Here is a 56,082-nt window from a genome sequence, read left to right as displayed (position 1 = left end):
ACCCCACCCCGCCCAAGGACAACGTGCCCATCCCGCCGGATCCCGAGAACAAGTCCAAGCCCAAGCCCCAGGTGCTGCAGCCGCCGCCCCCGCCGCAGGAACCAGCGGACCTGCCGCCGGACTCCTCGCCGGACGCCTTGGACGCGGACCAGAAGAAGAACAACCCCTGGCTGTTCTGGGGAGCGCTGCTGGGCGCCCTGGGCGTGGCGCTGATCCCGCTGTCCATCCTCGCGTTGCCGCTGCTGCTGGTTGCGTTGCTGAAATCACGACGCCGGAAGTCCCGTTTCCGGGACGGTGACCCCGCGCAGCGGGTCGGCGGAGGCTGGAGTGAGGTGGTGAGCCTTGCCACCGACATGGGCGCCGCCGTCGACACCCGCTCCACGCGCCGCGAAAGCGCCGCCGTGCTCGCCGAGGCGTTCCCCGCCAGCGGCGGCACCACCACCATGCTCGCCAGGCGGGCTGACGCATCGATCTTCGGTGCCGGCCAGCCCAGCGAGGACGAGGTCCGGGAGTACTGGACCATCGTTGACGGCTCGCTGAAGGAGATGACCTCCACTGTGGGGTTCTGGCGCCGGCAGCAGGCACGGTTCTCTCCACGTTCCCTGCTCGCAGACGCGCGCACCCTCCTGGGCCGCCGGGGCGCCGGGCTGGCACTGCCTGTTCTGCCGTCCCTCAAGGGGAGCGGCCGCCGTCGTCCGGCGGGGCCGGAAGCGCCAGCGGGGCCGGCCGGACCCGACGCAGCAGCTCCCGATGCAACAACTCCCGAGACCCCAACGCAAGGATCCGGAACCCAGTGACAGACGACGCCGGGCGTTGCCCGCACTGCCGGCAACCCATCCGCGCCGGGGCTGCTTTTTGCAACGCCTGCGGCGCGCCCTTGCCTAACCGGTCGGCCCGCAGCCTTCGCCAGCCCCACCTGGTGGCTGAGCAGCACGCCGGTGCCCCCGCCGCGCACCCGTCCCCGATTCCCGGTACTATCCCGGTAGTAGAAAGGCCGCAGGCATTTCCGGCGGCAGGTATCAACGCGGGCACAGGCCGGGGGAGCGCCGGCGGGTCCACCGTGCAGGTGGGGGCCGGTCCAGGGGGAGGAACGGGAATGGCAGTGAATCTTCAGCTTGTTCCAGCCACGGCGGGCAAGCGCCTTGGCGCTGCCGTGATTGACTGGCTCCCGCCCCTGGCTGTCCTCGTGGTGACATTTGCCCTCGGTTTCGCCGGCATCACCCGCACCCGCAGCGGCGGCTTCATCATCTACGACACCGCCTCCTTGGTGCTGTTCGGCGGGATCGGGCTGGGACTGACCCTCGTGTACCTCTTTGTGGTGCTGGGGTGGGAAGCCCGGACCGGCAAGACCCTTGGCAACCTGCTGATGGGGATCCGCAGTGCGGACAATGACGGCTACGCGCCGGGCGCCGGTCCTGTTTTCCTGCGCGGCCTGGTCACCGGGGCGGGCATCCTGCTGGCGCTGCTGGCGGCCATCCTTGTGGTGGTCTTCCAATGGTTCGCGGTTGCCTTTTTTGTGCTTGGCCCGCTGGTGCTGGCGGGAACGGTCTGGGCTGTGCTGGTGGTGGTCTCGAACAGCTGGGACAAAAACGGCCGGCTCCGGGGCTGGCATGATACTGCCGCGAAAACCCTCGCCTTCGATGTCAAGGCGGGCCGGAACCCCATCACCACCGGCGGAATCCAGGGGCCGTACAGCTTTGCCCCGCTGGACCTGCTCCCGGTGCAGCAGGTGTTGTCGCCGGTGGCAGGCGCCAACGCGCCAAAGGTCATCGACGTCCGGCAGCCAGCCGCAAATTCCCTCCCGCAGGTCCCCGGCCCCGCTGGTCCTGCCGCTCCTTCTGGCGTCGCTCCTGCCGCAGCGGCTCCGGTCCGGACGGTCCCCGCTGCGGCGCCTGTCCAGACAGTTCCGGAACCGCGCGACCAGCAATGGCACCCGGACGACGACGTGGACCGCACCCAGGTGCGCCCCGGCTCCGCAACACCTGCACCGGTGGCGGTCCTGCGGATCAGGCTCGACGACGGCCGCGACTTCCAGCTGGACCGCAGCGTGCTGGTGGGCAGGAACCCTGTGGGCCAGGCAGGCGAACAGCAGGCCCAGCTGCTCGCCGTCGATGACCCCGGCCGGTCCATTTCCAAGACCCATCTCCACCTTCTGACGGACGGGGCGGGCGTCTGGGTGACGGACCGGAACTCCACCAACGGCAGCGCCGTCACCACCCCCGACGGCCACCGCACGCCCCTTCAGCCGGGAGTGCCCGCATTTGTTACCCCGGGATCCAGTGTCCATTTTGGAGACCGTACCTTTTACCTAGGACAGGCATGAACCAACAGCCCGCAAGCGTTCCCTCCAGCACTAAACCGGGGGCAGGGCTCAGCCTGAGCGTCGGCCACGGGACGGACCGGGGACTCCGCCGGGAGTTGAATGAGGATTCGTACATTGCCTCCGATCCTGTCTTCGCCGTGGCGGACGGGATGGGCGGACACGAAGCCGGTGAGGTTGCCAGCGGCATGTGCGTCCGGGCCCTGGCGTCGATACCCCAGCTCACTACGGGGGAGCGGAGCGTCACGGCTGCGGTCCTCCAGCAGTACCTTGTGAAGGCGGACGACTCCATTCGCGAGGCGACCGGCGCGCGCGCCGGCACCACCCTCACTGGTGCCGTCATCGTGGAACAGATGGGCATGCCGTACTGGCTGGTGATGAACATTGGTGACTCCCGGACCTACCGCCTGAGCCAGGGCAGGTTCGAGCAGATCAGCGTGGACCACTCCGAAGTCCAGGAACTCGTTGACGCCGGGGAGATCACCGCAGAGCAGGCCACCATTCACCCGCGCCGGCACGTGGTCACGCGGGCGCTGGGGACCGGAGATGAAACCGAGGCTGACTATTGGCTGCTGCCCGTGGAGGAAGGCGACCGCATCCTCGTCTGTTCCGATGGGCTTACCGGCGAGCTGACGGATGACCACATCTACCGGATCCTCAGCACGGTGGGCCACCCCCAGGATGCGGCGGACGCCCTGATCCAGGCTGCGCTTCGCAGCGGCGGCAGGGACAACGTCACGGTCATTGTGGTGGACGTCCGGAACGTCCTCAACGATGCCGGTGCAGCAACCACTGCGCCACGCCCGGAGACGGCCGAAGACGAAACAACACTGCCCCGAACGGGGACCGTAGATCGCACGGGCACCGTAGATTCAAGCACTCGGGAACCAGAGGCTGCGGAACCGGGCACTGTTGACGTGGGCGCTGTTGACGCGGGCGCTGTTGTCTCGGGCACTGCTGACGCGGGCGGTGTTCAACCGGACGCCGGGGAACCGGGCGCAGCCGACGAGAGTGGGGAACCGGGCGATGACCGCCGTTAGTTACGTCCCCGGGACCTGGCTGGGTATCGTCCGCTCCCACACAGTTGTCCTCCTCGAGCCGGGCACCAAGCCGGCCCTCGTTGCCGCACTGTGGGGCCTGCTCGAAAGCCGGCCGGAAGTGCACGAAGTCCTTCATGCGGTGACCAGCAGTTCCGGGGGATCGCTGGCCAACATCCCGTCCTTCGGCATCCTCGACTTCCAGGGACCACTGCGCGTCTTCCTGCGCGGGGACCTGGACGTCACTGTCCAGTCGGCCGACGGCCCGGTGGAGCTGAACGGCCGGGACGTGACCACCTGGACCGAGCGGCGGCTCGATCAGTCCGGGCTGTGCCGGCTGGTGATTCCGGCGGCGGGCCGGAGCCTGCACCCCGAGCCAGCGTCCCTGCACGCCGACCTGCCGGACCTGCCACTGGCGGAGGGCGTGGTGCTGCTGCAGTCCCTGGTCCTCACCCTCGGTGCCGGGTCCAGCGGCGCCGCAAGGCCTGCTCCAGCAGCCGTTGAGCCCGCTGTTGCTGCCGGAACCGCTGCTGCGGCGCCCGCTGCAGCGGCGCCCGCTGCAGCCGACACGGCCGCGCCGGTTTTTGCAGCACCTCCGCTAGCGGAGCCCACCTCCGCGGTCCCGGCCCCCGTGATTGAAGCGCCCGAAGAGGCTGACCTTCCGGAGATCACTGTTGCTCCTGAGCATGGGGCGTCGGCGGAGACCGTTTATGCGGTCATTGATGAGGACTTCGAGGACGACGGCCTGGCCGAAACCGACGCTGCCCCGGAGCCAGGCGTTGACCCAGAGTCAGGCGCTGACCCGGAGCCAGAGGCTGATTCGGGGGCTGACGTCGGCCCGGGGACTGACGCTGCCCCCGCCACTGATGCTGGCCCTGCAACTGACACTGGGCGCAGTGCGGCCCCGGAGGACACCACATCCAGTGCTTCCGAACAGCCAGTGGCCAGCGAGATGACCAGCTCGTATGACCACCTGTGGGAACGGACCGTGGTCCGCAGGATCGAAGATGCCGCCGTCCGGGAAGAGCCGGAGCCGGCAGACCAGCCGGAGCCTCAGGCACAGGACCACGAAGCCGCTGAACTGCGGGCCGTTGAAGATCAGGCCGTTGAACAGCAGGTGGCCGGGGAGTCATCGGAATCTGGCCCGGCCGATACCCCTGCCCGCCCGGAAGTATCCCCTGCGACGGCAGGCGCTCCGCCCGCCGTCGTTTTGGAGGCACCTTCCGCCGGTTCTCCCAACTCCGCGCCCATGGCCCCAACCAGCGGGCTGATCGACTCCGTGCCTTGGCGGACGGCGGCCGGGGGCAGCAGCGAACCGGCGCCGCCGAGTGCAGTTCCCGCACCCATGTTGTCGGCGGCACCCTCCACTGCCTCCGTGGCCCCAACTCCAGCCGCCCCTGTTGTATCGGTTCCTGTTGCGCCCGCTCCGGAAGCAAACCATGCGGAATACGACGCCGACCACGACGGCCAGACGGTGATGAAGGGCAGCCTGAAAGGGATGGCCGCCCGGTCCGTCCGCACGGTGACAGACTCCTCTGAGGTGGGCGGCCCGCTGGTGCTTGCACGGCTCTGCCCCCAGGACCACCCCAATCCGCCCACCAGTGCCACTTGTGCCGTCTGTGGCGCGGGGCTTCTGCCCGACGCAGTCCAGGTGGCCCGTCCGCGCCTGGGACGGATGCGCATCTCCACCGGAGAACTCGTGGACCTCGACCAGTCGCTGGTGATCGGCCGGCAACCCTCGGTGTCCCGGGTCCAGGGCGGAGTGATGCCCCGGCTGGTCCAGGTGGCAAGCCCGGGAGGGGATATCTCCCGCTCGCACGTCGAAGTCCGGCTGGAGGGCTGGCACGTGATGCTGTGCGATCTCAAAGCCACCAACGGCACCGTCCTGGTGCGTGAAGGGCAGTCCCCGCGCCGCCTGGCCCAGAACGAGATGGCCATCCTTCTGGACGGGGACATCGCTGAACTGGGCGACAACATCTCTCTGCGTTTTGAGGAGATTCCTTGAGTTCCAAACGGCCGCCTGCGCCGCCGCCCCGTATCGCGGGGTTCACCTACATCAGCCTGCTGGGATCCGGCGGGTTCTCCGACGTCTACCTTTACGAACAAGACCGGCCCCGCCGAAGGGTGGCCGTCAAGGTGCTGCTCTCGGACCTGAAAACCGAAGGTGCGCGCCGCCGGTTTGAGTCCGAGGCCAACCTCATGGCCCAGCTGTCCTCCCACCCGTACATCGTGACCATCTTCGAGGCGGAGGTTACTGACGACGGGCACTCCTACCTGGCCATGGAGTACTGCTCGCGGCCCAGCCTGGACGTGCGGTACCGGCGGCAGCGGTTCAGCGTTGATGAGGTGCTGGCCGTCGGCATCCAGGTGGCATCCGCCGTCGAGACCGCCCACCGCGCGGGCATCGCGCACCGCGACATTAAACCCGCCAACATCCTGGTGACGGACTACAACCGGCCTGCCCTGACCGACTTCGGCATTTCCGGGACCCTGGCCGGCGACGCCGACGGGGACTCCGGCATGTCCATCCCGTGGTCCCCGCCGGAACAGTTCACCGACGGCACCGTGGACGGCGTGATGGTGGACGTGTGGGCGCTTGGTGCGACGCTGTACACGCTGCTGGCCGGGCGGTCGCCCTTTGTGATGCCCGGCGCCGACAACTCCCAGCGCGAGCTGATCAGCAGGATCAGCAACATGCCCGTGCCCCGGCTGGGCCGCGCCGACGTCCCGGAATCCCTGGAACTGGCATTGTCCACGGCCATGGCCAAGTCACCCCAGTCCCGGTACTCCTCGGCCCATGCCTTCGCCCTTGCCCTGCAGCGCATCCAGGCGGAGCTGAACCTTTCGGTGACGCCTTTCGAAGTTCTCGAGGAGCCGCACCAGGAGGACAGCCACCCCGATGACGGCGCCGAGGAAACGCGGGTGCGGAGCATCGCGGCCATCGACCCGGAGCGGACCGGCAGTGCGCCCACTTTCCCGGCCCGCACCCGGCCGCAGGTCCCCGCACAGGAGGCGCCGCCGTCGCGCTTTACCCCGCCGGCCGCCCTGGCGCCGCCAGCGCCTGCTGCCCAGCCCCAGGACTGGACCCCCGCCACGGTCCTCCGTGGCGCTGCCGGCAGTGCGCCGGTTACCCCCCGACTTTCCCAGGACGGCAGGATTCAGGCCGGCGGGCCCCACGACGGCAGGCTTCCCGACGGCGGAGACGTTGCCGATACAACGCTCCACCGGCCCGCAAAGGTGGAAGAACCTGCCGAAGCCGCCGCTTCCGGCACTGACCACGGGAAACGCAACCTCTGGCTTGCCATCTCCGGCGGTACCCTGCTGGTCCTCGCCGCGGTAGTCGGAATCGTGATCGCCAACGCCGCACCGCAGGCGCCCAAGACTACGCAGAGCCAGGAAGCCAGCAAGCCGCCGCCCGATGCGCTGGACAACGGCACCGTGCCCGACGTCGAAGGGCTCACCGGAACCCTGACCCCCGGCGGCGCCTCGTTCACCTGGAACAATCCGCAGCCCAAGCCCGGAGACACCTACAAATGGCGGGTTTACACCATCGGGGGCGGCGGCGAATACCAGTCCATCGCCCAGCCCCCCATCCAGGTGACGCCGAACCCGTCCGGGCAGACCTGCGTCCAGGTGATGATCGTCCGCTCGGACGGCGCCTTCTCACCGATGGAAGAAGCCTCCATCGCCTGCACCGGCCCATGACGGCGCCCCGATCCAGGCACTTACACCAGCACGATTCACAGCACTTTGCCCAATGAGGAGGCACAGAAAATGGGGGATCTAGCAATAGATTTCTGTGGTGAATGGTACGAACCCTCGGACGAGGACGTCTTCAACATCGGCCGCGAAGGCGACCTGGAAGTGGACGACAACCCGTACCTGCACCGGCAGTTCCTGCAAGTGGCCCGCTATGACGGGATCTGGTGGCTCAGCAATGTTGGCAGCATGCTTTCCGCCACCGTGGCAGACGCGTCCGGCGGCATGCAGGCCTGGCTTTCGCCCGGCGCCCGCATCCCGCTGGTGTTCAGCCACACGAACATCATTTTCACTGCCGGACCCACCACATACGAATTCGCGGTCCACCTGAAGACGCCGTCTTTCCGGCAGCAGGCGCGGGAGGAGGACAGCAACGGCGACACCACCATCGGCCCCGTGGTGTTCACGGATTCCCAGAAGGCACTGATTGTGGCGCTCGCCGAGCCGATGCTGCGGCGCGAAGGGACCGGCTTCAGTGCCATCCCGTCCTCCGCTGCCGCCGCCAAAACGCTGGGCTGGGCGCTGACCCGCTTCAACCGGAAACTGGACAACGTGTGCGACAAACTGGACCGTGTGGGCGTTGTTGGCCTTCGTGGCGGCGGCGGCAAACTCGCCACCAACCGCCGGGCCCGGCTGGTCGAGCACGCAGTCACCTCGCACCTGGTCACGGCCGATGACCTGTACCTGCTGGAAAAGATGAGGGGTGTGGACGAAGGATGAGGATCCGGCTGACACTCCGCCGGGACCCTGCCGACGCCAAGGACCTCGCCGTCACCGTGGATGGCCTCGCCACGGTGGCCGACGTGGCTGCAACACTCTGGGCCGCCGACCCTGCCCGCAAGGGCACGCCCGCCCCGGACAACCTTTCGCTGAAGATCGATGAGGCCTTTGTGGGCGGCGGCATGCGCGGCAACGTCCTCGCCCGCGAGGACAACCTCCTCGAATCCGGCCTCCGGCCAGGCTCCGTGGTGTCCCTGGCGCAGGTCAGCGCGCAGTTCGGTGACTCCGGTGCCCCCCGCGGCCCCGCGGCCGCCACCCTGCGCGTGCTGTCAGGGCCCGACGTCGGCCGCGAATTTTCGCTGCCATCCGGCACCAGCTACATCGGCCGGGACCGGGACGTGGACATCCGGCTCACCGATCCGCTGACCTCCAAACGCCATGCCCGCATCACGGTGGGCGAAGGCGTGGAAATCGTTGATACGAACTCCGCTAACGGGCTCCTGATGGATGGCCTGCCGGTCACCCGGGCCACGTTGAACTCCTCGGACACCGTCACCCTGGGCGACACCACCATCACCGTGGTGCCGCTGGGACACAACCAGGCCGCCGCGCCCACCTCGCCTTTGGTGGACTACAACCGTTCACCCCGGGTTGTTCCCCGCTTTGAGGAACCCAAGCGCGTCCTGCCCGCCGGACCCAAACGCCCCGAAGACCATCCTTTCCCCTTCATCATGCTGCTCATCCCGCTGTTGATGGGTGCGGTGATTTTTTCGGTCAGCAACAACCCGCTCTCGGCCGTGTTTATGCTGATGATGCCGCTGTTCGTGGTGGGCCATTACGTGGACCAGAAGATGAGGACCAGGCGACAGCAGAAGGACCAGCTCAAGCATTTCCGCGCCTCCATGGCCGCCTTCCGGGAGGACATCACCGAACTGCAGCACGTGGAGCGTGCCGTCCGGCTGCAGGAGGCACCCTCCGTCAGCGACACCGTTAATGCCATCTACAAACTGGGTCCGCTGCTGTGGACCCACCGCCCGGAACACAGCGGCTTCCTGGGCCTGCGGTTCGGCCTGGGCACCGTGCCGTCGCGGGTCCTCCTGGAGGAGCCGGCGAACAACGGCACCGAGGTGGAGTACGCCCGCGAAATCCAGGACTGCATCAAGCAGTTCCGGGACATCGAAGGCGTTCCGGTGGTATCCCAGTTCCGGACAGCCGGGTCCCTGGGCATCGCCGGCGCCCGCGGGCTGGTGGACGATATTGCCCGCGGCATGGTGCTCCAGCTCGCAGGGCTGCACTCACCCGCAGAAGTGGTCCTCACAGCCATCACCTCCGCCCAGTCCAGGGACCGGTGGAACTGGCTCCAGTGGCTGCCACACGTCGGCTCCGGCCACAGCCCCCTGTCCGGCGACCACCTGGCCGCCGGTTCGGCAGGCGGGGCTTCCCTGGTGGCCCGCCTCGAAGACCTGGTGGAAGCCAGGGAAGCCGCCGCCAAACGCTCCGGCCCCGCCCTTCGCCCCGCCCTGGATCCAGCCAAGGACGAGGTGGAGGCACCGGTGGTGCCGGCCGTGCTGGTGGTTGTGGAGGACGATGCCCCCGTGGACCGGGGGCGTCTTACCCGGCTCGCCGAACGCGGCCCGGATGCCGGCGTGCACGTGTTGTGGGTGGCCACCGATGTGCAGGCCCTGCCCGCTGCCTGCCGCGACTTCATGGTGGTGGACGGCGACCACGGCACCACCACCGGACAGGTCCGGCTGGGCCGCCACACCTACCCCGTCAGCTGCGAGAGCGTTGACGCCGAACTTGCCGGGCAGCTGGCCAGGATGCTGACCCCGGTGGTGGACGTGGGCAAACCTGTCACCGATGATTCCGACCTCCCGCGGGCCGTCTCCTATGCCACCCTGATCGGGAAGGACTTCCTGGACAACCCCCAGGCCGTCGCCGAACGCTGGACGGAAAACAACTCCGTTCACAGCAGCGCCGTACCAAACCGCAAGGACAACGGCACGCTTCGCGCACTGGTCGGCTCCAAAGGCGTGGAACCGCTGTACCTGGACCTGAAAAACGAGGGCCCGCACGCCCTGGTGGGCGGAACCACCGGTGCCGGCAAGTCCGAATTCCTGCAGTCCTGGGTGATGGGCATGGCGGCGGCGTACAGCCCCGACCGGGTCAGCTTCCTGTTTGTGGACTACAAGGGCGGGGCCGCTTTCGCTGACTGCATTAACCTGCCGCACACGGTGGGACTGGTAACGGACCTTTCGCCGCACCTGGTCCGGCGCGCGCTGACCTCGCTGCGCGCCGAACTGCACTACCGGGAGCACCTGCTGAACCGGAAAAAGGCCAAGGACCTGCTGGCGCTCCAGCGCGAGGCCGATCCGGAAGCGCCACCCTACCTGATCATCATCGTGGACGAATTCGCCGCGCTCGCCAGCGAGGTCCCCGAGTTCGTGGACGGCGTGGTGGACGTTGCCGCGCGCGGCCGGTCCCTGGGCCTGCACCTCATCCTGGCAACCCAGCGCCCGGCCGGGGTGATCAAGGACAGCCTGCGCGCCAACACAAACCTTCGGGTGGCGCTGCGGATGGCCGACGAAGACGACGCCACGGACATCCTGGGCGTCCCGGACGCCGCCTACTTCGACCCCGCCATCCCGGGTCGGGGCGCGGCCAAGACCGGTCCCGGCCGGATCCAGGGCTTCCAGACCGGCTACGCCGGCGGCTGGACCACGGACAAACCGCAACGGCCGCAGATCGACATTGTGGAGATGGCGTTCGGCTCGGGCCCCAACTGGGAGGCTCCGGCCCCGGAAAAGCCCGTGCTCGAGGCGCCGGCAGGCCCCAACGACATCGCGCGGATGACTGCCACCATTGTCCGCGCGGCCGGCTCGCTTGCGATCGAGGCCCCGCGCAAACCGTGGCTGGATGAACTGGCCAAGACCTACGATTTCTCCAGGCTGCCCAATCCCCGTACGGACGAACAGTTGCTCCTCGGGGTGGCTGATGATCCTGCCAGGCAGGCCCAGCCCACCGTGTTCTACCAGCCGGACAAAGACGGCAATATGGCCATCTACGGCACGGGCGGATCAGGAAAATCTGCGGCTTTGCGCGGCATCGCGATCGCCGCAGCAGTCACACCCCGCGGCGGGCCCGTCCATGTCTACGGAATCGACTGCGGATCCTCCGGGCTGCGGATGCTGGAGGAGCTTCCGCACGTGGGCGGGATCATCAATGGCGACGACGTGGAACGGGTAGGCCGCCTCCTGCGCCTGCTGCGGGACATCGCTGAGCAGCGGTCCGCCGCTTTCGCCGAGGTACGTGCCTCCACCATCGTGGAGTACCGAAAGCTCGCCAACCGGCCCCATGAGAAGCGGATCTTTGTCCTGGTGGACGGTATGTCGGCATTCCGCGAGGCGTACGAACACAGCAGGCTGTCCGGGCTGTGGGACATTTTCCTGCAGCTGGCCACCGACGGCCGTACCCTCGGCATCCACCTGGTGGTCACCGGGGACAGGCCCAACTCGGTCCCGGCCTCATTGCTCGCTTCCATCCAGCGGCGCCTGGTCCTCCGGCTCTCCTCCGAGGAGGACTACATGTCCATGGATGTTCCGCGGGACGTGCTGGGCGCCGGCTCCCCGCCCGGCCGGGGGCTGCTGGACGGGCTCGAAGTGCAGCTTGCCGTGCTGGGCGGGAACTCCAACCTTGCCCTGCAGGCCCGTGAAGTGCATAAGCTCAGCGAAGCCATGCTGCGCCAGGGCCTGGAGTCCGCCCCCGGCATCGAGAGGCTGCCGGAGCAGGTGGATCTGGACGTCCTTCCCGCCGGCGGCCCGGACCTGCCCGTGATCGGCGTCGACAACGAAACGCTCCGCCCGGCTGAGGTCATGGCCCGGGGACCGCTCCTCCTAGCCGGCCCGCCGGGCGCCGGCCGGACCGTCGCGCTCGTGACCCTGGCCTACGCCCTCCGACGGTCCAACCCCGGTACGGAGCTCATCTACATCGGGGCCCGCCGGTCCGCCGTCGCCTCCCTGCCCATCTGGAACCGCTCCGTGGTGGGCCCGGACGACGTAGCCGAGGTAGTGGAAGACCTGGTGGAGCACTCCTCGGGAAACCCGGGGGCTCTGGCCATCTTCATCGAGGGGCTGACGGAATTCACCGACACCATGGCAGAGTCCGGCGTGGGCCGGCTGGTGACAGCGTCCATTAAGGCGGACCAGTGGGTCATCGGTGAATCCGAAACCTCCACCTGGTCCTCGGCCTGGTCCCTGGCCCAGCCCTTCAAATCCGGCCGGCGGGGCCTGCTGCTGAACCCCGGCGACATCGAAGGCGACAGCCTGCTGAACACATCGCTGGGCCGGACCGGCACCGACTTCATCCCCGGCCGCGGGTACGTGGTGGGGCGCGGAAAGGCGCGCAAAATCCAGGTTGCGCTCCCGCCCGAAAACAGGGACTGACACGCCTGGAACAGCAGGGCCGCGGATCCGGTGGATTTGCGGCCCTGCTGCGCGGTGTAGAAGACTACCGGGGACACCAGAAAGCCGCGGTGGGGGACTGCGCGCATCGAAAGGTAGCAAATGACCCCGTCCTCATCGGTTCTCCGAGTTGCTTCGACGACGGCATCAGCAGCAGTCCTGGCCATCACCCTTGGCCTCTTTCCGGCCGGCCCGGCTTCCGCCCAAACTACGGAACCCACGCCCGCATCCACAACATCTCAGGACCAGTGCTTCCTGGTGTTCTGCGGGGCACAGCCTGCCGGCGATCCCAAGCCCGCAGAGCCCACCCGGACCCGGAAACCGAGGGAACCGCAGAGCCCGCCGGCTCCGCCCGCCGATCCTGTGACGGCGGCTCCCGAGCAGCCGGCTCCGTCGGTGGCTCCTCCGGACCACACTGTTCCAGTACAGGTTGCCCCGGCGGCGGAACCGGAAGAATCCACCAGTCCGTCCGCCGTCACCGCCACCGGATCTTCTATTTCTCCGCCACCCACCGGCGCCTCCAGCGGCCAGGACTGGAATACGCCCGTCACCCGTTCTGCCCGGGCCAGCCGGGTGGCTGCTGTCACCCCTGGCCGTGATCCGGGTTCCGGTGATCCTGCCGTCCTGCCGATCATCGCCGGCGTCCTGTTGCTGGGCGCCGCCGGCGCCTCCTTCCTGTGGTGGGGCAGGAACCGGTCCCGCCTTCGGGCCCACTAGGTGAAGGGTCACGGGTTCGAAACCCCGCTGACGTGCCTTGATGGCAAGATAGGTCTGTGAGTACAGGACCAGGCCCCGCAGAACAGACCGCCACCCGCACCACCGAACCCGTGGAACCGGAAGAAACCCCCGCCGACTCAATCCGCGAGGAATACGAGAACCTCGTGGACCTGGTCCGGAAATACCGGTTCGCGTACTACCAGGAAGACGAACCCCTGGTCTCCGATGCCGAATTCGATGTACTGTTCCGGCGGCTGGAGGAAATCGAGGCACTGCATCCGGAACTGGTGTCCAACGACTCGCCCACCCAGGAAGTGGGAGGGGAAGTCTCGGCCGCCTTCGCCGCCGTGGAGCACCTGCAGCGGATGTACAGCCTTGAGGATGTTTTTTCCCTCGAGGAACTCGAAGCCTGGCTCACCAAGGCGTCGGCAAGCATCGAAAAGCTCGGTGACGGATCGCAGCAACCGGCCTGGCTGACCGAATTGAAGATCGACGGGCTCGCGGTCAACCTGCTGTACCGCGATGGCAAACTGGTCCGCGCCGCTACCCGCGGTGATGGCACCACGGGGGAGGACATTACCCACAACGTCCTCACCATCAAGGAGATCCCGCAGGAGTTGAGCGGGGAAGGGTTTCCGGCGGAGATGGAAATCCGGGGCGAGGTGTTTATTCCGTCCCAGGCCTTCGCCGAGTTCAACGAAGCGCTGATCGAAGCAGGCAAAGCGCCCCTCGCCAACCCGCGCAACGCCGCAGCGGGTTCATTGCGCCAGAAGGACCCGGCCGAAACAGCCAAACGGCCCCTGAAGATGTTTGTCCACGGCATCGGCGCCCGCGAAGGGCTCCAGGCGCGCAGCCAGTCCGAAACGTACGCCGCACTGAAGGCCTGGGGCCTGCCGGTGAGCCCCTACTCCGAAGTGCTGGGGAGCCTTGACGAGGTCCTTGACTTCATCAAGCGGTATGGGGACAAGCGCCATAAACTGCTCCATGAGATCGACGGCATCGTGGTCAAGGTGGATGACTTCGCGACCCAGCGGGCCCTCGGCTACACCACCCGGGTGCCGCGGTGGGCTGTCGCCTACAAGTACCCGCCAGAGGAAGTGCACACCAAGCTGCTGGACATCCAGGTGAACGTGGGCCGCACCGGCCGCGTCACGCCCTTCGGCATGATGGAGCCGGTCAAGGTGGCCGGGTCCACCGTGGAAATGGCCACCCTGCACAACCAGGACGTGGTCAAAGCCAAAGGCGTGAAGATCGGCGATATTGTGGTGCTCCGCAAGGCCGGCGACGTCATTCCCGAAATTGTGGGCCCGGTCCTTGCCCTGCGCGACCAGCAGGATCCTCCGGTCCGCGACTTCGTGATGCCCACCGAGTGCCCCTCCTGCGGCACGCCCCTGGCTCCGGCCAAGGAGGGCGATGTGGACATCAGGTGCCCCAACTCAAAATCCTGCCCGTCGCAGCTGCGGGAGCGGGTGTTCCACCTTGCGGGCCGTGGCGCCTTCGACATTGAGGCCCTCGGCTGGGAAGCTGCCATCGCCCTCACCCAGCCGGCCGAGCCCGAGGTTCCGCCGCTCACCACCGAAGCTGCGCTGTTCAGCCTCACCCCGGAGCTTCTGGCTGACGTCCGCATCAGGCGTGAGAAGCGCAGCAAGGGGGTGCCCACCGGGGAGTTCGAAATGGTGCCCTACTTCTACAGCAAGGGCACGGCGAAGTCTCCGTCCAAGCCCACCGCCACCACCGAAAAGCTGTTCAAGGAGCTGGAAAAGGCCAAGACCCAGCCGCTGTGGCGGGTCCTGGTGGCCCTGTCCATCCGGCACGTCGGCCCCCGGGCATCGCGGGCGCTTGCGCAGGCCTTCGGCAGCATGGACGCCATCCGTGCTGCTTCGGAGGAAGACCTGGCACATGTTGACGGCGTGGGCCCTACCATTGCAGCCGCCCTGAAGGAGTGGTTTGCCGAGGACTGGCACGTTGACATCGTGGACCGCTGGGCTGCAGCCGGTGTCCGCATGGAGGACGAGCGGGATGAGTCCATGCCGCGGACCCTGGAGGGTCTCACCGTGGTGGTGACTGGCTCCCTGCCGAACTTCAGCCGGGACGAGGCGAAGGAGGCCATCCTGCTGCGCGGAGGCAAAGCCGCAGGTTCCGTCTCCAAAAACACCAGCTATGTGGTGGCCGGCGAAAACGCCGGAACCAAGCTGGACAAGGCTGAACAGCTGGGCGTACGCGTGCTGGATGAGGACGGCTTCCGGCAGCTGCTGGCCGGGGGTCCCGCTGCGCTGGGGGATGGCACTGGTGCCGCGGCGGAACCGGCCGGGGCGGAACCGGCAGAGGCGGAGGCAGCCTCATGAGCGGTGCCGGGGCAGCGCTGATATCGCCGGCCGAACTGTTGGAGGTGGCCAAGGACGCCGCAGCGGCGGGCGCCCAAGTCCTTGCCGGCCGGAACGGTGACGCGCTCCAGGTCAGCAACAAGGGCGACGCCGGCGATTGGGTCACCGCGTTCGACATCGCCGCTGAGAATGCCGTCCGTGGCGTCATCACGGCTGCGCGGCCGGGGGACAGCATCACCGGTGAGGAACACGGGACCACCAGGCCGGCGGAGGCCAGCGGCTACCGCTGGTCCATCGACCCCCTGGATGGCACCACCAACTTCATCCGCAACATCGTCTACTACGGCACCTCTGTTGCGGTGGCGGATTCCGACGGCGCCTGGCTGGCCGGTGTCGTCAACGCCCCTGCACTGGGCCGCGTCTACTACGCTGCCCGCGGCCAGGGTGCGTGGCTGGAAGAAGCCGGAACCCTGACGCGTTTGGAAGGCCCCGTCCCGGGCCGCAAGGGGCAGATCCTTGCCACCGGCTTCAACTATGATCCGCTGGTCCGCTCCGAGCAGGCCGCCCAGTTTGCCGGACTGCTGGAGGGGTTCGCGGACGTCCGCCGGCTGGGATCCGCCGCGCTGGACCTGTGCATGGTGGCGGACGGCACGCATGACGCCTTCGGCGAACGGGGGCTGAACGAGCATGACTTCTCCGCCGGCGCCCTGATCGCGGAGGAAGCAGGGTGCTGGGTCCGCCGCCCGAGGCTGAGAAGCCCGCTGGATGGCGGGCCCACGGACGAGGAACGGCTTGACGCCTGGACCTGCGCGGCCGGCCTGGAGCTGTCCGGCAAATTTCCGCTTTGACTGCCGGTGCCCGCCAGGACTGCCGGTCCCGCCCTGAATGATAGTTCAGTCACGGAAAGCCGCGCTTAGCAGGGTGGTACTGGTCAGTACCACTACCATTGACGGGTGCCTTCGCAGATAACCGTCCGTCCCGCCGTCGAATCCGATTTCGACGCCGTTGCCCGCATCACCAGGGATTCGTACCTGGCAGCCGGGTATTTTGACGACGCCGGGCACCCGTATATGCGCAAGGTCCAGGACGTCGCGGAGCGCGCCGGCCAGGCCACGGTCTGGGTGGCAGAGCGGGGCGGAGACGTCGTGGGGTCGGTGACCCTGGCGTTTGCGGGCGAGCCGTACGCGGACATCGCCCTGCACGACGAGCTGGAGTTCCGCATGCTGGTGGTGGACCCGGCCGTGCAGCGCAGCGGCGCCGGCAAGGCCATGATGGCCGCCATTGTGGACCACGCCAAGGCACTGGACGGGATCAACGCCGTCTCGCTGACCACCGGAAGCACCTGGGAAAGTGCACGCGGCCTGTACAACAAGACCGGCTTCGCCCGGGTGCCGGACCGGGACTGGTTCGTCCCCGGAACTGACATAAAACTGCTGGTTTACCGGCTGGACCTGTAGCCGCCCTAAAGTGGTGCCGACTCATTCCAGCTTTGAAAGGCCCACCATGCGCAAAACCTTCGGCACCGGCTCCGTCTGGGAACAGACCCTCGGCTACTCCCGCGCCGTCCAGGTGGACAACACCCTGTACATTTCCGCCACCGCAGCCAGCGGCGAGGACGGCATCGTGGGGAACGATTTTTACACGCAGACCCAGTTCATCCTGCAGAAGCTCGGCAAGGTCCTCGCGGACGCCGGCTTCAGCTTCGAGGACGTGGTCCAGTCCAAGCTGTACCTGACGGACATCAGCAAGTGGGAAGATGCCGGCCGCGCGCACGGTGAAGTGTTCGGCGACATCCGGCCCACCCTGTCCCTGGTCCACGTCCTGCCCTTCCTGGACCCCGAAATGCTCGTCGAAATCGAACTCGTAGCCCAGAAAAGCGCGAACTAACTTACCCCGCCGGCAGGCCGTAGCGGTGCTCCGGCCTGCCGGTGGTCCCGTAGCGCAGCTGGATGTCCACGGCGCCGTCGTCGGCCAGCGAAGACAGGTACCGCTGCGCCGTCGCCCGGGAAACACCCACCCGGCCTGCCACCTCCGCCGCCGAGTACTGCTCACCGGGGACCAGGGACTCGAGCACCGCGGCCTCCGTGGCGGACCTGGGCCTTGACGACGGCGAAACGTCACCGGGGATGAGCGAGCGCTTGGCCCGCTCCACCGCGTCCTGGTCCAGCGCTCCCGGCTGGGACAGCAGGCGCCGGTACCGGGCATAGGACCGCAGCTGCTGGGACAGGGACTCCGAGGTAAACGGCTTCAGCAGGTAGCCCAGGGCACCGCGGCGGAAGGCCACGCGGATGGAGGCTGCGTCCGAGGCGGCGCTGAGGATCACGGTGTCCACGTCCAGCTGCTGTAAAAGGTCCAGCCCTGAAGCGTCGGGCAGGTAAACGTCCAGCAGAACCAGGTCCGGCCGGAGGCTATGGATGGCCTGCAGCGCCAGCGACGCCGTTCCCACGGGAGCCAGTGCCAGGAACCCCGCCACCGAATCCACATAGGCGGCGTGCAGCTTGGCCACGTGGAAGTCGTCATCCACGATCAGCACCCGAAAATCATCAGCCATGGTGGTCCTTTCCTGCGGCATCCCGGGACGCCGCATCATTGAGCCGGGAGTCCTTGGTCCCCGCCGTAGTCCCCGCAGTGGTGCCGGGGAGAGTTGCCATAAAGACTGCTCCAGGGCCGCCCCGCCGTCCGCGTTCGAGCAACTTCACGTCCCCGCCGCGGCGCCTGGCCAGCTGGCGGGCCAAGGCAAGCCCGAACCCCTGGCCGCCGCCGGCACGTACAGGGCCGGAAGCGGTGGTGAAACCTTCGGCGAAGACCGCTTCGGCGTCCGTTTCCTTCGCCAGCCCGTCGCCCGAGTCGGCGACCACCACATGGAGGGTGCCGCCGTCGTCGCCCGGCTCATCCAGCACCTCCAGCTCCACCCAGCGGTCCTCCGCCGAGCCGGCCACGGCGGCATTAACCGCATTGTCGATCAGGTTGCCCAGCACTGTGGTCACGTCCTGGGCGTCGGTGACCTGCCCGCGGACCAGGGTCTCGGGCCCTATCCGCAGGGTAACCCCGCGCTCGTCGGCCTCCACGCCTTTGGCTCCGATGAAGGCCTGCAGGTACGGGTCCTGGAGCAGTTCTGCCTGGTCCACAGGGAATTTCAGCGGCCCGGTGGCGGCCAACCGGGCAAGGTACTCGCGGGCCTGCTGGTGCTGGCCAATGCTCATGAACCCGGCGATGGTGTGCAGCTGGTTGGCGAACTCGTGCCGCTGCGCCCGCAATGCGGTGGACATGGTGCCCACGGCGTCCAGTTGCCGGGTGAGCTGCTGCAGCTCCGTGCGGTCGCGGAGCATCACCACCCAGCCCAGGTCCTCCCGCCGGTGCAGGGCTTTGCGCGCGTTGGCCACCAGCACCCGGCCGCCCGCCACGAGTTCAACGGCGGAAGTATCGCCTGAGCCAGGCCGGGTCAGGGACTTCAGCAGGTCCGGTACGGGGGCGTCCGCCCAAGGGGTTCCGGCGAGGCCGCCGAGCCCCAGCAGGCGCTGGGCGGCGGCGTTGAAAACGGTGATCCTGCCGTCGGCGGAAACACCGATTACGCCGTCGTCCACACCCTGGAGGACCGCCACCTGGTCATGGACCAGGGTGCTGATCTCTTCCGGCTCCAGGCCCAGGGTGAGGCGCTGCAGGCGGCGGCGCAGCAGGAAGGATCCCAGGACGCCGGCGAGCAGGGCGCCGGTAGCAGTCAGCGCGACCGGGCCGATGTCCCGTTCCACGCTCTGGCCCACGGTTTCCATGGAATACCCCACGCTGACCTCGCCCACCACGGTGCTGCTGCCGGGGGCGTAGACGGGAACCTTCGCACCGGCGGACGGACCAAGTGTTCCGGTGTTCCGGGTGGTCACCTCCTGGCCGGACAGCGCCTCGGACGGATCGGTGCTCACCCTTTCACCGAGCCGCTGCGGATCCGGATGGGCCAGCCGTAGACCTGTTTCGTCGGTGATCACCACAAACAGTGCACCGGTCCGGGTGCGTACCGCTTCGGCGGATGCCATCAGCGGTCCGGCGGCGAGTTCGGAGGGCGGGGGAGTGCCGGGCTGTTCACTGACGGCCAGTACGTCGGCCCGGACGGACGGATCCGAGGCTACGGTCCGGGCCAGCGTCAGTGCCTGGTTCTCCGCTTCGCGGCCCACCCGGTCATAGGTCAGCCAGGCATGGACCGTGGCGCTGAGCAGAACCACCAAAAGCACCACCGCCAGCTGCAGCAGCAGCGTCTGCGTGGAGAACCGCAGCGGCGCGCGGGGACTGGAACGCGGCATGATCCTCCTCGATCGGGGTGGGTGATTCGGGCCCGCAAAGCCCGTGAGCACAATGAGCTAAATGCTCGCAATAAGCAGTATGCCAATCAATTGAGCCAAAGGCACTGCCGTGACGGCGGCCACCCTAAAGTCTGTAGCACGCGTCACACCGCCGTGCCGCTGTTCACAAAGAAGGAGCCCAGCCGTGCTGGTATTACTTGGATTCGCCATGATCGCGGTATTCATGGTGCTGATCATGACGAAGAAGTTGACGCCAGTGCTGGCGTTGATCATCGTCCCCACAGTTTTTGGCCTTTTCGCCGGCGCTGGCCTGGGCATTGGCGACATGGTGATGGACTCGATGAAGTCCATGACTTCCACAGCAGCCCTGCTGATGTTCGCCATCATCTACTTCGGCCTCATGATCGACGTCGGGCTGTTTGATCCGCTGGTCCGTTTCATCCTGCGCAAGCTGGGCAACGACCCCGCCAAGGTGGTCCTGGGCACCGCCCTGCTGGCAGCTGCGGTATCCCTGGACGGCGACGGATCCACCACCTTTATCCTCACCACCGCCGCCATGCTGCCGATCTACCTGCGGCTGAAGATGAGCCCTGTGGTCCTTACCTGCGTGGCGGGCCTGGCCAACGGCACCATGAACATCGTGCCCTGGGGCGGCCCCACCGCCCGCGCCGCCAGCGCCCTGAAGATCGACGTCAATGAGGTCTTCGTCCCCATGATCCCGTCCCTGGCCGCCGGCCTGGCCGTTGTCCTGGTCTTCGCCTGGGTCCTGGGCCTCCAGGAACGCAACCGTCTCCGCGCCACCCAGCCCGAAATCTGGGGAGTGCCTGACACCGCTGAAGCGTTCGACGGCGGCACGCCCGCCCCCGGCACTGGCACCTTCAGCGGCGGCGCAGGACGCAAGGGGAACAACCCCGGCGGAGCAGTTCCCGCCGTCGACGGTTCCGCCGGCTCCTCCGTTGCAGTCCTGGAACGCACCGAAACACTCGTGGACGAAGACAACACCGCCATGGCAGGCACTGCCCTGGATCCGAACCGCAGCACCCTGCGCCCCAAGCTGCAGTGGTTCAACCTGGCCCTCACGGTGGCCGTGATGGGCATGCTCATCGCAGACCTCGTGCCCCTGCCGTACGTCTTTATGGTCGGTTCCGCCATCGCCCTGCTGGTCAACTTCCCCAAGGTCAAGGACCAGGGCGCCCAGCTGATTGCACACGCACCGTCCATCGTTGCCGTGGTCAGCATGGTCATGGCCGCCGCTGTCCTCACCGGTGTCCTCAAGGGCACGGGCATGGTGGAAGCGATGTCCGCCTGGCTGGTCCAGATCATCCCGTCCAGCATGGGCCCGTTCATGGCCGTTATCACCGGCCTCCTGAGCATCCCCATGACGTTCTTCATGAGCAACGACGCCTTCTACTTCGGTGTGCTTCCCGTCCTGAGCGAGACTGCTGCGCACTACGGCATCAGCGGCGCCGAGATGGCCCGCGCCTCCATCACGGGCCAGCCGTTCCACATGCAGAGCCCGCTGGTTCCCGCCATCCTGCTCCTGGTATCGCTGGCCAAGGTTGACCTGGGCGACCACCACAAGAAAGTCCTGTGGCGTGCGGCAGTTGTTTCGCTGGTCATGCTCGGAATTGGAGTGCTGACTGGAGCTATTGGTATCGGCTAGTCTGTACCTGCCGCGTGTTGCCCCTTGTGGGCAGTACCCCGGCATGAAGGTGCCCGTCTGACGCCCGCTGGGGGTCGTCAGACGGGCATCTTCGTTTCCCCACTAGAATGGATCGGAAATCAATTCGAACTTTGCAGGGGAGATCCATGGCTGCGATCAACCGTGACGATGTTGCGCATCTCGCGCGGCTCGCTCACATTGAGATGAGTGCTCAAGAGCTGGACAGGATGGCCGGAGAACTCGCCGTCATCGTTGATTCGGTCAAATCCGTCAGTGAAGCCGCCGGTGACGACGTGCCGGCCACATCCCACCCCATCCCGCTCAGCAATGTCTTCCGTGAGGACGTTGTGGGGCACACCTTCACAGCGGAACAGGCACTTTCCGGTGCACCGGACTCAGACGAGAACCGCTTCAAGGTTCCGGCAATCCTGGATGAGGCATAACCATGACTGACAACAACGAACTCATCCGCCTCTCAGCCGCTGACCTGGCTGAAAAGCTGGCTGCCGGCGAGGTGACCTCGGTGGAGGTCACCCAGGCATATCTGGACCGGATCGCCGCGGTTGACGGCGGAGAACGCGGCGTCAACGCCTTCCTGCACGTCAACGCCGAAGAGGCGCTCGCCGTCGCCGCCGAGGTGGACGCCATCCGCGCCGCCGGCGGAGCGGAAGCCGAAGCACTGCATGTGCTGGCCGGTGTGCCTATCGCCGTTAAGGACCTCATCGTCACGGTGGGCCAGCCCACCACCGCAGGGTCGAAGATCCTCGAGGGCTGGCACAGCCCCTACGATGCCACCGTGGTGGAGCGCCTGCGCGCCGCGAAGATGCCCATCCTGGGCAAGACCAACCTGGACGAGTTCGCCATGGGCTCCTCCACGGAGCACTCCGCCTACGGCCCCACGCGCAACCCGTGGGACCTGGACCGGATCCCGGGCGGCTCCGGCGGCGGGTCCGCTGCCGCCGTCGCGGCTTTTGAGGCTCCGCTCGCCCTTGGCACCGATACCGGCGGGTCCATCCGCCAGCCGGGCGCCGTCACCGGCACCGTGGGCGTGAAGCCCACGTACGGCAGCGTGTCCCGCTACGGCGCCATCGCCATGGCCTCCTCGCTGGACCAGATCGGCCCCGTTTCGCGGACCGTCCTGGACTCGGCACTCCTGCACCAGGTCATCGGCGGGCACGACCCCCACGACTCCACTTCGCTGCCGGACCCGCTGGCGGACCTCGTCGCCGCAGCGAAGACCGGCAACGTTGAGGGCCTGCGGATCGGCATCATCAAGGAACTCCATGGCGAGGGCTACCAGGCCGGCGTAGAAAACCGCTTCAACGATGCCCTGGAGCTCCTCAAGGAGGCAGGCGCGCAGATCGTTGAGGTTTCCTGCCCCAACTTCCAGTACGCCCTGGGCGCCTACTACCTGATCATGCCCTCCGAGGCGTCCTCCAACCTCGCAAAGTTCGACGGCGTCCGCTACGGCCTGCGCGTCCTGCCCGAGGACGGGCCCATGACCATCGAACGTGTCATGGGTGCCACCCGCGCCGCCGGCTTCGGCGACGAGGTCAAGCGCCGTATCATCCTGGGCACCTACGCCCTGTCCGCCGGCTACTACGACGCCTACTACGGCTCCGCGCAGAAGGTCCGCACCCTGGTCCAGCGTGACTTCGAGGCTGCCTTCACCGTGGCGGACGTCCTGATTTCGCCCACGGCCCCCACCACAGCCTTCCGCCTCGGCGAGAAGCTGGACGATCCGCTGGCCATGTACCTGAACGACGTCGCCACCATCCCCGCAAACCTCGCCGGCGTGCCGGGCCTCTCCCTGCCAGGCGGCCTTGCGGACGAGGACGGCCTGCCCGTGGGTATCCAGCTGCTGGCCCCGGCCCGCGAGGACGCCCGCCTGTACCGCGTGGGCGCCGTGCTGGAGTCACTGCTTGAAGCGAAGTGGGGCGGCCCGCTGCTGGCCCAGGCGCCGGATCTGGCCGCTGCCGTGGCCGGAGCCGCCTCGCCGGTCGTTGAGCCTGTCGAAACCCTTGTTGGAAGCCAGGAGGCAAAATAATGAACACTGACGCAATCCTGAGCTTCGAAGAGGCCATGGAGAAGTACGATCCCGTCCTGGGGTTCGAGGTCCATGTGGAGCTCAACACCAAGACCAAGATGTTCTCCTCCGCCCCGAACGTTTTCGGCGACGAGCCCAACACCAACGTCAACGAAGTGGACCTCGGCATGCCCGGCGTCCTGCCCGTGGTGAACAAGGCAGCGATCGAGTCCTCGATCAAGATCGGCCTGGCCCTGAACTGCAAGATCGCCGAATCCTGCCGCTTCGCCCGGAAGAACTACTTCTACCCGGACACCCCCAAGAACTTCCAGACCTCCCAGTACGACGAACCCATCGCGTACGACGGATACTTGGACATCGAACTCTCTGACGGCACTGTGTTCCGGGTGGAGATCGAGCGCGCCCACATGGAGGAGGACGCCGGCAAGCTGACCCACATGGGCGGCGCCACCGGACGGATCCAGGGAGCAGACTTCTCGCTGGTGGACTACAACCGCGCCGGCGTGCCCTTGGTGGAAATCGTCACCAAGCCCATCGAGGGTGCCGGTTCCCGCGCGCCTGAGCTGGCCAAGGCGTATGTGGCCGCGGTGCGCGAGATCGTAAAGAACCTTGGTGTGTCCGACGCGAAGATGGAGCGCGGCAACGTGCGCTGCGACGCCAACGTCTCGCTCCGCCCGCATGGCCGCGAACGGTTCGGCATCCGGTCCGAGACCAAAAACGTGAACTCGCTGCGCGCCGTCGAACACGCGGTCCGTTACGAAATCCAGCGGCATGCCGCGGTGCTGGACTCCGGCGAGCCGGTCATCCAGGAGACCCGCCACTGGCACGAGGACACCCGCACCACCACGTCCGGCCGCGCGAAGTCCGACGCCGACGACTACCGCTACTTCCCGGAACCGGACCTCGTTCCCGTGGTTCCGTCCCGCGAATGGGTGGAGGAGCTGCGCGCCACGCTGCCCGAGCCGCCGGCCGCCCGCCGCAAGCGTCTGCAGGCGGACTGGGGTTACTCCGATCTGGAATTCCGCGATGTGGTGAACGCCGGCGTGATGGACGAGATCGAGGAAACGATAGCTGCCGGTGCTTCCGCATCCGTCGCCCGTAAGTGGTGGATGGGCGAGATCGTGGGCCGCGCCAAGAACGCCGACGTGGACCCGGGCCAGCTCGGTGTCCAGCCCGCCACCATTGTGGAGCTCGCCCGCATGGTGGAGGAAGGCAAAATTAACAACAAGATGGCCTCCGAGGTGCTGGACGGCGTGCTCGCCGGCGAAGGCACCCCCGCGGAAATCGTGGAGAAGCGCGGCCTGGCCGTGGTCTCCGACGATGGGCCCCTGCTCGAAGCCATCGACGCCGCCCTGGCCGCGCAGCCCGACGTCGCGGACAAGATCCGCGGCGGCAAGGTGCAGGCCATCGGTGCCATCGTGGGCGGGGTCATGAAGGCCACCCGCGGCCAGGCCGACGCCGCCCGGGTCCGTGAATTGATCCTGGAGAAGCTGGGCGTCACCGTCTAGCCCGCCAACCCCAACTGGGTAGCGCCAAGTGTCGTTTTGAGCGTCCGTAACGACACTTGGCGCTACCCAGTTTTCTTTTAAGTAGTACTCAGGTCACCGTCGGCCGCTGACTACTCGTGTGCAGCGGCATGCGGCGGTCCTACACTGAAGCTCCAGGGCGCCGGTTCCAGGGAGGCCGGCCCTGCCGCCGTTGTGGGAGGTATGTTCAATGTCTGTCCGGGGACCGTTCAAATACCGCAAAGCCGTGCTCGCGGGGGTCGTGGCGCTGGGTCTGACCGGGACGGGGGCGGCCTTTGTGTGGGCAGCAAGTGACCCCGCCCCGCCGTCGCCCTCGCAGTCACAGTCCGAGCGGGGCAAGTCCGATGATGCTCCGGGGCAAAAAAAGCCGGACAAATCGCAGCGCCCGCAGCATCTCCACAGCGAAGGCGTGGTCAAGAAGGCCGACGGCACTTTCCAGACCATCCTTGAACAGCGCGGCACGGTGGAGGCCGTCAGCGACACCTCGATTACCGTCAAGAGCGAGGACGGCTACTCCCAGGCGTACGCGGTCAACCCGGACACAAAGGTCACCAAGGCTCCGGCCGCCGAGCCGGACGACTCCGAGGGAACGGACGACGGCGGCAAGCGGCTTAAGCCGGCCGAGGGAACCATTGCGGACATCGCCACCGGGGACGCCGTCCGGGTTTCCGGAGTGAAGGACGGCGACCAGGCCACGGCGGAGAGGATCGCGGAGGGTGCCGGCGACGGACCCGGGTTCGGGATGGGCCGCGGGCACGGCCACGGCAAGGGCCACTCAAAGTAGGTAGCGGCAAGTGTCGTTTTGGACGCTCACAACGACACTTAGTGCTACCCAGTTGGGTCAGCCCTGTTCCACCAGCCCGGCCATGATGCCCTGCAGCGCATCGGAGACGATCATGACCGAACGGCGCTTCAGGTTTTCCGGCCGGGCCAGCAGGTCGATCCGGCGCCGCGTGCTGATGCCCTCAAGTGGGCGCAGCACAATGTCCGGGTTGAGTACCGGGCCCGCCGTGTACCGCGGCAGCAGCCCCACCACCCCGCCGGTAGCCACCAGCGCGGCCACGGTGGAATAGTCGTTGATCCGGTGGACAATGTTCAGCTCGCTGCTGGAGACGGCCGCGACGGCGGACAGGACATCGGCGGGGGAGTAGCCGGCGTGGCTGGTCACCCAGGCCTCGCCGCCGACGTCGTCCGCCGTCACGGCAGGCTTCCCCGCCAAAGGATGGCCAGCCGGCAGGGCAACATCCAGCGGCTCGTGCGCGAGCGGTATCACCGTGACCCGTTCGGCGGGCCAGCGGGGGCTGTGGTCCATCCGGTGCGCCAGGACCAGGTCGTAGCGGGCCGTCAGGGCTGGGAAATCCTGCTGCGCCACGTCCTCATCGGACAGTTCGATCCGCGGCTGGCCGGGCGAATCGAGGATTCTCGCCAGCGGTGCAAAGACGGCCTGCCCCACACTGTGGAAACCGGACAGGGTGACCCTGCCGGCCGCCTCGCCGTGATAATTCCCGATGGCTCCGCGGGCGTCCGCCATGGCGCTGACGACCGCGGCACCGGCGTCCGCCAGCACCTGGCCTGCCTCGGTGAGCACCAGGTTACGGCCCTCTTTGCGCGTCAGCGGCACGTCCACGGTCCGCTGCAGCAGGGCCAGCTGCTGGGACACTGCCGAGGGAGTGACCATCAGTGTGTCCGCTACCGCCTTGACGCTTCCCAGGGCGCCGAGTTCGCGCAGGATTTCCAGCTGGTGTATCTCCATGCTTTCAGTCTATGCGTTAGCTTTTGCTACATCGTTGATTGAGAAATTAGCGGTTGTGCTAAAGCTTCTTCCTCGCTGTAATGAGGAGGTCAGCACCCGCCGACGACGCAGACAACGTGACGCAGACAAAGAGTAAGGAAGCCGATGAAGGCTTTGTACAAGGCCGGCCCACAGGCCGGTTTCGAGTTCGTGGACCGCCCCGAACCGGTGGCCGGCCCCGCCGACGTGAAGATCCGCGTGATGACTACCGGCATCTGCGGTACCGACCTCCACATCCAGTCCTGGGACTCCTGGGCGCAGGGGATCATCGAAGCTCCCCTCATCCCCGGCCACGAGTTCTACGGTGAAGTGGTGGAGGTGGGCGAGGACGTCCGCGACGTCAAGGTGGGGGACCGGGTGTCCGGCGAAGGCCACGTGGTCTGCGGAATCTGCCGGAACTGCCGGGCGGGCCGTCGGCAGATGTGCATCCACACGGTCAGTGTGGGCGTGCAGCGGGACGGCGCATTTGCCGAATACGTGGTGATCCCCGAAACCAACGTCTGGGTCCATCACGATCCCTCGGTCACGCCTGAACTCGGCGCCATTTTCGACCCCTTCGGCAACGCTGTGCACACGGCTCTGAGCTTTCCGCTGGTGGGCGAGGATGTGCTCATCACCGGAGCCGGGCCCATCGGTTTGATGGCCATCGCCGTCGCCCGCCACGCCGGTGCCCGCAAGATCGCCATCACCGACGTGTCCCCGCACCGGCTCGAACTGGCCCGCCGACTGGGCGCAGACCTCGCCATCAACGTCGCCACCACCAGGGTCCGCGATGCCCAGCGTGAGCTGGGCATGCGGGAAGGATTCGATATCGGCATGGAGATGTCCGGCCACCCCACCGCCCTGCCGGAGATGATCGACAACATGAACCACGGCGGCCGGATCGCGATGCTGGGGCTGCCCAGCCAGGACATCACGATTGACTGGGGCAAGGTGGTGACCCACATGCTGACGCTCAAGGGCATCTACGGCCGCGAAATGTACGAGACCTGGTACGCCATGAGCGCCATGCTCTCGTCCAACCCCGTGCTGCACGCCGGCATCTCCGCCGTCGTTACTGATACGCTCCCTGCCACCGACTGGGAAAAGGGTTTTGACCTGGCCCGCAGCGGTGCCGGCGGAAAAGTTGTCCTCGACTGGACCCGACTCTAAGGAACACCATGTATACCTCGATCAAGGACCAGCTGGGCGCCGAGCTGGAGGAGATCCGCACCGCGGGGCTCTTCAAGACCGAACGCAGCATCAACTCGCCGCAGTCAAGCCACATCAACGCCGGCGTGCTTGGCCAGCCGGGCGCGGATGTATTGAACTTCTGCGCGAACAACTACCTGGGCCTGGCTGACCACCCGGAGATCATCAACGCGGCCAAGGCGGCCATGGACGAGCGCGGCTTCGGGATGGCCAGCGTGCGCTTCATCTGCGGCACCCAGGACCTGCACCTGGAACTCGAAGCCCGCGTCTCCCGGTTCCTCGGAACCGAGGACACCATCCTGTTCTCCAGCTGCTTCGACGCCAACGGCGGGGTCTTCGAATCCCTCTTCGGCCCGGAGGATGCCATCATCTCCGACGCCCTGAACCATGCCTCCATCATCGACGGCATCCGCCTCTGCAAAGCACAGCGGTACCGGTACGCCAACCAGGACATGGCGGACCTGGAGTCAAAGCTGGTGGAAGCAAAAGATGCCCGCCGCAAGATCATCGTCACCGACGGCGTCTTTTCCATGGACGGATACCTCGCACCGCTGGAAGCGATCTGCGACCTCGCCGAGAAGCACGACGCCCTGGTGATGGTGGACGACTCGCACGCGGTGGGCTTCATGGGCGCAACCGGGGCAGGCACTCCCGAACACGCCGGTGTGTCGCAGCGGGTGGACATCTACACCGGCACATTCGGCAAGGCACTGGGCGGCGCCTCGGGCGGATACGTCTCGGGCCGCAGTGAAGTGGTGGCTATGCTCCGGCAGAAGGCCCGCCCCTACCTGTTCTCCAACTCGCTGGCCCCGGCCATCGTGGCCGCCACCATCAAAGCCCTTGACCTGGTGGAGAACTCGGCGGATCTGCGGCGCCAGCTTTTCGAGAATGCCGCACTGTTCCGGCGCCGCATGACGGAGGAAGGCTTTGACCTGCTGCCCGGCGAACACGCCATCGTCCCGGTGATGTTCGGCGACGCCGTCCTGGCCGCGAAGGTGGCGGACCGGATGCTGAAGCACGGCGTCTTCGTCACCGCCTTCAGCTTCCCGGTGGTTCCGCGCGGGGCGGCAAGGATCCGCGTGCAGCTTTCGGCCGCGCATTCAGCGGACGACGTCGAGGCGTGCGTTCGTGCCTTCGTCGCCAGCCGTGCCGAGGTGGCAGGCTGAGGACGCGGACGCAGCCTAACGACGCAGCCTGCGGGCGGTCACAGCCCGGCTTAACTCTGCAAGGATGAAGGCATGGCAGCACACTACGACGTCCTGATTGTTGGCGGCGGCATCGCCGGGTTGTCCCTTGCCTCTGCCCTGGCAGGGAATTGCACCGTTGCGCTGGTGGAGGCGGAGCAGGAGTTGGCGTACCACACGTCCTCCCGCTCCGCCCGCCAGCTCATCCCCAGCTACGGCCCGGCAGTGGTCCAGGAACTGACAGTCCGGACCCTGGAACTGATTGCAGCGCGCGATGCCGAACTGCCCGAGCCGGTGCTCGCGCCGCGCAGTTTTATGCTGATTGGCACGGAGGACGCGGTGGCAGCCGAAGCGAGCGGGCACATGCGGTCCATCTCCCCGGCCGAAGCGCTGGAGCTTTGCCCCGCGCTCATCCCGGGAACATTCAGCGCCGCCGGACTGGATACCGGCTCCTTCGGCTGCAACGCCCCCCTGTTGCTGGAGGATCACCGCCAGCGCGCGCTCGCCGCCGGCGTGGACATCATCACCGGCGCCAGGGTCCACTCCGCGCAGCGCCTTGGCTCCGGCTGGCAGGTGGGCGCCGGCATGGAAGCCTTCGAAGCCGGTGTCCTGGTGAACGCTGCCGGCGCATGGGCCGATGAACTGGCCGTCATCAGCGGGGTGGAGAAGCTCGGCCTGCAACCGTACCGGCGCACTGCGGCGATTGCCGCCGTCGAACGCCCCCTGCCTGAACACAGCCCCATGGTGGCGGCAGCGGACAACACGTTCTACTTCCGCCGCGACGGCGGGGACGTCCTCATCTCGCCCTCCGAAACCGTGCCCAGCGGGCCCGAAGACGCCAAGCCCCGGCCCGGGGACATGGAGCGCCTGGTGGCCCGGCTGAACCAGGTGACCACCCTGGGCATCACCGAGGTCCGCAGGGCGTGGACGGGGCTGCGGACGGAAGCGGCCGACGGCGTGCCGGTGGCCGGTTTCGACGCAGAAGCGCCGGGATTCTACTGGCTCGCCGGCCAAGGGGGTTACGGCTTCCAGACTTCAGCGGCAATGGCGGAACTGGCCGCCGCCCAGATCCTTGCGGGCCAGAGTACGACTGAACCAGCGGGGACGGGTCCGGCATCCCGGACAGCGCAGGCGCTGGCGGCCACCCGCTGGTCCGTCCGGCGCTGAAGAATGGTCCTATGAGCACCCTGATCACCAATATCGCCGAGCTGATGACCCAGGACCTGGACCACCGGGTCTTGAAAGATGCCGCTGTGGTGATTGAAGACGAGCGGATTTCGTGGGTTGGTGCTGCAGCCGACGCTCCCGCTGCGGATGACGCCGTCGACGCGGGCGGACGTGCTGTGCTCCCCGGGTGGGTGGACTCGCACACCCACCTACTGTTTGCTGGCGACCGGACGGCCGAATTCGAGGCGCGGATGGCGGGTGAGTCCTACTCCGCCGGCGGCATTGGGGTGACCATGAACGCCACCAGGGCAACGTCCGACTTCGACCTCACCCGGCTGGCGCTCGGCCGGGTGGCCGAAGCCGTCTCGCAGGGAACCACCTACCTTGAGACCAAGACCGGGTACGGCCTGGACGTTGAGCATGAAGCCCGGAGCGCGCGCATCGCCTCCACGATTGCGGACCAGGTGACCTACCTTGGCGCACACCTTGTCCCCGCCGGGCAAGATCCGGACGACTACCTGGACCTTGTGTGCGGACCGATGCTCGCGGCCGTGCGTCCATATGCGCAGTGGGCCGACGTGTTTTGTGAGACGGGGGCGTTCGATGCCGAGCAGTCCCGCCGGGTCCTGCTGGCCTGCCGCGACGCCGGCCTGGGACTGCGCGTCCACGGCAACCAGCTCGGCGAGGGGCCCGGTGTCCAGCTCGCGGTTGAGTTCGAAGCCGCCAGTGTGGATCACGTGAATTACTTGGCCGACAAGGACGTGGATGCCCTGGCCGGGACCTGGGCCCGGTGGGATGCCGCCACCGGAACCGGTACCAGAGGCACGGTGGCAACATGCCTGCCCGCCTGCGACCTTTCCACCCGCCAACCGCTTGCCCCGGCGCGGGAGCTCCTCGACGCCGGAGTCCAGGTTGCGCTGGCGTCCAACTGCAATCCGGGCACGTCCTACACGAGCTCCATGGCCTTTTGCGTGACGACGGCGGTGCTGCAGATGCATCTGAGTGTCCACGAAGCCGTGCGCGCTGCCACTTACGGCGGGGCTCTTGCGCTCGGGAAGGCCAAGGGGAAGGACGCCGATGGCGAACGGGCGGTGGGTTCCATCGCCGTCGGACACCGTGCTGACCTTCACCTGCTGAACGCTCCGTCCGCGACGCACCTCGCGTACCGCCCCGGCATGCCGCTGACGTACGCTGTATGGCGGGCCGGAGCCCGTGCTCGCTGACCTATTGGTCTAAAGTGACGTTAGATGATCATTTGGGTTCTGTTATGATCAGAAAGCGTCATCGAAGCTGGTGGCGCGAGTATCTGGAGGCACTTGCATGACCCGCACCGACCGTTTGACGGCAATCCTCGACCTCCTCGCCAAGACCGGTCAGGTGGAGGTCGACGAGATCGTCAGCACCCTCCACGTCTCGCCTGCCACTGCCCGGCGCGACCTGGACAGCCTGGCCAAACGCCGGCTGCTCACTAGAACCCGTGGTGGGGCCACAACGGGTGCTCTTGCCTACGACCTGCCCGGCCGGTACAACCGGGATGATCACGCCGAGGCCAAGCAGCAGATCGCCCAGGCCGCGTCCCGCCTCATAGCTCCCGGCGCCGTCATCGGCCTCTGCGGTGGCACCACCAGCACCGTGCTGGCGCAGATCCTGGCAACCCGCGAGGACCTCAATGCGCCCTCCAACCAGCCCACCCTGACAGTGGTCACAAACGCCATCAACATCGCAGGGCAGTTGGCCGTGCGGCCCAACATCAAGGTCATGGTCACCGGCGGCATCCTGAACCCGAGGTCCTACGAACTGGTGGGCCCCTACACGGACATCATCATGCAGAAGGTGGTTCTGGACATCGCTTTCATCGGTGTCAACGGCATCGACCCCGAGGTGGGACCGACCAATACGGGGGAGGGCGAAGCCTCGGTCAACGCCCTGCTTGCGAGCAGGGCGCGCGTCTCGTACGTGCTTGCGGACTCGTCCAAGGTGGGGGTGCGCGCCTTCGCCACCATGGACGGGTACAACTTCACCCGGCTGATCACGGATTCGGGAATCTCGGCGCAGGACAAGGCCGCGTTCGAGGCCAACGGCACGGAAGTGATTGTCGCCGGCAGCTGAAGCTTTGAGCTGGAACCCTGCGTAGGCGCTGATCCCGTGCCGCTACGTGGGACCGCCGGGGCCAATCAGCCCGGATCCAGAAACTGCAGGCAAGATGGGTACATGCTGGTTCCCTCCCGCCGTCGCCTGCGGATCGAAGTCTGGATTGTCTTAGGCCTGTCCTTGGGGCAGTCTGCCGTGTACTCAGTGGTGCAACTCCTGGACAAGATGACCCGGGCGCCGCTGGCGGAAGGCACCTCCACTCTCAACCGTTCGCAGAGCGCGCGGGAGTATTTCGACCTCACCTACCAGCTGCTGGACATCATTTTCGCGCTGGTGCCGGTGCTGCTGGTGATCTACTTCCTCACCGACCAGCGGCAGGCGGCGGCGGGCGACGGCGGCAACCCTGGGTCCGCATTCCGCAAGCTGGGCTTCAACTTCGCACGCCCGGGCCGGGACATGCTCCAGGGCCTGGGACTGGCGGCGCTGATCGGCATCCCGTCCCTTGGCCTCTACGCGGCGGGCAGGGCGCTGGGAATCACCACCGCGATCATTCCGAGCGCACTGGACGCCTACTGGTGGACGGTCCCGGTGCTGATCCTGTCCGCGATCCGCCACGCCGTGGTGGAGGAAGTCATTGTGGTGGGGTACCTGCTGGACCGGTTTGGGAAGTTCGGCTGGAGCGTGCCGCTGTCTATTCTGGTGAGCTCACTGCTGCGCGGCAGCTACCACCTGTACCAGGGCTTCGGACCATTCATCGGCAATTTTGTGATGGGGGTGGTCTTCGCGTGGCTGTATACCCGGACGCGGCGGGTAATGCCGCTGGTGATCGCCCACGCACTCCTGGACATCGTGGCGTTCGTGGGATTCAGCCTCTTCGGCAGGGCGGTCGGGCTGGGTTAAGGCAGGCAAGCGGACGCAGCCCAAACTGAAGCAGCCAGGTTGATGCGGCCGCCCTGACACCGTCACGCTGACGCGGCCCAGCTGACACGGTTAGGCCTGAAGCGGCCCAGCTGACAAAGCAAGGTTCGGTCGACCACTGTTGAGCCTTGTCGGAGTGCTTCACCCGCCCAGCCCCGTATGCCGGCATGCGTGATCTGCAGGTCGTCGGACGGCCCTCTTAGATTCCGGGTTCGCTAAGAGCGGCCGTGGAGGAACCGTTCGAGTTCTTCTTCTCCTGGGGAGGGGCCGTAGACAAAGTCCGGGGGCAGGCAAGTTGGATTGAGGCGGACAGGCAGCAGTTGCTCTGGCGGCTGTTGTCCTGGCTTCGATTGTTGTGGCCAGTGGGGTGGTTCCCAGTCCTGGTGTTCGCTTTTGTAGTGCCGGCCTGTGGGTGAGGTCCAGCCGGGTGGTTCGGTTTTCGTGGCCGGGGTGGGTTTCCAGCCGCTGGTGTGGCGGAGTGTGTGGTGCTTCGGGCAGGGTTGTCCCAGGTTAGAAATCCCCGTACTGCCGCCTTTATCCCAGGCGAGGACGTGGTCGGCCTCGTTGTCCAGGGATGGGTTGTTGCAGCCGGGGAAGGGGCATTTGCCGTCCCGCAGCCTCAGCCATTGCCGCATCGCCTTGCTCACCCGGTAGCTGGTCCGGCCAATCTCCAACGGTGCGCCGTCCCGCGGATCTACCAGCACACGGTAGAACGAGGCGGCACCATCAGCGATGAGCCTGCGCGCCATCGAGGGCGGAATAGGCCCATACCCGTCCAGCATTGCCGGCTCATCAGTCTGGCCCATCAGGGAGAGGGTCGGCACGGTGACCAGCACCTGCGCCCGGATCCCCGGCAACGGGCCCGGCTCCGCAGTGGCGCTTGTTCCGGCATCGGCACCGATGCCGGTGCCGTTGCCGTTGCCGTTGCCGTTGCCGGGCAGAGTAGGGATTCCGTCGGCACCGCCTGCATGGGCACGCCCGGAGTGGTTGCCGCTGCCAAGAATCGCTTCGGTAAAGTTGTCGGCCGTCAACTGCGTGAGGGTGCGGGGCTCGTCGGGTCCTTGCATCCCGCGGGCGAGGGCAGTGAGCCGGTTCCAGCCCGCCATCGCCTGGTCCGCGGGCAGGCAGGCTGACAACCACGCCATCCCGTCACGGTCCGGCCGGTATTCCGCCCGCCGGTCCGCCACACCCTTGGCATGGCGCTTCTCCAGGCTCTCCGGGTGGTGGCGCTCCCGCCAGTTCCTGGCCTTGGCACGGAACCGGTAGGCGGGCAGCTCCCCGATCGGGGCGGCCGTAGCCGGCCTGGGCACATCGGGGTCCAGGAAGTGGGCCTCGAGTGCGGCGGCTCCGGCGGGGTCAAGGCCGGCGGTTTCCTCCACCACGACCAGGGCATGCTGCCAGGTGATCGTCCCGGACTGCAGCGCCGAGAACGCCAGCGGCAACTCCTTGGTCACGGCGTGGGAGGCGGCCAGGAACGCGCCGGCTGCCCTGGGACCGAGGGCCAGGAGGGCGCCGATTTCCGCGGCGACAGCCATTTCCAGTGCCTGCACCGGCGTGTCCGGCCCCGCAATGGCGTGGGCAGTCTCCGCGTACGTCACGGCAGCCCGGGCCTTCACAGCGGCGAACCCGGCCTCCGCCACTCGCGCCCCGGCAAGAATGTCAAGGCACCCATCCGCCAAACCGGCAAACGGATCAGCAGCCGAGTATGGCTCCGAACCACACCCATCCACCTCGGAATTGAGCACAGCAAGGGCGGCCTTGATGTCCTCAAACGCCTTCACCACCGCCGCTTTCCCCATAAACCAATCATCGTGAGGGGGTCTGACAAAACAGGGCCTTCAGAAGCTATCCCAGGGAATTTCTTCAAAATTTTTTTGGCGTTTTCCATGAAATCCCAGGACACCAGGTGATGGCGCGTTGTGGGGAAAGCTGCGGGAGGTGGTGGCGCGTTGCGGGGAAAGCTGCGGGAGGTGATGGTGGGTTGCGGGGAAAGCTGCGGGAGGTGATGGTGGATTTCTCTTCAACCCGGAAATCGGGATCCTTCGGACGATCGGGGAATATGGCTGCCGGCCCAGACTCAATCCCGGACGGGTCCGGAAAATGGATTCGGCCGCCATCAACTGGTGACGCCGTTGTCACCGGCTGATGGCGGCCGAAGTTTGGAAGGACAGGGTGCCCAGGCGATAACCGGGGCGCACCACTACGACGCCCGGGCGGGACGGCCCGGGCATCGGACGGAGGGTCAGATGGTGACGGCTCCGCTGGCGGTTTCGAAAGTGACGGACAGGATGCCGGGCGTACCGTGCGGCGCCACCCAGTCAACGGCTACGTCTTCGAGGGGCTTTTCCACCGGCTCGCCCAGCCACTCGGTGACCCGTGCAGCCGACCCGGCAATGGTGAGGCAGCTCATCTTGACGTTGCTCTCGTAGGCGTTGGACGGGTGCAGGGACGGATCGCCCTCCCACTTGAGCATGTAGGGAACCTGGGGGTCGGCGATCAGGCCGAGGATCCCGATCTGCTTCCAGACCAGTTCGCGGCCGTCAGGAAACTTGCGGTTGCCGTTGACGGCCGAGCGTCCAAGCCGCTCTTCAAACGGGGCGAGGTCGTCCACTTCGACGCACCAGCCCATCCAGCCGCCGCCCGCAGCAGACCGGGCACGCACGGCCTGTCCAAACGGCGCCTTGTCCGAAGCAGGGTGGTCCAGGACCTCCACGACTTCGAGGTATTTGTGCCCGGCGAGGGGGATGATCATGTTTCGGGTGCCGAACCGGGGGTGTACCCCGCCCTTCACTGCCTCGACGCCGAGGGCAGAAGAAATACGTTCGGTGGTGGCCGCCAGGCCATCGTGTTCACAGGCGTAAGAGACGTGATCCATGCGCATGCCATCATCTTGGCACTTTGTGATCGGGCTCTCAGCTAAGGGTACCCTTACTGGGATTTTCGCTGGTCAGCCCCCACAAATTCGCACCAGGGCACGTAAAGATGTCCAGGACCATGTTCGTCACAATGCTGTCGGGCGTACTCTGCGTGTTCCTACACTGGGTTCAGGTCATGAGTGCCAGCGCCAAGCCCCGGCTCGCTGGCCGGCAACCCTCCAACCGCGGTGGGGTGCCCCGGGTGAGGACCTGGCTGTCCGGCAAGAGGCCGGATGGCAAGCGCGGCCCGCAGTGCTTCGAGCATGCCGGGCCCATGTCAAAGGAGCCTTGAATTGTCCAACGGATGGTCCTTCGAAACCCGCCAGATCCACGTCGGCCAGGAGCCGGACAGCGCTACCGGCGCCCGCGCCCTCCCGATTTACCAGACCACGTCCTTTGTGTTCCCCAGCGCGGAAAGTGCCGCCAACCGCTTCGCCCTGGCCGAACTGGCTCCCATCTATACCAGGATCGGCAATCCGACCCAGGAGGCTGTGGAACAGCGGATCGCCAGCCTTGAAGGCGGCCTGGGGGCCCTGCTGCTCAGCTCCGGACAGGCCGCAGAAACATTCGCCATCCTGAATATCGCCGAGGCCGGAGACCACATCGTGGCGAGCCCAAGCCTGTACGGCGGTACTTACAACCTCTTCGCCCACACTTTGAAGAAGTTCGGCATCTCGGTCACCTTCGTTGCGGACCCGGACAACCTGGACCAGTGGCGCGACGCCGTCCAGCCCAACACCAAACTCTTCTTCGGCGAAGTAGTTTCCAATCCCCGCCAGGACGTCCTGGATATTGAGGGGATCTCCGAGGTGGCCCACCGGGCAGGCGTGCCGCTGATCGTGGACAACACCCTATCCACCCCGTACCTGATCCGCCCGCTCGAATGGGGCGCGGACATCGTGGTGCACTCGGCCACCAAGTACCTGGGCGGCCATGGTTCTGCCATCGCCGGCGTCATTGTCGACTCCGGGAAGTTCGACTTCGGCAAAGACCCCGAGAAGTTCCCGGGCTTCAACACCCCGGACCCCACCTACAACGGGCTGGTCTACGCCCGCGACCTTGGCGCCGATGGAGCACTGGGCGCCAACCTCTCCTACATCCTCAAGGCCCGCGTCCAGCTCCTGCGCGACCTGGGTTCGGCAGTGTCGCCCTTCAATGCCTTCCTGATTGCCCAGGGCCTGGAGACATTGAGCCTGAGGGTGGAACGTCACGTGGCCAATGCCACCGAAGTTGCGCGCTGGCTGGAAGGAAGGGACGACGTCGAATCCGTCGCCTACGCGGGCCTGCCCTCCAGCCCCTGGTACGAACGGGGCCGGAAGTACGGACCCAAGGGGACCGGTGCCATCGTCTCGTTCAACCTGGCCGGCGGGGCCGAGGCGGGCAAGCGCTTCGTGGACGCGCTGGAACTGCACTCCCATGTTGCCAACATCGGCGACGTCCGCTCCCTGGTGATCCATCCGGCGTCGACCACCCACAGCCAGCTCTCGCCGGAACAGCAGGCAGTTGCGGGCGTCACCCCCGGCCTGGTGCGCCTTTCCGTGGGAATCGAGCACATCGATGACATCCTGGCTGACCTCGAAGCCGGCTTCCGCGCGGCCAAGGAGGCCAGCGGCGCCTGACCACAGGCACCAACGTCGCCTGACCACGGGCACCAGCGGCGCCTGACGAGGGCACCAGCGGCGGCAAGCCGGCAAGTCACAACCAGTCACACTCTTGGCGGCAGGCGGGGGCTGTTTCGTACACTCAATGCAGGTCATGAGTGCCAGTGACAGCCCCGGCTTGCTGGCCGGCAACCCTCCTTCCGCGGTGGGGTGCCCCGGGTGAAGACCTGGCCTGCCGGTCAGACGACGGCAGGCAAGCGCGTAGAAGAGGTCTTGCCATGACGGTTACCGTCACCCGTACCACTGTCCCCGAACACGGGATTGTCCGCTATGCCTCCATTGGGGATTTGAAGCTGGAGGGCGGCGGCTACCTGCCGGATGTCACCCTGGCCTACGAAACCTGGGGCACGCTCAACGCGGACGGCAGCAACGCTGTACTGATCGAGCACGCGCTCACCGGCAGCACGCACGTGACCCGCGGCGACACCACCGAAGAAGGCTGGTGGGAGCAGCTCGCAGGCCCCGGCGCTCCGGTGGACACCGACCGGTTCTTTGTTGTCTCCATCAATATTGTGGGCGGCTGTTACGGGTCCACCGGGCCGTCCTCGCCGGCACCGGACGGCAAGCCGTGGGGCTCCCGTTTTCCGCTGGTAACCCTCCGGGACAGCACCGTTGCGGAGGCCCGGCTGGCTGACCAGCTGGGCATCACCAGCTGGTTCGCGGTGCTGGGCGGATCCATGGGCGGAGCACGGGCCCTGGAATGGGCCGTGACGTATCCGGAACGCGTGCAGCGCTGCGCCGTGATTTCCGTGGGGGCCGCGAGCACCGCTGAGCAGATCGCCTTCGCCCAGGCGCAGACGCTCGCCATCCGCCAGGACGCCAACTTCAATGGCGGCGACTACTATGGCGGCCCACTCCCGGAGGCGGGCCTGGCCCTGGCCCGGCGCATAGCCCACATCACGTACCGCTCACCGGGGGAGCTGGACGGCCGCTTCGGCCGGACACCGCAGGCCCCGGAATCGCCGCTCCAGGGCGAGCAGATCGCGGCCCGCGGCCGGTACCAGGTGGAGAGCTACCTGGACCATCAGGGCAGCAAACTCGTCCAGCGGTTCGACGCCAACAGCTACATCGCCATTACCGAAGCGCTGATGAGCCACGACGTCTGCCGCGGCCGCGGGCCGCTTGAGCAGACCCTGTCCCGTGCCGGTGCGCGCTTCTTCGTGGCTGCCGTGGATTCGGACCGGCTCTACTTCCCGTCCCAGTCCCTGGAACTGGCCCGCGCGCTCCCGGGGGACGTGGAGGTCCACTTCATCGAGGCACCCATCGGGCATGACGGATTCCTCACTGAAATCGGCCAACTGGGCAACCAGCTCCGGGTGCACCTCTCGGCATAACCGGCCTGCCATCCACAGGATGTGCATAAATGCAGATAGGCTCTGCAGGATTCGCCGTTGAGCTCTACGGATTGGCGGACGATACTCATTTGGACCCGGCGGCGCGTGGCCAAAATCACACGTACCCGCCTTAGCCTGTCCCAGTGGCGTCGAAGAGGACGCCGAAGGAGTTCATTAATGAGTACGGAAAAGTCCGCCGCACAACGGTCCGGGGAAACCGATGTCAAGGCGTCAGGCCTGCGAAAAGTTGTAGCAGCCTCCATGGCCGGAACGGTGGTGGAGTGGTATGAGTTCTTCCTGTACGCCTCAGCAGCCACTTTGGTGTTCGGGAAGATGTTCTTCCCCAATTCCGGAACCGAGCTGGACGGCATCATTGCGGCATTCGTCACGTACGCCGTCGGCTTCGTTGCCCGGCCTGTAGGCGGCATTGTCTTTGGCCACTTCGGGGACAAGTTCGGCCGGAAGCAGCTCCTGCAGCTGAGCATCATCCTGGTAGGCGTGGCCACCTTCCTGATGGGCTGCCTGCCAGGTTTCGCCCAGATCGGTTACTGGGCTCCGGCGGCACTGGTGTTCCTGCGCTTCGTCCAAGGGTTCGCCGTGGGTGGTGAATGGGGCGGGGCTGTTCTGCTCGTTGCCGAGCACAGCCCCAACAAGTCGCGTGGTTTCTGGTCCAGCTGGCCGCAATCCGCCGTCCCGATGGGCAACCTGCTTGCCACCGGCGTGCTGTTTATCCTGTCCTCCACCCTTTCGCAGGAGGCGTTCCTCGGCTGGGGCTGGCGCGTGGCCTTCTGGCTCTCGGCAGTGATCGTGGTTATCGGCTACTACATCCGCACCAAGGTCCAGGATGCGCCCATCTTCCTGGAGGCCCGCAGGGAGGTCACGGAAGAGAAAAAGGGGTACGGCGTAGCCGAGGTCTTCCGCCGTTACCCGAGGGGTGTCTTCACCGCCATGGGCCTGCGTTTTGCCGAGAACATCCTCTATTACCTCGTGGTGACTTTCTCAATCACCTACCTGAAGGTCGTTGTCCAGACCGACACCTCCCGCATCCTGCTGCTGCTGCTCGTGGCCCACTTCATTCACTTCTGTGCGGTCCCGCTTGTTGGAAAAATGTCTGATGCCTTCGGCCGCCGCCCGGTCTACATGGCGGGAGCTGTCCTGGGCGGAACGTGGGGCTTCTTCGCGTTCCCCATGATGGACACCGCCAACGACCTCGTCATCCTGGCCGCCATCACCATCGGCCTGCTGTTCCACGCACTCATGTACGCCGGGCAGCCGTCAATCATGGCTGAAATGTTCCCCACCAGGATGCGGTATTCGGGCGTTTCGCTCGGCTACCAGGTGACCTCGATCGTGGCCGGTTCGCTGGCACCGATCATCGCCAGCTCGCTCCTGGGCAGCTTCAAGTCCTCCACCCCGGTGGCCCTCTACCTGCTGGGTGCCTGCATCGTCACAGCGGTCTCTGTCCTCTTCCTCAGGGAGACCCGCGGAATCTCGCTGCGGGACGTCGACGCCGCGGACGCCCAGGGCACGGCTGACCTTCTCGCAGCCACCAAGAAGTAGTCCGCGCGGAACATCAAGACGGAAATGGCAGCTGCCCGGACCGGACGTCCCGCCGGTCCGGGCAGCTGTCTGCCCCCAATTTCAAGGTAAGGAACCTCATGCGAGCAGCCGTCCTATATTCCACCGTTCCCGCCGGCACCAGCTACGGCGAAGCGCAGCCGCTGGTGGTCCAGGAGCTCAGCCGTCCCGAACCCCGGGCCGGCGAACTGGGCGTCACTGTCGCCTACTCCAGCCTGTGCCACTCAGACTTGTCGGTAGTGGACGGTTCACGCGTCAGGCCGCTTCCCATGGCGCTGGGCCACGAGGCCGTGGGACGGGTCGCCTCTGTAGGCGAAGGCGTCACGGACGTGTCCGTGGGGGACCACGTGGTCCTCGTGTTCGTCCCGAGCTGCGGTTCCTGCCGTGCTTGCCGTGCGGGGCGGCCCGCCCTGTGCCACCGCGCGGCCGAGGTCAACGGTTCCGGCGACCTTTTGCATGGCGAGGCCCTGCTGCGCACGCCCGAAGGGGAGCGGATCAACCATCATCTGGGGGTTTCGGCGTTCGCGGATTATGCCGTGGTGGCCCGTGAATCGGTAGTGGTGATCGACGACGACGTCCCCGACACCATCGCGGCGATGTTTGGTTGCGCCGTGCTCACCGGGATGGGTGCCGTCCTCAACACCGCGGCGGTTCAACCAGGTCAGTCCGTAGCCGTTTTCGGCCTCGGGGCCGTGGGACTTTCGGCAGTCATGGCTGCGGCGCTCGCAGGCGCCTCAGCGGTCATTGCCATCGACCCCAACACCAGCAAGCACGGGCTCGCCATGAAGTGCGGGGCAACAGCCGTGGGAACTCCCGACGATGCTGCCCGGCTGATCGCGGATGCTGCAGGTGATGGCGTGGATACGGCCGTAGAAGCTGTGGGCTCAGCCCGGGTCATCGCATCATGCCTCGAGCACGTGACCCGTGGGGGCGCCGTGGTCTCGGTAGGGCTGCCGCATCCGACGGCGGAACTGACGGTGCCTGCGCTCCAGTTTGCCGGAGCGGGCAAGCGGCTGCTGGGCTCGTACATGGGCGATGCCGTACCGAACCGGGATATCCCTCTCTACCTGGGGTACTGGCGCGAAGGCCGGCTGCCCGTTGAGCTGCTGCACACCGACACCAGGCCCCTTGCCGAGATCAACGAGGGCCTCGACGCACTCGCCGCAGGGCAGGTGGTGAGGCGCCTTTTCCAGGCCTGACAATTGCCGTGGATGCCAGGACCTAGGCTGCCAGTAGATCCTGCCGTTCCGCCACTTCTTCCTTCAGCGCAGCAATCACGGCCTGAACCCGGGCGGACCGCAGCGATTCCGGCCGTGCCACGGCCCAGACGGGAATCTGGCGCTGGAATGCGTCCGGGAGCACCGGAACGAATTCCGGACTCTGCGCCACCATAAAGTTCGGAAGCAGTCCTATCCCGCCGCCGCGGCGTACCGCCTCAACCTGGGCAAAGATGCTGGTCGCCTGGAAGCTGGATTTCGGCACCGGAAGCTGCGAGGACCGGTGTCCCAGTTCGGCAACCTGGAGTGCCGACTCAACGTAAGAGACGAAGCCGTGCTGCCCCACGCCGTCGGGCGTTTCCGGTAAGCCGCGCTCCTTTGCGTAGTCATGGCTGGCGTAGAGCCGAAGGAAGTAGTTGGTCAGGAAGATGGCCTGGGCATTGTTCACGTCCGTGCGGCCCACCACCACTTCCAGGTCCACGCCGGAGCGGTTCTGGCTGACCTTGCGTGTGGCGCTGAGCATTTCCACGTTCAGCAACGGGTGCCGCTGCTGGAGGCGGACCAGCGCAGGAGTCACGAACTCGGCGCCGAAACCGTCAGAGGTGCTGATGCGCACCATGCCGGACACAGCGTCCCGGTCCTGGCCCACAACGGCGGCCAAAGAACCGAGCGTGTCCTCGATCGTTTCCGCCGCGGCCACGGCCGACGCGCCAAGCTCCGTCAGCTCCCACCCGTGCGGGCTGCGCTCCAGCGTGCGGCCGCCCAGTTGCTTGTCGAGGGCAAGGATCCTCCGCGAGATGGTGGTGTGCGTGGTGCCCATCGTTTCGGCGACGGCGTTGAAGCGGCCCAGCCGGGCCACCGTGAGCAAGATCAGCAAGTCGTCCGGACTCGGAAGCCGCGCCACCCGGTATCCCTTCTTTCGTGTGCATCAGTGCACATACCGTCTGTGATTTTTCCCCTTGATTGCACTGTAGCAGGGTGTGATGGTGGACACAGACCTTCTGGCTGCTCCCGGCCGGAGGCACAGCAAAGGAGCTTGGGCGATGGCAGTAATCGGTTGGATCGGTTTGGGAAACATGGGCGGATCCATGTCGGCGAACCTCGCAAAAGCGGGGCATGACGTCCGCGGATTCGACCTCAACCCGGCCGCCCTCGCCGCTGCGGAGGCCGAAGGAGTAAAGCCGGCAGGGAGCATCGCGGAGGCAGTCACCGGCGCGGACGCAGTGTTCACCATGCTTCCCAAAGGCGAGCACGCAAAGGCCGTCTACCTGGGAGTGGACGGCGTGCTGGCACACGCCGATGCGCGCACACTCCTGGTGGATTCCTCCACCATTGACATTGCGGCAGCAAAGGAACTGCACGACGCCGCCGCTGCCGCCGGCTTCCGCTTTGTGGACGCCCCTGTCTCAGGCGGGATGAGCGGCGCCAAGGCAGGGACACTGACGTTCATGGTGGGCGGTGAACCGGACGCCGTGGCTGAGGCCACCACGTACATCGGGCCGATGGCCGCCAACATCATTCCCACCGGCGGAGCCACCACCGGCCAGGCGGCCAAGATCTGCAACAACCTGATGCTCCTGATCAACCTGGCTTCCACGGCCGAGGGTGCAGTGCTGGCGGACCGGCTGGGCCTGGACAAGAAGGTGTTCTGGGACATCGCCTCGGTGTCGTCCGGGGACAGCTGGGCCCTGCGCACCTGGTACCCCGTTCCCGGCGTGGTCCCCACCGCCGCATCCAACAACGATTTCGCTCCCACGTTTACTGCCGAGCTGGCGAACAAGGACATTGGCCTGGCCATCAGCGCTGCGGAGGACACCGGCACGCCGCTCGAAATCGGCAGGCACGTTCAGCAGCTCTACCAGCGCCTTATCGACGCGGGCGAGTCCGGCAAGGACTGCTCCATGATCATCAAGCTCGCCGACGGTTCCCTGGATTCAGCAAAGTAGAAGAGAGACTTCCATGCAAACCATTCCGCATTACATCAAAGGCAGCCGGGTTGCCGACGCCGAGCGCTTCGGCCCCGTCTTCAACCCCGCCACCGGGGAGCAGGAGAAGCAGGTGGCCCTGGCTTCCGCGGCCCGCGTAGAGGAAGCCATCGCCGCGGCCAAGGCAGCGCTGCCGGCCTGGCGGGCCACGAGCCTGGCCAAGCGGACCAATATCTTTTTCCGGGTCCGGGAAATCCTGACCCAGCGCAAGGCCGAACTGGCCGCCATCCTGACCAGCGAACACGGCAAGGTACTTTCCGACGCCGAAGGCGAGATCTCCCGCGGCCTCGAGAACATCGAGTTCGCCACCGGACTGTCCCATATGCTCAAGGGCGAACGCTCGGAACAGGTCTCCAGCGGCGTGGACGTCCACAGCGTCCGGCAGCCGGTGGGCGTGGTCGCCTGCATCACCCCGTTCAACTTTCCGGCCATGGTGCCTCTGTGGATGATCGGCAGCGCCTTGGCCTGCGGCAATACCGTGCTCCTGAAGCCCAGCGAAAAGGATCCGTCCTCAGCGGTGTTCATCGCGGAAGTCTTCGCGGAGGCAGGCCTGCCTGCCGGCGTACTGAACGTGGTCCAGGGCGACAAGGAGGCGGTGGACGTCCTGCTCGAACACCGCGACGTCAAAGCTGTCAGCTTCGTGGGCTCGACGCCCATCGCGCAGTCGATCTACAAGCGGGCCGCGGACCACGGCAAGCGGGTCCAGGCCCTGGGCGGGGCGAAGAACCACATGGTGGTGCTGCCTGACGCGGACCTGGACATGGCCGCGGACGCCGCCATCTCGGCCGCCTACGGCTCGGCGGGTGAGCGCTGCATGGCGGTTAGCGTACTCGTCGCCGTCGGGAGCATCGCCGACGACCTCGTGGCCGCCATCAAGGGCCGGATAGCCACCCTGAAGATCGGCCCGGGCATGGACCCGGCGTCGCAGATGGGCCCTCTGATCACTGCCGAACACCGGGACAAGGTGGCCTCCTATGTGGCGGGCGCAGAGAATGAAGGCGCCACCGTGGTGGTGGACGGCCGCGAACAGCAGTTTGATTCAAACGGGTTCTTCATCGGGGTCAGCCTGGTGGACCACGTGAAGCCGGGCATGAGGGTGTACGACGACGAAATCTTCGGCCCGGTCCTGTCCGTGGTGCGGGTGGATACCTACAGTGACGCCGTCAGCCTGGTCAACGACAACGAGTTTGGCAATGGGGTTGCCATCTTCACTCGCGACGGCGGTGCCGCACGCCAGTTCGAGTTCGACGTCGAAGCAGGCATGGTCGGCGTCAACGTGCCCATTCCCGTGCCCGTGGGCACCTTCTCGTTCGGCGGCTGGAAGAACTCGCTGTTCGGCGACACCCACATGTACGGGCCGGACAGTATCCGGTTTTACACCCGCGGCAAAGTGGTCACCACGCGGTGGCCGGACCCGGCAACGTCCGTCATCGACCTGGGCTTCCCGCAAGTGGATTAGCTAGGTTCCACAAAGAGCAACGCGGGGTCACTTCCGGCCCGAAGATCCGGAGTTATCGGGCATCTAGTGACCCCGCGTTGCTTTTGATAAGAGGGCCTAGCCGTTCATGATGTCGCTGCGGCGGCTCATGTACTCCTCCATGGAGAGCTCACCGTTGCTGTACTGCTGATCCAGTTCGGCGAGCTTGCGCGCGCGGTAGCCTTGCGGGGCCGACGGCGGCGGGGGAGTTGCGGGGGCAGCAGGCTGCTGCGGGGCTTCTTCGCGCTGACCGTAGCCGGGTTGTCCAGGCATCGGTTGCCCGGGCAGCGGCTGCCCGTAAGGCGGGAACTGCTGGCCCACGGGCGGGAGCGGCTGGACCGGCGGCAGCGGCTCGCCCGGGAGCGGCTGCGGCCGGTCAAGCTGCCGGAATCCGCCGCCGAAGTAGTCCTGCTGGGTGAAACCGTCCCGGGGTTGATTGCTCTGCGGGCCATTGGAGCCGGGATACATCCCGCCGCCGGGAAACTGGTCCGGGTAGCGTCCGGAGAAGCTTTGTTCGTGGTTCCTGCGGGCGACGGACTTCCGGTACATCCGCATGGCCATCGGGATCAGAAATGACAAAATGATGATCCAGAAAAACAAGTTGCTCACGGTGCCGTGCCTCTCATTGGTGTCCTTCCAGCTTAAGCCCCGGACTCCATGCGGATGGTGGGAAGCCCTATAAAGGCGCCGTACCTGTCCACGGCGTCCTGCACCGCCGCGGCCAGGGCAGACCCGGGAGTTTCAGCCCGGGAGAGCCGGATATCGAGCTCGCAGCGGCCCGGGAACAGCGTGTGCCGCCACGAGCCGGCCATCCGCCCGTCCAGCAGCACCACGTGCATCAGCTCGCCCTGGAAGGGGAAGGCCGGGGCGCTGCCGCCCATGTAGTGGCGCGTGGCGGAATAGCCCATCACGTACTCGTCGTAGCACTGGATCAGGTCGAGCCGGGGGCGGGGTTCCGGGGTACTTTCGGCTTCCCCGTCGCTGCCACCGGGACGTCCGGCGGCGTAATAGTGCACGACGCCGTCAATTGCCGTTTCAGCCAGGGCTTCCGGATGTGCCTCGCTAGCAAGTTGCAGGCCCTCCCGGACGTCCGTCATGGTCAGCCCGGACCAGTCGGCGCAGTCCTTGACAGTCGCCGGGCCGCGGCTGGTGAAGTAGCGGCGGGCAAGTTCCGCCGAAGCTTCCTGCCGGGTCAACCCGGGGCAGGCCGGGATCCGTTCGTCAAAGAGCGCGTACGTCTGTTTCAGTGCCCCGCCCGGGCTGCGGACGGGCGTGCCGCTGGCCAGGACGCCGCTGATTTCGGCGTGCATGATCAGGTAGGCGAGTTCCAGGCCCTTAGCCGGGAACCCGGCGTCGTGAAGCCTTGCTGCCAGTCCGTCCCGGGTCAGATGGTTGCCGCCTGACACCGCGCTGCCCAGGACTTCCGCGCTACGGGCGGCCGCGGCCGCGTCAATACCCGTGCGGCGATAGGTGGCTGCGTTGATTTGTTCCAGCCGTGGCTCGGAGAGTGCACGGAGCCAGCGGAGATCGTCCCGGTGGACAAAATGCCAGGTGGGCCGCAGGATGTGGGTCCGCAGGATCCGGCCGTCCGCAACCGCCTGCTCGATGTCCGCCGCGCCGGCGGGGACGGCTCCGGCATCCCCGGCCGCGGCCCCCACGCGCTGGGCCAGACTCCACCTGGCATAGGGAAACTCCTGCGCCTGCACCGCCAGCAATGACTGCAGGGCGGCTTCCGGCGAGGCAGCACCGGGCCGGCGAAGCATCTGGGACCGCAGCCGCAGGCGCACCACATCGCGCGGTTCCATGTCCACCACGGAATTCAACTGCCCGCCCCGCCGGCCGCCATCACTACGCTAGCGCCGGGCAGCCTCGGTGGTTCCCAACGGACCCTCGCCCGAACCCAACGGAACACCCGGGCCGAACACAGGTCCCGGCGTCGGCCGTTTTGGCATGATGCCATCCCCGGAGGACTGGTGCCGCAGGCGCCGCAGCACCCAGGGCACAAAGTATTCGCGGGCCCACACCAGGTCACCGGACCGGGCCTCGCGCCAGGTCCGCGACGGCAGCGGCTTGGGCTGCAGCGGTTCCAGGGTGTGGTCCACGTTCAGGGAATCCAGGACCATCGCCGCGATGGTGTGGTGGCCCAGCGGCGAGAAGTGCAGCCGGTCCACGTCCCACATCTGGGGGTCGTTGAGCTGGCGCAGGGACCACATGTCGGCGATGATGGCGTCGTGCCGGGCCGCCACCGTCCGCAGGTTCTCGTTATAAATGGCCACCTTGCTGCGGATCCTGCCCAGCACCGAGGACCCTGTGTCCGGGCCGTTGAAGAGAACCACTGTGGCGCCGTCCATGGCCAGCAACTGGACCACTGAATCGAGCTTCTCGGCCAGCGCATCGGGGTCGCCGCCCGGGCGCAGCAGGTCGTTACCGCCCGCGGACAGTGTCACCAGGTCCGGCTTCAGCGCCAGGCACGGTGCGAGTTGCTGGTCCACGATCTGCTGCAGCAGCCGGCCGCGCACTGCCAGGTTCGCGTAGGCGAAGTCGGGCTTGGTGCGGCCCAGTTCCTCCGCCACCCGGTCCGCCCAGCCGCGGTAGCCGCCGGGGCTGGAGGGCTCGGGGTCGCCGATGCCCTCGGTAAAGGAATCGCCCATGGCCACATACCGGGTCCAGGGGTGGGATCCGGCCGGGGCAGTGGACGTTGGGATGCTGGTTGTATCAGTCACGGTCCTATCCTGCCTTCCGTCTCGCGGGCTACGCGAACGTAGGTTGTTACCTTTGGGTAACTGTAAGAATGGAAACCATGACTGAAGCCGAAGTATTTCCTGCACCTGTTGTTCTGTGGTCCCATCCTGAGGACCAGCGCGACGGCAAGCCGCTGCTGGTGCTCCTGCACGGTTACGGCGCCAACGAACAGGACCTGCTCAGTCTGGCCGACCTGCTCCCGGATGACTTCACCGTCGCATCGGTCCGGGCACCGATCGCCATGGGCCCCGGCTTCACCTGGTTCCCGCTCACCGCATCCATCGACTACTCGCTGGACCGGGTCAAGGCCGCTTCGTCCTATGTCCTGGAATGGATCGACGCCATCCGGGTGGGCCACCCGTCGGTGACCCTGCTCGGCTTCTCAATGGGAATGGCCATGGCCACCACGCTCCTGCGGCAGCGGCCCACTGACTTCGCGGCCGTCGTCGGACTCTCAGGCTTCGTGGTGGACGCGGGGGACGATCCTTCGTTCAAGGACGACGAACTGGACGGCACCATCCCCCTGTTCTGGGGACGGGACCAGCAGGACCCCGTGATCACCCCCGACAAGATCGAATACACCATGGGCTGGGTCCGCAAGCACGTCAAGCTCACCAAGGTGCTGTACACGGGCATGTGGCACGGGATCAACCAGCAGGAGATCGGACACGTGTCCGAGTTCCTCACGCACGAGGTACTCAAGAAGTAGGCGTACGACGGCGGGCGGCGGCTTGAGGCAGCCAGGCCCGCCGGGTGCCGAGCCGGTGCGTCAGGCCTCAGGCGCGACCACCTTCACCGTCTGGTTGTTCACGGTGACAGTGTCCCCGTTGTGCAGTTGGCGGCCGCGGCGGTCATCGATCTCACCGTTGACCTTGACGAGCCCGTTCTTGATCAGGTCCGCCGCCTCCACACCGTCCTCCACGAGGTTGGCGAGCTTGAGGAGCTGGCCAAGGCGGATCATGCTGTCGCGGATGGGGACCTCTTCAACGTTGCTCATGAAGCAATAATGCCTGACGTAAAGTGGATTCAATGACCTCCACCCACCGCCTGCCCCTGCTCGCAGGCCTGCCGCTGGCGGTGGGCTCGGGCCTTGCCATTCCCGTCCAGGGCCGCATTAACGGTGCGCTGGGAGCCAGGTTGGGCGACGGAATCGCCGCGTCCGTGGTGAGCTTCAGCACAGGCTTGCTGGTAATGATCCTCATCTCACTGGTCCTGCCGCGCGGCCGGGCCGGCCTGGCAAGCATCCTCCCCGCCGTCAGGAACAGGGCCTTTCCCCGCGTCTACGTCCTGGCCGGCGGCATCGGCGCGCTGTTCGTTTTCGCCCAGTCCTTCACGGTGGGCATCCTCGGCGTTGCCCTCTTCACCGTGGCCACCGTCACGGGGCAGACCGTCAGCGGACTGCTGGTTGACCGGCTTGGCATAGGGCCGGCTGGCAAAAAATCAGTCACGGGGATCCGGATCATCGGGTGTCTCCTGACCGTTGCCGCCGTCGCCTGGGCCGTTTCGCCGCGGTTCACAGGGGCCGCGGCGGCAGGCGGCACGGGAGCAGGTGTACCCGACGCCGGTCCGTCGGCCCTGCTGCTTCCCCTCCTCCTGCCCGTGCTGGCAGGGTTCCTGATGAGCTTCCAGCAGGCCATGAACGGAACGGCCACCATCCATTACGGCACTCCCATTGCCGCCACGCTGGTCAACTTCGTTGCTGGCGGCCTGGTGCTGTGGACGGCCTACGGCATCAAGCTGGCCGTGGCCGGGCCGGGCAACCCGCTGCCGGGGGAGTGGTGGTACTACGTGGGTGGGCCCATGGGCTGTGTGTTCATAGGGCTGGGCGCGCTGCTGGTCCGCAGCCTGGGCGTGCTGGTCACTGGCCTTGGCATGATCGCCGGCCAGCTGCTGGGCTCGCTGGCGCTGGACGTGATCCTCCCGGCGCCGGGAACCGTGGTGGCGCCGGCAACCGTGCTGGGCACCATCCTCACCCTGGCGGCCATCGTCCTGGCAACCCTGCCCTGGCCGCGGGGAGCGTTCCGCAGGTAGGCACCGGTAGGCTAGGACACGCAGCTTTCACGCATCTTTCCTTCATCCGCCCCTCCCGGCAGCCAACGGTGCATACCTGTGGCGCAACCGGGGCCTGAAAACCGCGGACCGCACCCAGCGGCCCTGTAGAAATTGGAGTTACCCCCATGGCAGCAAAATCCGTTCTCGACCAGGTCATTTCCCTCTCCAAGCGGAGGGGCTTTGTGTTCCAGGCCGGTGAGATCTACGGAGGTTCGCGTTCTGCCTGGGACTACGGGCCCCTCGGCGCCGAACTGAAGGAAAACATCAAGCGCCAGTGGTGGCAGTCCATGGTCCGCGGCCGCGAGGACGTGGTGGGCCTGGACTCCTCCGTGATCCTGCCCCGCCAGGTATGGGAAGCCTCCGGCCACGTGGAGGTCTTCTCCGACCCCTTGGTGGAGTGCCTGTCCTGCCACAAGCGCTACCGCGCGGACCACCTCGAGGAAGAGTACGAAGAGAAGAAGGGCCGCGCCCCCGAGAACGGCCTGAAGGACATCGCCTGCGCCAACTGCGGCACCCGGGGCCAGTGGACCGAACCCCAGGAATTCTCCGGCCTGCTCAAGACATTCCTGGGCCCGGTGGCCAGCGAAGAAGGCATGCACTACCTGCGCCCGGAAACGGCCCAGGGCATCTTCGTGAACTTCAACAACGTCCTCACCACCTCACGCAAGAAGCCGCCGTTCGGCATCGGCCAGATCGGCAAGTCCTTCCGCAACGAGATCACGCCCGGCAACTTCATCTTCCGCACCCGCGAGTTCGAGCAGATGGAAATGGAGTTCTTCGTCGAGCCCGGCACCGATGAGGAATGGCACCAGTACTGGATGAAGGAGCGCATGTCCTGGTACACCGGCCTGGGCATCCGCGAGGAAAACCTGCGCTTCTTCGAGCACCCGCAGGAAAAGCTGAGCCACTACTCCAAGGGCACCACGGACATCGAGTACCGCTTCGGCTTCCAGGGTTCGGAGTGGGGCGAGCTGGAAGGCATCGCCAACCGCACCGACTTTGACCTCTCCACCCACGCCAAGGCCTCCGGCACGGACCTGAGCTACTTCAACCAGGCCACCAACGAGCGCTACACCCCTTACGTCATCGAGCCCGCCGCCGGCCTGACCCGGTCCTTTATGGCGTTCCTGGTGGATGCCTACACCGAGGACGAGGCCCCCAACGCCAAGGGCGGCGTGGACGTCCGCACCGTGCTGAAGCTGGATCCGCGCCTGGCCCCGGTCAAGGCCGCCGTGCTCCCGCTGAGCCGCAACGAGGACCTGTCGCCGAAGGCCAAGGACCTCGGAGCGCAGCTGCGGAAGAACTGGAACATCGACTTCGACGACGCCGGCGCCATCGGCCGCCGCTACCGCCGGCAGGACGAAATCGGCACCCCGTTCTGCATCACCGTGGACTTCGACACCCTCGAGGACCAGGCCGTGACCATCCGCGAGCGGGACACCATGAGCCAGGAACGCGTCTCCCTGGACAAGGTGGAAGGCTACCTGGCCGCACGCCTGATCGGCGCCTGAGCATGTCCATCGAATACCGCGAATGGCGCGAGGGGGACGACCTCGCCCTCCTGGAGATCTGGGGCGGTCCGGAGACCCATCAGGCAGGTCAGTTCCGCGGCGCCCTGACCATATCCTCCGACGGGTCCGGCATGCCCTGGCGGCGCTGCATCGTGGCTGAGGACGTCATCGACGGCGTCGGCATACCCGTCGCAGCAGGCGTGGTCTATGAGGCGTCCCTGCACCCGGAACGGCTCTGGACCTACATCGAAGTGGCGCGGGACCACCGCCGCAGCGGCATCGGTGCCACGCTCCTGACCATGCTGCGCCGCGAAGCCGAACAGTCGCCGTCGGGCGTTTCGAAACTCCGCGCCAAGGTGGAGCCGGGCACCCCCGGCGCAGCCTTCGCCGAACACTTCGGCCTGTCCCCGATCCAGCGTTCGCGGCTGGTGGTGGTGGAACCGGGCGCCCTGCGGCTTCCGGTGTTCCCGGCCAAGGACGACGACGGCGGGCCTTCGAACGATGAAAACGCCGGCTCGGACGTGGTGATGGACCTGGCCACCGGCTCCGTGGAACTGACGGACGTGGTGGGCCGGTACTACACGGCCATCCACGGCTGGGATTCGCCCGGCGTGCTGTCCGTGGGACAGGTGCAGAAGCTGTTCCTGGACGACCTCACGGGAGCCCACGGCGCCATCGTGCTGCGCGCACAGCCGGAGTCTGCCTTCGGCGCCGGCGTTGCGCCCAGTAAGAAGGGCCGGATCCGGGCCTTTGCCGTGAGCTACGCCGCGCCGTCCGATCCTGACGCCGCCCCAGGTGCGGGGAGCGCCGGGCAGGAAGCGCCCACGGACGTGTTCGTTGGCCATGAGCCGGCGCTTGCCCGGGAAGACGCCGCCGAGGCTGTCCGCGACATGCTGTCCCTGATCGCGTACCAGCACCCGGTGATGCTGGAACTGGACGACTCCATGACGGCCTTGCGTGCCGCCGTCGAGCCCCTGCTGGAAAGCGGCAAGGCCCGCCTCGCCGGCCCGGAGACCTGGGTGGTCTCGGACTAAGCCGCCCGGCCACCCAACTGAGTAGCGCCAAGTGTCGCTGTGACCCCTCAAAACGACACTTGGCGCTACCTACTTGGGCTACTTTCTGCGGGAAGTACGACGGCGGCGCGTCAGCACGTCTTCGGCGTCGAGCAGCTGCCGCTCGGCTTCGGTGGGGGCGCCGCCGCCCAGGTCGGCAGGCATCCACCATGCGCCCGGCGGGACGGGCAGGGGAAAGTCGGCGATGCACGCATCGATCCCCGCCTGCAGCCGGGCGCGCAGTTCGGCCGTGGCCGTTTCGGCGTCAACGTCCGGGCCCACCTCCAGCGGTTCACCCACATGGACCCGGACCGGCGCACGCCAGGCCGACTGCAGTGACAACCCATGACCCCTCGTCAGCAGGCGGTGGGCGCCCCACACGGAGACCGGAATAACGGGGACACGTGCCTCGGCGGCCATCCTGACACTGCCGGTTTTGCACTCCCGGACTTTGAAGCTCCGGCTCACGCCGGCCTCCGGAAACACGGCCAGGTATTCGCCGCTCCGCAGCTTGGCGACCGCCTCGTCAAGGGCGCCGGCGCGTTCCGTGTACCCCACCACCACGCTGCTGGTGGCACTGATGGCCGGGCCGGCGAGCCAGTGGTCGGCCGCGCCCTGATGGATCATAAACCGCAGCCGGGCACGCGCATGCTTCCACAGGATGAGTTCCACCGGGGCGAAGTCCAGGAAGCCGAAATGCGTGATGGCAAAGACCGCACCGCTGCCGGGCGTCCGAGCCCGGGCGGTTCCCTGGCGCGGCCCGGGTGCCGGAAGATGCTCCCTGCCCGTGGCAATGATCCTGATCCGGAAAGCCCACCGGAGGAACAGGCCAATGCAGATCAGCAACCGGTAGAAACGGTCACTCGGCCGGGGGCGCCAGGGCATGGAGTTCCTTTCGTTCTTGACGCCGGTGCAGGCAGGGCGGACAGGGTGCTTAGAGGGTCACCTGCACGGACGATTCCGGCAGCAGTTGGTTGAATCCCCTCGGCAGGGCCACATCCGTCCCCGCCGCTTCGTTGAAGGCCTTCAGCACAAACCCGGTGGAGAGCGTGTGCCACAGCCTGATCTTGCGGAGCATAAAGTGCCCGGCACCCTTCAGCGCCACGTACTGCATCGAGGCGGCACCGGCCGCAGCGCGCCGTGCAAACGCGAGCGACGCCGACGGGCTGGTCCAGCGGTCGAAGGTCCCGTGGACGATCAGCACCTTCCTCTCCGCCACCCCGGAGACCGGCGTACCGGGGCTGAGCCACGGCGCCAGGGCCACCACGGCTGCAACCTGCGGATGGTCCGCGGCGCAGACGGCCGTCAGCCCGCCCATCGAATGGCCTACCAGGAACACGGGAACGTCCGGGTGCTGGCTGCTGATCTGCTTGAGGGCCCAGCGGGCGTCCTGCAGGGGAGTCATATCCTCCCCGTTCCAGCCACGCACACTGTTTCGAAGGGACCACACCGCAAGCCCGTGCTGCCGGCCCGCGCGGTGGAGATGCCGGGCGAAAGGCACCATCCGCGCTGGGCTCAGGTGCCGGGCCTCCACCGGCTCGCGGCTGTGGGACTTTCCGCCGTGCAGCACCAGGGCAATGCCCAGGGTGGGACCCGACGACGGAAGCACGCTGAGCACGGGCTGGTGCAGCATTCCCGCGGCTGCTCCAGCCCGGTTCAGGCCGTCATTTTCCTCAGTCCTGCGGTTGGCCATGCCCGGTTCCTCCCAGTTCTGCCGATCCATTTATCAACCCTACGGTGCCGGACGTAGAGTTCAACGTATGAGGTTCTACTGCTGATGGGGTCCGGACACTCCCACGCTTCTACAGACCATTCGGAGCCGACACCAGAGGCGATTGCCGCCAGGCGGCGGGCAAACCGGATCCTGGCCGCAGTGCTGATCCCACTGACCCTGCTGACGCTTGCCGGGATGGCGATGCTGTGGCCCTCGGGAAGCAAGGAAGGCGTTTCTCTGGCCAATCCTTATTCGGCGGCCCCGGGCGTCACCTTCGACACGGGAACCATCCAGAGCGTGGCGGTCGAGAACTGCATGCAGGGCGTCAGCCAGCAGAACCAGGCCCAAAGCCAGCAGGGACAGGCCCAGCAGGGACAGGGGTCCGACTGTACGTTTGCCTTCACCGAACCGGACAAGGGCGGCAGCCCGGTGAAGGTGGTCATCAACCCGGACGTAGCCAAGTCCCACGGCGTCAAGCCCGGAGACCAGATCCGCTACCTGAACCTGTCCAGCGCACAAGGTGCCTCCGCCTCACAGGGTTCGCCCGCCTATATCTTCGTGGACTTCGTCCGGACCCTCCCGATCGTCCTGCTCGCGCTGCTGTACGCGGCGGTAGTGATTGCCGTCGCGCGGTGGCGCGGCCTTCGTGCCCTGATCGGACTGGTCGGCGCCTACTTCGTGCTGGCCAGCTTTATGCTGCCGGGACTGGTGGAAGGGAAGCCGCCGCTGCTGCTGGCACTGGTGGGATCCACGGTGATTATGATCGGGGTCCTGTACTTCGCCCACGGATTCTCCGCTCGCACGTCCACGGCACTCCTGGGCACTATCTTCGGCCTGGCCATCACAGCTCTGCTGGCCGCGTGGGCAACGGGTGCTGCCAATCTCGCGGGCGTGGGCAACCATGACGCCACCACCCTGATGAACACCTCGGCCAATATCTCCATCTCGGGCGTGATCCTGTGCGGGCTCATCATCTCCGGCCTGGGTGTCCTCAACGACGTGACCATCACACAGTCCTCGGCCGTCTGGGAGCTGTACGAACTTGCGCCGCAGAGCAGCGCGCGGAAGCTGTTCACCTCGGCCATGAGGATCGGCCGCGACCACATCGCTTCCACCGTGTACACCATTGCGTTCGCCTACGCCGGCGCCGCCCTGCCGATCCTCATCATCGTGATGCTCTACGACCGCCCGCTCGCGGACACCCTCACCAGCGCCGAACTCTCCGAAGAGGTCATCCGCACCCTGGTGGGTTCCATCGGCCTGGTCCTGGCCATCCCGGTCACCACGTTGATCGCGGTGCTGGTGGTGAAGGCTACAGGGTCACAGGCCGCGGAGCCGCAGGTGTCCGGCACACGTACAGCAGACGACGGCGGACGGGCGCCGGCCGCGGAACGTGCAACTACGCACGTGACGACCCCGCCCGCCGTCAACCCTGACGACCTCCCCGATACCGGTACGCTCGCAGCCGCAGCTTTCCAGACCCGCCGGGGCCGCAGGGCCGCCGAGCGGGACTGACAGAGGGCCGAAAGTACCACCGACAATCCACGATTTGCCCGGCTTTGCAACAATGGACAGGTGACTGTTGCAGCAACTCCTCCCGCCCCCAAGCTGGAACTCCCGCCCCTGAAGCTGGGCC

General features: G+C 66.7%; 45 protein-coding genes, 1 pseudogene and 2 riboswitches. Of the genes and pseudogenes, 34 read left to right on the top strand and 12 right to left on the bottom strand.

Translation table 11 applies throughout. The annotated features are described in order from the left end of the window. From FNL14_RS11965 to FNL14_RS11910, 12 genes and pseudogenes are all read left to right on the top strand, one after another. Positions 1-797, top strand: a pseudogene (locus FNL14_RS11965) (transglutaminase domain-containing protein); the annotation flags it as partial. Then, entirely contained in the window at positions 794-2,323 is a 1,530-nt protein-coding gene (locus FNL14_RS11960; protein WP_220126165.1) for an RDD family protein, read from the top strand. The pseudogene FNL14_RS11965 and the gene FNL14_RS11960, both read left to right, overlap by 4 nt. Beyond that, a complete protein-coding gene (locus tag FNL14_RS11955; protein ID WP_255470806.1) occupies positions 2,320-3,360 on the top strand; it encodes a PP2C family serine/threonine-protein phosphatase in 1,041 nt (346 codons plus the stop codon). Before FNL14_RS11960 ends, FNL14_RS11955 begins: the two co-directional genes overlap by 4 nt. Then, on the top strand, positions 3,347-5,362 hold the full coding sequence (locus tag FNL14_RS11950) for an FHA domain-containing protein (protein WP_142060304.1): 2,016 nt from the start codon (positions 3,347-3,349) through the stop codon (positions 5,360-5,362). The genes FNL14_RS11955 and FNL14_RS11950 overlap by 14 nt, the downstream gene beginning before the upstream one ends. Beyond that, entirely contained in the window at positions 5,359-7,062 is a 1,704-nt protein-coding gene (locus tag FNL14_RS11945) for a serine/threonine-protein kinase (RefSeq protein WP_142060302.1), read from the top strand. The genes FNL14_RS11950 and FNL14_RS11945 overlap by 4 nt, the downstream gene beginning before the upstream one ends. Positions 7,063-7,131: 69 nt before the next feature. After that, complete coding sequence (locus FNL14_RS11940) at positions 7,132-7,836, top strand: hypothetical protein (RefSeq protein ID WP_091418310.1); 705 nt, start codon at positions 7,132-7,134, stop codon at positions 7,834-7,836. Continuing rightward, on the top strand, positions 7,833-12,278 hold the full coding sequence (locus FNL14_RS11935; protein ID WP_142060299.1) for an FtsK/SpoIIIE domain-containing protein: 4,446 nt from the start codon (positions 7,833-7,835) through the stop codon (positions 12,276-12,278). The genes FNL14_RS11940 and FNL14_RS11935 overlap by 4 nt, the downstream gene beginning before the upstream one ends. A 120-nt stretch (positions 12,279-12,398) precedes the next feature. After that, the gene (locus FNL14_RS11930) at positions 12,399-13,013 is read left to right on the top strand and encodes a hypothetical protein (RefSeq protein WP_142060297.1); all 615 of its coding nucleotides are present in this window, start codon (positions 12,399-12,401) and stop codon (positions 13,011-13,013) included. A gap of 110 nt (positions 13,014-13,123) precedes the next feature. After that, positions 13,124-15,358, top strand: coding sequence for an NAD-dependent DNA ligase LigA (gene ligA / locus FNL14_RS11925; RefSeq protein WP_255470808.1), 2,235 nt, complete (start codon positions 13,124-13,126; stop codon positions 15,356-15,358). Next, positions 15,355-16,185: an inositol monophosphatase gene (locus tag FNL14_RS11920; RefSeq protein ID WP_370455855.1), complete on the top strand. Its 831-nt coding sequence runs from the start codon at positions 15,355-15,357 to the stop codon at positions 16,183-16,185. Before ligA ends, FNL14_RS11920 begins: the two co-directional genes overlap by 4 nt. A gap of 105 nt (positions 16,186-16,290) precedes the next feature. Continuing rightward, on the top strand, positions 16,291-16,794 hold the full coding sequence (locus tag FNL14_RS11915; protein ID WP_142060293.1) for a GNAT family N-acetyltransferase: 504 nt from the start codon (positions 16,291-16,293) through the stop codon (positions 16,792-16,794). Positions 16,795-16,840: 46 nt separating this feature from the next. After that, positions 16,841-17,224 carry a RidA family protein gene (locus tag FNL14_RS11910; RefSeq protein ID WP_142060291.1) on the top strand — a complete coding sequence of 128 codons (384 nt, stop codon included), beginning with the start codon at positions 16,841-16,843 and terminating at the stop codon, positions 17,222-17,224. 1 nt (position 17,225) lies between these two features. On the opposite strand, the gene FNL14_RS11905 is transcribed toward FNL14_RS11910, so the two are convergent. Together FNL14_RS11905 and FNL14_RS11900 are read right to left on the bottom strand one after the other, a co-directional pair. Then, entirely contained in the window at positions 17,226-17,888 is a 663-nt protein-coding gene (locus FNL14_RS11905) for a response regulator (RefSeq protein WP_091418523.1), read from the bottom strand. Further along, entirely contained in the window at positions 17,881-19,629 is a 1,749-nt protein-coding gene (locus FNL14_RS11900) for a sensor histidine kinase (RefSeq protein WP_181762613.1), read from the bottom strand. Before FNL14_RS11900 ends, FNL14_RS11905 begins: the two co-directional genes overlap by 8 nt. A 184-nt stretch (positions 19,630-19,813) precedes the next feature. On the opposite strand from FNL14_RS11900, the gene FNL14_RS11895 reads away from it, so the two are divergent. The 5 genes from FNL14_RS11895 to FNL14_RS11875 all read left to right on the top strand — a co-directional run bounded on the left by FNL14_RS11895 (position 19,814) and on the right by FNL14_RS11875 (position 25,649). Next, the gene (locus tag FNL14_RS11895; RefSeq protein ID WP_142060289.1) at positions 19,814-21,292 is read left to right on the top strand and encodes a CitMHS family transporter; all 1,479 of its coding nucleotides are present in this window, start codon (positions 19,814-19,816) and stop codon (positions 21,290-21,292) included. Between the two features lie 146 nt (positions 21,293-21,438). Next, positions 21,439-21,735: an Asp-tRNA(Asn)/Glu-tRNA(Gln) amidotransferase subunit GatC gene (gatC, locus tag FNL14_RS11890; protein ID WP_142060287.1), complete on the top strand. Its 297-nt coding sequence runs from the start codon at positions 21,439-21,441 to the stop codon at positions 21,733-21,735. Between the two features lie 2 nt (positions 21,736-21,737). After that, positions 21,738-23,339, top strand: a complete 1,602-nt coding sequence (gatA, locus tag FNL14_RS11885) for an Asp-tRNA(Asn)/Glu-tRNA(Gln) amidotransferase subunit GatA (RefSeq protein ID WP_142060285.1) — start codon at positions 21,738-21,740, stop codon at positions 23,337-23,339. Next, positions 23,339-24,847 carry an Asp-tRNA(Asn)/Glu-tRNA(Gln) amidotransferase subunit GatB gene (gene gatB / locus FNL14_RS11880; RefSeq protein ID WP_142060283.1) on the top strand — a complete coding sequence of 503 codons (1,509 nt, stop codon included), beginning with the start codon at positions 23,339-23,341 and terminating at the stop codon, positions 24,845-24,847. Before gatA ends, gatB begins: the two co-directional genes overlap by 1 nt. 208 nt (positions 24,848-25,055) lie before the next feature. After that, complete coding sequence (locus FNL14_RS11875; protein ID WP_142060281.1) at positions 25,056-25,649, top strand: hypothetical protein; 594 nt, start codon at positions 25,056-25,058, stop codon at positions 25,647-25,649. A gap of 57 nt (positions 25,650-25,706) precedes the next feature. Here FNL14_RS11875 and FNL14_RS11870 read toward each other — a convergent pair whose 3' ends face one another. Then, a complete protein-coding gene (locus FNL14_RS11870) occupies positions 25,707-26,618 on the bottom strand; it encodes a LysR family transcriptional regulator (protein WP_142060279.1) in 912 nt (303 codons plus the stop codon). Between the two features lie 144 nt (positions 26,619-26,762). Here FNL14_RS11870 and tdh point away from each other — a divergent pair, with 144 nt between their 5' ends. The 6 genes from tdh to FNL14_RS11840 all read left to right on the top strand — a co-directional run bounded on the left by tdh (position 26,763) and on the right by FNL14_RS11840 (position 33,190). Then, positions 26,763-27,809: an L-threonine 3-dehydrogenase gene (tdh, locus tag FNL14_RS11865; RefSeq protein WP_091418286.1), complete on the top strand. Its 1,047-nt coding sequence runs from the start codon at positions 26,763-26,765 to the stop codon at positions 27,807-27,809. A gap of 8 nt (positions 27,810-27,817) precedes the next feature. Further along, a complete protein-coding gene (locus FNL14_RS11860; RefSeq protein ID WP_142060277.1) occupies positions 27,818-29,014 on the top strand; it encodes a glycine C-acetyltransferase in 1,197 nt (398 codons plus the stop codon). Positions 29,015-29,086: 72 nt separating this feature from the next. Further along, positions 29,087-30,199 (top strand): FAD-binding oxidoreductase, encoded by a 1,113-nt coding sequence (locus tag FNL14_RS11855; RefSeq protein WP_142060275.1) that lies wholly within the window; start codon positions 29,087-29,089, stop codon positions 30,197-30,199. Between the two features lie 11 nt (positions 30,200-30,210). Continuing rightward, entirely contained in the window at positions 30,211-31,422 is a 1,212-nt protein-coding gene (hutI, locus tag FNL14_RS11850; RefSeq protein ID WP_142060273.1) for an imidazolonepropionase, read from the top strand. 97 nt (positions 31,423-31,519) lie between these two features. Beyond that, positions 31,520-32,308, top strand: coding sequence for a DeoR/GlpR family DNA-binding transcription regulator (locus FNL14_RS11845; RefSeq protein WP_142060271.1), 789 nt, complete (start codon positions 31,520-31,522; stop codon positions 32,306-32,308). 102 nt (positions 32,309-32,410) lie between these two features. Beyond that, a complete protein-coding gene (locus FNL14_RS11840) occupies positions 32,411-33,190 on the top strand; it encodes a CPBP family intramembrane glutamic endopeptidase (protein WP_142060269.1) in 780 nt (259 codons plus the stop codon). A gap of 233 nt (positions 33,191-33,423) precedes the next feature. Here FNL14_RS11840 and FNL14_RS11835 read toward each other — a convergent pair whose 3' ends face one another. Both FNL14_RS11835 and FNL14_RS11830 read right to left on the bottom strand, forming a co-directional pair. Beyond that, positions 33,424-35,007, bottom strand: coding sequence for an HNH endonuclease signature motif containing protein (locus FNL14_RS11835; RefSeq protein ID WP_142060267.1), 1,584 nt, complete (start codon positions 35,005-35,007; stop codon positions 33,424-33,426). A 443-nt stretch (positions 35,008-35,450) separates the two neighbouring features. Then, positions 35,451-36,089, bottom strand: a complete 639-nt coding sequence (locus FNL14_RS11830) for a VOC family protein (protein ID WP_091418275.1) — start codon at positions 36,087-36,089, stop codon at positions 35,451-35,453. A 166-nt stretch (positions 36,090-36,255) separates the two neighbouring features. Then, a riboswitch (SAM riboswitch) is annotated at positions 36,256-36,372 on the top strand. A 44-nt stretch (positions 36,373-36,416) separates the two neighbouring features. Between FNL14_RS11830 and FNL14_RS11825 the strand changes: the two genes are divergently transcribed. The 4 genes from FNL14_RS11825 to FNL14_RS11810 all read left to right on the top strand — a co-directional run bounded on the left by FNL14_RS11825 (position 36,417) and on the right by FNL14_RS11810 (position 41,895). Next, on the top strand, positions 36,417-37,742 hold the full coding sequence (locus tag FNL14_RS11825) for a bifunctional o-acetylhomoserine/o-acetylserine sulfhydrylase (RefSeq protein WP_091418273.1): 1,326 nt from the start codon (positions 36,417-36,419) through the stop codon (positions 37,740-37,742). Between the two features lie 132 nt (positions 37,743-37,874). Beyond that, a riboswitch (SAM riboswitch) is annotated at positions 37,875-37,990 on the top strand. Positions 37,991-38,002: 12 nt separating this feature from the next. After that, on the top strand, positions 38,003-39,118 hold the full coding sequence (locus FNL14_RS11820; RefSeq protein WP_142060265.1) for a homoserine O-acetyltransferase: 1,116 nt from the start codon (positions 38,003-38,005) through the stop codon (positions 39,116-39,118). A 177-nt stretch (positions 39,119-39,295) separates the two neighbouring features. Further along, positions 39,296-40,678 carry an MFS transporter gene (locus tag FNL14_RS11815; protein WP_091418270.1) on the top strand — a complete coding sequence of 461 codons (1,383 nt, stop codon included), beginning with the start codon at positions 39,296-39,298 and terminating at the stop codon, positions 40,676-40,678. Between the two features lie 98 nt (positions 40,679-40,776). Then, positions 40,777-41,895: an alcohol dehydrogenase catalytic domain-containing protein gene (locus tag FNL14_RS11810; protein ID WP_142060263.1), complete on the top strand. Its 1,119-nt coding sequence runs from the start codon at positions 40,777-40,779 to the stop codon at positions 41,893-41,895. A gap of 22 nt (positions 41,896-41,917) precedes the next feature. On the opposite strand, the gene FNL14_RS11805 is transcribed toward FNL14_RS11810, so the two are convergent. After that, entirely contained in the window at positions 41,918-42,817 is a 900-nt protein-coding gene (locus FNL14_RS11805; protein WP_142060261.1) for a LysR family transcriptional regulator, read from the bottom strand. A 139-nt stretch (positions 42,818-42,956) separates the two neighbouring features. Here FNL14_RS11805 and mmsB point away from each other — a divergent pair, with 139 nt between their 5' ends. Continuing rightward, a complete protein-coding gene (gene mmsB, locus FNL14_RS11800) occupies positions 42,957-43,859 on the top strand; it encodes a 3-hydroxyisobutyrate dehydrogenase (protein ID WP_091418266.1) in 903 nt (300 codons plus the stop codon). A gap of 13 nt (positions 43,860-43,872) precedes the next feature. Continuing rightward, positions 43,873-45,357: a CoA-acylating methylmalonate-semialdehyde dehydrogenase gene (locus tag FNL14_RS11795; protein ID WP_142060259.1), complete on the top strand. Its 1,485-nt coding sequence runs from the start codon at positions 43,873-43,875 to the stop codon at positions 45,355-45,357. 96 nt (positions 45,358-45,453) lie between these two features. Here FNL14_RS11795 and FNL14_RS11790 read toward each other — a convergent pair whose 3' ends face one another. From FNL14_RS11790 to FNL14_RS11780, 3 genes are read right to left on the bottom strand one after another with little or no spacing between them, the layout of a single operon-like run. Beyond that, positions 45,454-45,984: a hypothetical protein gene (locus FNL14_RS11790; RefSeq protein WP_142060257.1), complete on the bottom strand. Its 531-nt coding sequence runs from the start codon at positions 45,982-45,984 to the stop codon at positions 45,454-45,456. Positions 45,985-46,016: 32 nt separating this feature from the next. Beyond that, on the bottom strand, positions 46,017-47,180 hold the full coding sequence (locus tag FNL14_RS11785; protein ID WP_142060310.1) for a winged helix DNA-binding domain-containing protein: 1,164 nt from the start codon (positions 47,178-47,180) through the stop codon (positions 46,017-46,019). Between the two features lie 48 nt (positions 47,181-47,228). Further along, entirely contained in the window at positions 47,229-48,026 is a 798-nt protein-coding gene (locus tag FNL14_RS11780; protein WP_255470807.1) for an SGNH/GDSL hydrolase family protein, read from the bottom strand. Between the two features lie 149 nt (positions 48,027-48,175). Here FNL14_RS11780 and FNL14_RS11775 point away from each other — a divergent pair, with 149 nt between their 5' ends. Continuing rightward, positions 48,176-48,826 carry an alpha/beta hydrolase gene (locus FNL14_RS11775; RefSeq protein ID WP_142060253.1) on the top strand — a complete coding sequence of 217 codons (651 nt, stop codon included), beginning with the start codon at positions 48,176-48,178 and terminating at the stop codon, positions 48,824-48,826. 60 nt (positions 48,827-48,886) lie between these two features. On the opposite strand, the gene FNL14_RS11770 is transcribed toward FNL14_RS11775, so the two are convergent. Further along, entirely contained in the window at positions 48,887-49,114 is a 228-nt protein-coding gene (locus tag FNL14_RS11770) for an RNA-binding S4 domain-containing protein (protein WP_142060251.1), read from the bottom strand. Positions 49,115-49,146: 32 nt separating this feature from the next. Here FNL14_RS11770 and FNL14_RS11765 point away from each other — a divergent pair, with 32 nt between their 5' ends. The 3 genes from FNL14_RS11765 (at position 49,147) to FNL14_RS11755 (ending at position 52,714) form a co-directional block, all read left to right on the top strand. Continuing rightward, positions 49,147-50,148, top strand: a complete 1,002-nt coding sequence (locus FNL14_RS11765) for a DMT family transporter (protein ID WP_142060250.1) — start codon at positions 49,147-49,149, stop codon at positions 50,146-50,148. Between the two features lie 146 nt (positions 50,149-50,294). Continuing rightward, positions 50,295-51,680 carry a glycine--tRNA ligase gene (locus tag FNL14_RS11760; protein WP_142060248.1) on the top strand — a complete coding sequence of 462 codons (1,386 nt, stop codon included), beginning with the start codon at positions 50,295-50,297 and terminating at the stop codon, positions 51,678-51,680. Between the two features lie 2 nt (positions 51,681-51,682). Next, complete coding sequence (locus tag FNL14_RS11755; protein ID WP_142060246.1) at positions 51,683-52,714, top strand: GNAT family N-acetyltransferase; 1,032 nt, start codon at positions 51,683-51,685, stop codon at positions 52,712-52,714. Positions 52,715-52,792: 78 nt separating this feature from the next. On the opposite strand, the gene FNL14_RS11750 is transcribed toward FNL14_RS11755, so the two are convergent. Both FNL14_RS11750 and FNL14_RS11745 read right to left on the bottom strand, forming a co-directional pair. Then, on the bottom strand, positions 52,793-53,617 hold the full coding sequence (locus FNL14_RS11750; protein WP_142060244.1) for a 1-acyl-sn-glycerol-3-phosphate acyltransferase: 825 nt from the start codon (positions 53,615-53,617) through the stop codon (positions 52,793-52,795). 49 nt (positions 53,618-53,666) lie between these two features. Next, on the bottom strand, positions 53,667-54,425 hold the full coding sequence (locus FNL14_RS11745) for an alpha/beta hydrolase (RefSeq protein WP_142060308.1): 759 nt from the start codon (positions 54,423-54,425) through the stop codon (positions 53,667-53,669). A gap of 84 nt (positions 54,426-54,509) precedes the next feature. Here FNL14_RS11745 and FNL14_RS11740 point away from each other — a divergent pair, with 84 nt between their 5' ends. After that, positions 54,510-55,961 (top strand): YibE/F family protein, encoded by a 1,452-nt coding sequence (locus FNL14_RS11740; protein ID WP_142060242.1) that lies wholly within the window; start codon positions 54,510-54,512, stop codon positions 55,959-55,961. Positions 55,962-56,082: the final 121 nt, after the last annotated feature.

Source organism: Pseudarthrobacter sp. B4EP4b (assembly GCF_006680095.1).
In the GTDB taxonomy this organism is placed as follows: Bacteria; Actinomycetota; Actinomycetes; order Actinomycetales; family Micrococcaceae; genus Arthrobacter.
The sequence above is the reverse complement of the archived record's forward strand: the minus strand, read 5'-3'. Positions and strand labels throughout refer to the sequence as shown.

What these genes read in the sequence shown, in the direction of transcription:
- FNL14_RS11955 (WP_255470806.1), top strand. Translation starts at nt 2,320, where the DNA reads ATGAACCAACAGCCCGCAAGCGTTCCCTCCAGCACTAAACCGGGGGCA.
- FNL14_RS11950 (WP_142060304.1), top strand. Translation starts at nt 3,347, where the DNA reads ATGACCGCCGTTAGTTACGTCCCCGGGACCTGGCTGGGTATCGTCCGC.
- FNL14_RS11940 (WP_091418310.1), top strand. Translation starts at nt 7,132, where the DNA reads ATGGGGGATCTAGCAATAGATTTCTGTGGTGAATGGTACGAACCCTCG.
- FNL14_RS11935 (WP_142060299.1), top strand. Translation starts at nt 7,833, where the DNA reads ATGAGGATCCGGCTGACACTCCGCCGGGACCCTGCCGACGCCAAGGAC.
- FNL14_RS11930 (WP_142060297.1), top strand. Translation starts at nt 12,399, where the DNA reads ATGACCCCGTCCTCATCGGTTCTCCGAGTTGCTTCGACGACGGCATCA.
- FNL14_RS11920 (WP_370455855.1), top strand. Translation starts at nt 15,355, where the DNA reads ATGAGCGGTGCCGGGGCAGCGCTGATATCGCCGGCCGAACTGTTGGAG.
- FNL14_RS11910 (WP_142060291.1), top strand. Translation starts at nt 16,841, where the DNA reads ATGCGCAAAACCTTCGGCACCGGCTCCGTCTGGGAACAGACCCTCGGC.
- FNL14_RS11905 (WP_091418523.1), bottom strand. Translation starts at nt 17,888, where the DNA reads ATGGCTGATGATTTTCGGGTGCTGATCGTGGATGACGACTTCCACGTG.
- FNL14_RS11900 (WP_181762613.1), bottom strand. Translation starts at nt 19,629, where the DNA reads ATGCCGCGTTCCAGTCCCCGCGCGCCGCTGCGGTTCTCCACGCAGACG.
- gatC (WP_142060287.1), top strand. Translation starts at nt 21,439, where the DNA reads ATGGCTGCGATCAACCGTGACGATGTTGCGCATCTCGCGCGGCTCGCT.
- gatA (WP_142060285.1), top strand. Translation starts at nt 21,738, where the DNA reads ATGACTGACAACAACGAACTCATCCGCCTCTCAGCCGCTGACCTGGCT.
- gatB (WP_142060283.1), top strand. Translation starts at nt 23,339, where the DNA reads ATGAACACTGACGCAATCCTGAGCTTCGAAGAGGCCATGGAGAAGTAC.
- FNL14_RS11875 (WP_142060281.1), top strand. Translation starts at nt 25,056, where the DNA reads ATGTCTGTCCGGGGACCGTTCAAATACCGCAAAGCCGTGCTCGCGGGG.
- FNL14_RS11870 (WP_142060279.1), bottom strand. Translation starts at nt 26,618, where the DNA reads ATGGAGATACACCAGCTGGAAATCCTGCGCGAACTCGGCGCCCTGGGA.
- tdh (WP_091418286.1), top strand. Translation starts at nt 26,763, where the DNA reads ATGAAGGCTTTGTACAAGGCCGGCCCACAGGCCGGTTTCGAGTTCGTG.
- FNL14_RS11860 (WP_142060277.1), top strand. Translation starts at nt 27,818, where the DNA reads ATGTATACCTCGATCAAGGACCAGCTGGGCGCCGAGCTGGAGGAGATC.
- FNL14_RS11855 (WP_142060275.1), top strand. Translation starts at nt 29,087, where the DNA reads ATGGCAGCACACTACGACGTCCTGATTGTTGGCGGCGGCATCGCCGGG.
- hutI (WP_142060273.1), top strand. Translation starts at nt 30,211, where the DNA reads ATGAGCACCCTGATCACCAATATCGCCGAGCTGATGACCCAGGACCTG.
- FNL14_RS11845 (WP_142060271.1), top strand. Translation starts at nt 31,520, where the DNA reads ATGACCCGCACCGACCGTTTGACGGCAATCCTCGACCTCCTCGCCAAG.
- FNL14_RS11840 (WP_142060269.1), top strand. Translation starts at nt 32,411, where the DNA reads ATGCTGGTTCCCTCCCGCCGTCGCCTGCGGATCGAAGTCTGGATTGTC.
- FNL14_RS11835 (WP_142060267.1), bottom strand. Translation starts at nt 35,007, where the DNA reads ATGGGGAAAGCGGCGGTGGTGAAGGCGTTTGAGGACATCAAGGCCGCC.
- FNL14_RS11830 (WP_091418275.1), bottom strand. Translation starts at nt 36,089, where the DNA reads ATGCGCATGGATCACGTCTCTTACGCCTGTGAACACGATGGCCTGGCG.
- FNL14_RS11820 (WP_142060265.1), top strand. Translation starts at nt 38,003, where the DNA reads ATGACGGTTACCGTCACCCGTACCACTGTCCCCGAACACGGGATTGTC.
- FNL14_RS11815 (WP_091418270.1), top strand. Translation starts at nt 39,296, where the DNA reads ATGAGTACGGAAAAGTCCGCCGCACAACGGTCCGGGGAAACCGATGTC.
- FNL14_RS11810 (WP_142060263.1), top strand. Translation starts at nt 40,777, where the DNA reads ATGCGAGCAGCCGTCCTATATTCCACCGTTCCCGCCGGCACCAGCTAC.
- mmsB (WP_091418266.1), top strand. Translation starts at nt 42,957, where the DNA reads ATGGCAGTAATCGGTTGGATCGGTTTGGGAAACATGGGCGGATCCATG.
- FNL14_RS11795 (WP_142060259.1), top strand. Translation starts at nt 43,873, where the DNA reads ATGCAAACCATTCCGCATTACATCAAAGGCAGCCGGGTTGCCGACGCC.
- FNL14_RS11785 (WP_142060310.1), bottom strand. Translation starts at nt 47,180, where the DNA reads ATGGAACCGCGCGATGTGGTGCGCCTGCGGCTGCGGTCCCAGATGCTT.
- FNL14_RS11780 (WP_255470807.1), bottom strand. Translation starts at nt 48,026, where the DNA reads ATGGGCGATTCCTTTACCGAGGGCATCGGCGACCCCGAGCCCTCCAGC.
- FNL14_RS11775 (WP_142060253.1), top strand. Translation starts at nt 48,176, where the DNA reads ATGACTGAAGCCGAAGTATTTCCTGCACCTGTTGTTCTGTGGTCCCAT.
- FNL14_RS11770 (WP_142060251.1), bottom strand. Translation starts at nt 49,114, where the DNA reads ATGAGCAACGTTGAAGAGGTCCCCATCCGCGACAGCATGATCCGCCTT.
- FNL14_RS11765 (WP_142060250.1), top strand. Translation starts at nt 49,147, where the DNA reads ATGACCTCCACCCACCGCCTGCCCCTGCTCGCAGGCCTGCCGCTGGCG.
- FNL14_RS11760 (WP_142060248.1), top strand. Translation starts at nt 50,295, where the DNA reads ATGGCAGCAAAATCCGTTCTCGACCAGGTCATTTCCCTCTCCAAGCGG.
- FNL14_RS11755 (WP_142060246.1), top strand. Translation starts at nt 51,683, where the DNA reads ATGTCCATCGAATACCGCGAATGGCGCGAGGGGGACGACCTCGCCCTC.
- FNL14_RS11750 (WP_142060244.1), bottom strand. Translation starts at nt 53,617, where the DNA reads ATGCCCTGGCGCCCCCGGCCGAGTGACCGTTTCTACCGGTTGCTGATC.
- FNL14_RS11745 (WP_142060308.1), bottom strand. Translation starts at nt 54,425, where the DNA reads ATGGCCAACCGCAGGACTGAGGAAAATGACGGCCTGAACCGGGCTGGA.
- FNL14_RS11740 (WP_142060242.1), top strand. Translation starts at nt 54,510, where the DNA reads ATGGGGTCCGGACACTCCCACGCTTCTACAGACCATTCGGAGCCGACA.